General features: G+C 42.3%; 59 protein-coding genes and 5 pseudogenes (1 of these 64 running past the window's edge). 16 read left to right on the top strand and 48 right to left on the bottom strand.

Features of this window, described 5'->3' with window-relative positions; all coding sequences use genetic code 11:
* Positions 1-144: the end of a DsbA family oxidoreductase gene (locus tag HPT30_RS06330; protein WP_175370583.1), read on the top strand. The gene continues 285 nt to the left of window position 1, outside the view; only the last 144 of its 429 coding nucleotides appear in the window; its start codon lies off the left edge, out of view; its stop codon occupies positions 142-144.
* Between the two features lie 189 nt (positions 145-333).
* Here HPT30_RS06330 and HPT30_RS06325 read toward each other — a convergent pair whose 3' ends face one another.
* Entirely contained in the window at positions 334-1,707 is a 1,374-nt protein-coding gene (locus tag HPT30_RS06325) for an MFS transporter (RefSeq protein WP_175370582.1), read from the bottom strand.
* 876 nt (positions 1,708-2,583) lie between these two features.
* Positions 2,584-2,937, bottom strand: a complete 354-nt coding sequence (locus HPT30_RS06320; protein WP_175370581.1) for a hypothetical protein — start codon at positions 2,935-2,937, stop codon at positions 2,584-2,586.
* A gap of 504 nt (positions 2,938-3,441) precedes the next feature.
* Between HPT30_RS06320 and HPT30_RS06310 the strand changes: the two genes are divergently transcribed.
* Complete coding sequence (locus HPT30_RS06310) at positions 3,442-4,884, top strand: amino acid permease (RefSeq protein WP_175370579.1); 1,443 nt, start codon at positions 3,442-3,444, stop codon at positions 4,882-4,884.
* Here HPT30_RS06310 and HPT30_RS06305 read toward each other — a convergent pair.
* The 3 genes and pseudogenes from HPT30_RS06305 to HPT30_RS06295 all read right to left on the bottom strand — a co-directional run.
* Complete coding sequence (locus HPT30_RS06305) at positions 4,881-5,513, bottom strand: LysE family transporter (protein ID WP_175370605.1); 633 nt, start codon at positions 5,511-5,513, stop codon at positions 4,881-4,883. The genes HPT30_RS06310 and HPT30_RS06305 overlap by 4 nt on opposite strands.
* A 118-nt stretch (positions 5,514-5,631) precedes the next feature.
* Positions 5,632-6,153 (bottom strand): DUF3231 family protein, encoded by a 522-nt coding sequence (locus HPT30_RS06300; protein ID WP_175370578.1) that lies wholly within the window; start codon positions 6,151-6,153, stop codon positions 5,632-5,634.
* Between the two features lie 227 nt (positions 6,154-6,380).
* Positions 6,381-6,572, bottom strand: a pseudogene (locus HPT30_RS06295) (spore coat protein); the annotation flags it as partial.
* A 132-nt stretch (positions 6,573-6,704) separates the two neighbouring features.
* Between HPT30_RS06295 and HPT30_RS06290 the strand changes: the two are divergent.
* The 3 genes from HPT30_RS06290 (at position 6,705) to HPT30_RS06280 (ending at position 7,708) form a co-directional block, all read left to right on the top strand.
* On the top strand, positions 6,705-7,013 hold the full coding sequence (locus HPT30_RS06290) for a WGxxGxxG family protein (RefSeq protein ID WP_175370577.1): 309 nt from the start codon (positions 6,705-6,707) through the stop codon (positions 7,011-7,013).
* A 236-nt stretch (positions 7,014-7,249) separates the two neighbouring features.
* A complete protein-coding gene (locus HPT30_RS06285; protein WP_175370576.1) occupies positions 7,250-7,429 on the top strand; it encodes a hypothetical protein in 180 nt (59 codons plus the stop codon).
* A gap of 114 nt (positions 7,430-7,543) precedes the next feature.
* The gene (locus HPT30_RS06280; protein WP_376766997.1) at positions 7,544-7,708 is read left to right on the top strand and encodes a tyrosine-type recombinase/integrase; all 165 of its coding nucleotides are present in this window, start codon (positions 7,544-7,546) and stop codon (positions 7,706-7,708) included.
* 278 nt (positions 7,709-7,986) lie between these two features.
* Here the strand turns inward: HPT30_RS06280 and HPT30_RS06275 are convergent, their stop codons facing one another.
* The 5 genes and pseudogenes from HPT30_RS06275 to HPT30_RS06255 all read right to left on the bottom strand — a co-directional run bounded on the left by HPT30_RS06275 (position 7,987) and on the right by HPT30_RS06255 (position 11,613).
* Positions 7,987-8,478 (bottom strand): arsinothricin resistance N-acetyltransferase ArsN1 family A, encoded by a 492-nt coding sequence (locus tag HPT30_RS06275; protein WP_175370575.1) that lies wholly within the window; start codon positions 8,476-8,478, stop codon positions 7,987-7,989.
* Between the two features lie 133 nt (positions 8,479-8,611).
* Positions 8,612-8,995: pseudogene (locus tag HPT30_RS06270) on the bottom strand (winged helix-turn-helix transcriptional regulator).
* Between the two features lie 221 nt (positions 8,996-9,216).
* Positions 9,217-9,816 (bottom strand): hypothetical protein, encoded by a 600-nt coding sequence (locus tag HPT30_RS06265; protein WP_175370574.1) that lies wholly within the window; start codon positions 9,814-9,816, stop codon positions 9,217-9,219.
* Between the two features lie 567 nt (positions 9,817-10,383).
* The gene (locus tag HPT30_RS06260; protein ID WP_312876305.1) at positions 10,384-11,106 is read right to left on the bottom strand and encodes an alpha/beta hydrolase; all 723 of its coding nucleotides are present in this window, start codon (positions 11,104-11,106) and stop codon (positions 10,384-10,386) included.
* Between the two features lie 186 nt (positions 11,107-11,292).
* Positions 11,293-11,613: a winged helix-turn-helix transcriptional regulator gene (locus tag HPT30_RS06255; RefSeq protein WP_175370602.1), complete on the bottom strand. Its 321-nt coding sequence runs from the start codon at positions 11,611-11,613 to the stop codon at positions 11,293-11,295.
* 211 nt (positions 11,614-11,824) lie between these two features.
* On the opposite strand from HPT30_RS06255, the gene HPT30_RS06250 reads away from it, so the two are divergent.
* Both HPT30_RS06250 and HPT30_RS06245 read left to right on the top strand, forming a co-directional pair.
* Positions 11,825-12,385 (top strand): NAD(P)H oxidoreductase, encoded by a 561-nt coding sequence (locus HPT30_RS06250; protein WP_175370573.1) that lies wholly within the window; start codon positions 11,825-11,827, stop codon positions 12,383-12,385.
* 445 nt (positions 12,386-12,830) lie between these two features.
* On the top strand, positions 12,831-13,940 hold the full coding sequence (locus HPT30_RS06245; RefSeq protein ID WP_175370572.1) for a PRK06851 family protein: 1,110 nt from the start codon (positions 12,831-12,833) through the stop codon (positions 13,938-13,940).
* Positions 13,941-14,376: 436 nt separating this feature from the next.
* On the opposite strand, the pseudogene HPT30_RS30900 reads toward HPT30_RS06245, so the two are convergent.
* The 4 genes and pseudogenes from HPT30_RS30900 to poxB form a co-directional block, all read right to left on the bottom strand.
* Positions 14,377-14,481 (bottom strand): annotated as a pseudogene (locus HPT30_RS30900) (YjcQ family protein); the annotation flags it as partial.
* A 153-nt stretch (positions 14,482-14,634) separates the two neighbouring features.
* Entirely contained in the window at positions 14,635-15,468 is an 834-nt protein-coding gene (locus HPT30_RS06235) for an EamA family transporter (protein WP_175370571.1), read from the bottom strand.
* 16 nt (positions 15,469-15,484) lie between these two features.
* Positions 15,485-16,381: a hypothetical protein gene (locus HPT30_RS06230; protein WP_175370570.1), complete on the bottom strand. Its 897-nt coding sequence runs from the start codon at positions 16,379-16,381 to the stop codon at positions 15,485-15,487.
* Positions 16,382-16,777: 396 nt separating this feature from the next.
* Entirely contained in the window at positions 16,778-18,499 is a 1,722-nt protein-coding gene (gene poxB, locus HPT30_RS06225; protein WP_175370569.1) for a ubiquinone-dependent pyruvate dehydrogenase, read from the bottom strand.
* Between the two features lie 429 nt (positions 18,500-18,928).
* Here poxB and HPT30_RS06220 point away from each other — a divergent pair, with 429 nt between their 5' ends.
* Positions 18,929-19,513, top strand: coding sequence for a TetR/AcrR family transcriptional regulator (locus HPT30_RS06220; RefSeq protein WP_175370568.1), 585 nt, complete (start codon positions 18,929-18,931; stop codon positions 19,511-19,513).
* Positions 19,514-19,520: 7 nt separating this feature from the next.
* Positions 19,521-20,267: a type I methionyl aminopeptidase gene (gene map, locus HPT30_RS06215; protein ID WP_175370567.1), complete on the top strand. Its 747-nt coding sequence runs from the start codon at positions 19,521-19,523 to the stop codon at positions 20,265-20,267.
* A 256-nt stretch (positions 20,268-20,523) separates the two neighbouring features.
* Here map and HPT30_RS06210 read toward each other — a convergent pair whose 3' ends face one another.
* The 16 genes and pseudogenes from HPT30_RS06210 to HPT30_RS06140 form a co-directional block, all read right to left on the bottom strand.
* On the bottom strand, positions 20,524-21,291 hold the full coding sequence (locus HPT30_RS06210) for an ABC transporter permease subunit (RefSeq protein ID WP_175370566.1): 768 nt from the start codon (positions 21,289-21,291) through the stop codon (positions 20,524-20,526).
* Positions 21,288-22,064, bottom strand: coding sequence for an ABC transporter permease (locus HPT30_RS06205; protein WP_175370565.1), 777 nt, complete (start codon positions 22,062-22,064; stop codon positions 21,288-21,290). Before HPT30_RS06205 ends, HPT30_RS06210 begins: the two co-directional genes overlap by 4 nt.
* Entirely contained in the window at positions 22,061-22,765 is a 705-nt protein-coding gene (locus tag HPT30_RS06200) for an ABC transporter ATP-binding protein (RefSeq protein WP_312876307.1), read from the bottom strand. The genes HPT30_RS06205 and HPT30_RS06200 overlap by 4 nt, the downstream gene beginning before the upstream one ends.
* Positions 22,766-22,866: 101 nt before the next feature.
* The gene (locus tag HPT30_RS06195) at positions 22,867-23,874 is read right to left on the bottom strand and encodes a sensor histidine kinase (protein ID WP_175370563.1); all 1,008 of its coding nucleotides are present in this window, start codon (positions 23,872-23,874) and stop codon (positions 22,867-22,869) included.
* On the bottom strand, positions 23,871-24,548 hold the full coding sequence (locus HPT30_RS06190; protein WP_175370562.1) for a response regulator transcription factor: 678 nt from the start codon (positions 24,546-24,548) through the stop codon (positions 23,871-23,873). The genes HPT30_RS06195 and HPT30_RS06190 overlap by 4 nt, the downstream gene beginning before the upstream one ends.
* Before the next feature lie 229 nt (positions 24,549-24,777).
* Positions 24,778-25,452: a YcnI family copper-binding membrane protein gene (locus HPT30_RS06185; protein WP_246316956.1), complete on the bottom strand. Its 675-nt coding sequence runs from the start codon at positions 25,450-25,452 to the stop codon at positions 24,778-24,780.
* 72 nt (positions 25,453-25,524) lie between these two features.
* Positions 25,525-27,186, bottom strand: a complete 1,662-nt coding sequence (locus tag HPT30_RS06180) for a copper resistance CopC/CopD family protein (protein WP_175370560.1) — start codon at positions 27,184-27,186, stop codon at positions 25,525-25,527.
* A 66-nt stretch (positions 27,187-27,252) separates the two neighbouring features.
* On the bottom strand, positions 27,253-28,974 hold the full coding sequence (locus HPT30_RS06175; protein ID WP_175370559.1) for a multicopper oxidase family protein: 1,722 nt from the start codon (positions 28,972-28,974) through the stop codon (positions 27,253-27,255).
* Between the two features lie 174 nt (positions 28,975-29,148).
* Positions 29,149-30,639, bottom strand: a complete 1,491-nt coding sequence (locus tag HPT30_RS06170; RefSeq protein ID WP_175370558.1) for a sensor histidine kinase — start codon at positions 30,637-30,639, stop codon at positions 29,149-29,151.
* Entirely contained in the window at positions 30,632-31,306 is a 675-nt protein-coding gene (locus HPT30_RS06165; protein ID WP_175370557.1) for a response regulator transcription factor, read from the bottom strand. The genes HPT30_RS06170 and HPT30_RS06165 overlap by 8 nt, the downstream gene beginning before the upstream one ends.
* Before the next feature lie 366 nt (positions 31,307-31,672).
* Complete coding sequence (locus HPT30_RS06160; protein ID WP_246316958.1) at positions 31,673-31,915, bottom strand: MFS transporter; 243 nt, start codon at positions 31,913-31,915, stop codon at positions 31,673-31,675.
* A gap of 303 nt (positions 31,916-32,218) precedes the next feature.
* Positions 32,219-32,610, bottom strand: a pseudogene (locus tag HPT30_RS06155) (organic hydroperoxide resistance protein).
* Positions 32,611-32,664: 54 nt separating this feature from the next.
* Entirely contained in the window at positions 32,665-33,123 is a 459-nt protein-coding gene (locus HPT30_RS06150; RefSeq protein ID WP_217622273.1) for an aldo/keto reductase, read from the bottom strand.
* Complete coding sequence (locus HPT30_RS30895; RefSeq protein WP_217622272.1) at positions 33,059-33,307, bottom strand: aldo/keto reductase; 249 nt, start codon at positions 33,305-33,307, stop codon at positions 33,059-33,061. Before HPT30_RS30895 ends, HPT30_RS06150 begins: the two co-directional genes overlap by 65 nt.
* A gap of 31 nt (positions 33,308-33,338) precedes the next feature.
* Positions 33,339-33,953, bottom strand: coding sequence for a cysteine hydrolase family protein (locus HPT30_RS06145; RefSeq protein WP_175370555.1), 615 nt, complete (start codon positions 33,951-33,953; stop codon positions 33,339-33,341).
* 29 nt (positions 33,954-33,982) lie between these two features.
* Positions 33,983-34,555 (bottom strand): TetR/AcrR family transcriptional regulator, encoded by a 573-nt coding sequence (locus tag HPT30_RS06140; protein WP_175370554.1) that lies wholly within the window; start codon positions 34,553-34,555, stop codon positions 33,983-33,985.
* A gap of 277 nt (positions 34,556-34,832) precedes the next feature.
* Between HPT30_RS06140 and HPT30_RS30890 the strand changes: the two genes are divergently transcribed.
* Entirely contained in the window at positions 34,833-35,135 is a 303-nt protein-coding gene (locus HPT30_RS30890; protein ID WP_175370600.1) for a CocE/NonD family hydrolase C-terminal non-catalytic domain-containing protein, read from the top strand.
* Here the strand turns inward: HPT30_RS30890 and HPT30_RS06130 are convergent.
* Positions 35,066-35,494, bottom strand: coding sequence for a MarR family winged helix-turn-helix transcriptional regulator (locus tag HPT30_RS06130; RefSeq protein ID WP_175370553.1), 429 nt, complete (start codon positions 35,492-35,494; stop codon positions 35,066-35,068). The two genes, HPT30_RS30890 and HPT30_RS06130, sit on opposite strands and share 70 nt — an antisense overlap.
* Before the next feature lie 155 nt (positions 35,495-35,649).
* On the opposite strand from HPT30_RS06130, the gene HPT30_RS06125 reads away from it, so the two are divergent.
* Positions 35,650-36,969, top strand: coding sequence for an amidohydrolase family protein (locus HPT30_RS06125; protein WP_175370552.1), 1,320 nt, complete (start codon positions 35,650-35,652; stop codon positions 36,967-36,969).
* A gap of 83 nt (positions 36,970-37,052) precedes the next feature.
* On the opposite strand, the gene HPT30_RS06120 is transcribed toward HPT30_RS06125, so the two are convergent.
* A complete protein-coding gene (locus HPT30_RS06120) occupies positions 37,053-37,454 on the bottom strand; it encodes a hypothetical protein (protein WP_175370551.1) in 402 nt (133 codons plus the stop codon).
* A 71-nt stretch (positions 37,455-37,525) separates the two neighbouring features.
* A complete protein-coding gene (locus HPT30_RS06115; protein WP_175370550.1) occupies positions 37,526-38,545 on the bottom strand; it encodes a 3-oxoacyl-[acyl-carrier-protein] synthase III C-terminal domain-containing protein in 1,020 nt (339 codons plus the stop codon).
* Positions 38,546-39,030: 485 nt separating this feature from the next.
* Here HPT30_RS06115 and HPT30_RS06110 point away from each other — a divergent pair, with 485 nt between their 5' ends.
* Complete coding sequence (locus HPT30_RS06110; RefSeq protein WP_175370549.1) at positions 39,031-40,140, top strand: glycosyltransferase family 4 protein; 1,110 nt, start codon at positions 39,031-39,033, stop codon at positions 40,138-40,140.
* Between the two features lie 78 nt (positions 40,141-40,218).
* On the opposite strand, the gene HPT30_RS06105 is transcribed toward HPT30_RS06110, so the two are convergent.
* Positions 40,219-40,662: a ferritin-like domain-containing protein gene (locus HPT30_RS06105; protein WP_175370548.1), complete on the bottom strand. Its 444-nt coding sequence runs from the start codon at positions 40,660-40,662 to the stop codon at positions 40,219-40,221.
* A 307-nt stretch (positions 40,663-40,969) separates the two neighbouring features.
* Here HPT30_RS06105 and HPT30_RS06100 point away from each other — a divergent pair, with 307 nt between their 5' ends.
* Both HPT30_RS06100 and HPT30_RS06095 read left to right on the top strand, forming a co-directional pair.
* Complete coding sequence (locus HPT30_RS06100) at positions 40,970-41,890, top strand: LacI family DNA-binding transcriptional regulator (protein WP_175370547.1); 921 nt, start codon at positions 40,970-40,972, stop codon at positions 41,888-41,890.
* Positions 41,891-41,950: 60 nt separating this feature from the next.
* Positions 41,951-43,204 carry an MFS transporter gene (locus HPT30_RS06095; protein WP_175370546.1) on the top strand — a complete coding sequence of 418 codons (1,254 nt, stop codon included), beginning with the start codon at positions 41,951-41,953 and terminating at the stop codon, positions 43,202-43,204.
* 106 nt (positions 43,205-43,310) lie between these two features.
* Here the strand turns inward: HPT30_RS06095 and HPT30_RS06090 are convergent, their stop codons facing one another.
* The 7 genes from HPT30_RS06090 to HPT30_RS06060 form a co-directional block, all read right to left on the bottom strand.
* Positions 43,311-44,117 (bottom strand): aldo/keto reductase, encoded by an 807-nt coding sequence (locus tag HPT30_RS06090; protein WP_175370545.1) that lies wholly within the window; start codon positions 44,115-44,117, stop codon positions 43,311-43,313.
* A 221-nt stretch (positions 44,118-44,338) separates the two neighbouring features.
* The gene (locus HPT30_RS06085) at positions 44,339-44,905 is read right to left on the bottom strand and encodes a TetR/AcrR family transcriptional regulator (protein WP_312876304.1); all 567 of its coding nucleotides are present in this window, start codon (positions 44,903-44,905) and stop codon (positions 44,339-44,341) included.
* Between the two features lie 200 nt (positions 44,906-45,105).
* Positions 45,106-45,780: an NAD(P)H-binding protein gene (locus tag HPT30_RS06080; protein ID WP_175370544.1), complete on the bottom strand. Its 675-nt coding sequence runs from the start codon at positions 45,778-45,780 to the stop codon at positions 45,106-45,108.
* 117 nt (positions 45,781-45,897) lie between these two features.
* Complete coding sequence (locus tag HPT30_RS06075) at positions 45,898-46,185, bottom strand: hypothetical protein (RefSeq protein ID WP_246316954.1); 288 nt, start codon at positions 46,183-46,185, stop codon at positions 45,898-45,900.
* A gap of 468 nt (positions 46,186-46,653) precedes the next feature.
* Positions 46,654-48,741: a serine hydrolase domain-containing protein gene (locus tag HPT30_RS06070; RefSeq protein WP_175370543.1), complete on the bottom strand. Its 2,088-nt coding sequence runs from the start codon at positions 48,739-48,741 to the stop codon at positions 46,654-46,656.
* A 29-nt stretch (positions 48,742-48,770) separates the two neighbouring features.
* On the bottom strand, positions 48,771-49,868 hold the full coding sequence (locus tag HPT30_RS06065; RefSeq protein WP_175370542.1) for a DUF1648 domain-containing protein: 1,098 nt from the start codon (positions 49,866-49,868) through the stop codon (positions 48,771-48,773).
* A 2-nt stretch (positions 49,869-49,870) separates the two neighbouring features.
* Complete coding sequence (locus HPT30_RS06060; protein ID WP_175370541.1) at positions 49,871-50,266, bottom strand: GntR family transcriptional regulator; 396 nt, start codon at positions 50,264-50,266, stop codon at positions 49,871-49,873.
* Positions 50,267-50,667: 401 nt separating this feature from the next.
* Here HPT30_RS06060 and HPT30_RS06055 point away from each other — a divergent pair, with 401 nt between their 5' ends.
* Complete coding sequence (locus HPT30_RS06055; RefSeq protein WP_175370540.1) at positions 50,668-51,009, top strand: hypothetical protein; 342 nt, start codon at positions 50,668-50,670, stop codon at positions 51,007-51,009.
* 83 nt (positions 51,010-51,092) lie between these two features.
* Here the strand turns inward: HPT30_RS06055 and HPT30_RS06050 are convergent, their stop codons facing one another.
* The 7 genes from HPT30_RS06050 to HPT30_RS06025 form a co-directional block, all read right to left on the bottom strand.
* Positions 51,093-51,659: a spore germination protein gene (locus tag HPT30_RS06050; RefSeq protein WP_175370539.1), complete on the bottom strand. Its 567-nt coding sequence runs from the start codon at positions 51,657-51,659 to the stop codon at positions 51,093-51,095.
* A gap of 452 nt (positions 51,660-52,111) precedes the next feature.
* Positions 52,112-53,290 (bottom strand): glycosyltransferase, encoded by a 1,179-nt coding sequence (locus tag HPT30_RS06045; protein WP_175370538.1) that lies wholly within the window; start codon positions 53,288-53,290, stop codon positions 52,112-52,114.
* A gap of 62 nt (positions 53,291-53,352) precedes the next feature.
* Entirely contained in the window at positions 53,353-53,580 is a 228-nt protein-coding gene (locus tag HPT30_RS31330; protein ID WP_512699063.1) for a hypothetical protein, read from the bottom strand.
* Positions 53,553-53,783, bottom strand: coding sequence for an alpha-helical endospore appendage domain-containing protein (locus tag HPT30_RS06040; RefSeq protein ID WP_246316953.1), 231 nt, complete (start codon positions 53,781-53,783; stop codon positions 53,553-53,555). Before HPT30_RS06040 ends, HPT30_RS31330 begins: the two co-directional genes overlap by 28 nt.
* Positions 53,784-53,975: 192 nt before the next feature.
* Entirely contained in the window at positions 53,976-55,094 is a 1,119-nt protein-coding gene (locus HPT30_RS06035) for a glycosyltransferase (protein WP_175370537.1), read from the bottom strand.
* A 162-nt stretch (positions 55,095-55,256) separates the two neighbouring features.
* Positions 55,257-56,468, bottom strand: coding sequence for an MFS transporter (locus HPT30_RS06030; protein WP_175370536.1), 1,212 nt, complete (start codon positions 56,466-56,468; stop codon positions 55,257-55,259).
* A 54-nt stretch (positions 56,469-56,522) separates the two neighbouring features.
* Positions 56,523-56,906, bottom strand: coding sequence for a VOC family protein (locus tag HPT30_RS06025; protein WP_175370535.1), 384 nt, complete (start codon positions 56,904-56,906; stop codon positions 56,523-56,525).
* 382 nt (positions 56,907-57,288) lie between these two features.
* On the opposite strand from HPT30_RS06025, the pseudogene HPT30_RS29855 reads away from it, so the two are divergent.
* A pseudogene (locus HPT30_RS29855) lies at positions 57,289-57,402 on the top strand (GNAT family N-acetyltransferase); the annotation flags it as partial.
* Between the last annotated feature and the right edge of the window lie 269 nt (positions 57,403-57,671).

The following is a 57,671-nucleotide window of genomic DNA, read 5'->3' as shown; positions in this document are numbered from 1 at the left end:
CTTTCAGAGCGCATGAATATTGCTGACCACGACGTGCTTATTTCCTTGGCCAGCGAGATGGGACCTAATGAACGCGACGTAGCGCAAATGGGACGAAGAGAAGAAACATCAGGAATTGGAAGAAATGAACCGATCAAATGGTGATGATACTGCATTGACGGGGTTTGTAATGTGTAATATAAAATAAATAAATGAAGAGGCGAGTTTTGTCTTCCCCAAGGCCGCAACGATCTTGCTGCAGCTTTGGGGTTTATTATTATTGATCCAAGTGAAACACTGACATATGATTCGTTATTACTCAAATTAAATATACGTTGTTCTGTTGGAAGAGAGCTACGTGGGATTTTGGGATAGTCGCCTCACATACAGGAAAGCGCACAGATTGGCCAAAACCGCTATGATGGCCAGTCCCCAGAATAAATTTGCATACGCATGGCCTGGCGAAAGGGGTAGTTGCCATTCCAACGCGCTAGATAACACGGCAAGGCCGAATGATCCGCTGATAAATTGCATCAGCTGAAACAAGCCTATGCCTGATCCAATTTGGGAGGAGGGCAATATGTGCGAAATTTCATTTGAAACGCTACTGCTGATGATAGCAAAACCTAAATTCATTAGCATGTATACGAAAATATTCGCTATCCAATATTGGGTGCCCACTCCTGCGAACAATACGCCTGCCAATAGTATGAGTATAGGAGTCATACGCAACATACGGCTATTTCCCCGCTTGTCGATCATAGTTCCGATCGTTCTTGATAGCAGCGTGGACAAAATAGCCCCAGGAAAAATAACAAAACCGGCTTGGCTTGCACTCAAGCCAAAGTGTTTCAATAGCATTTGAGGCAACAAAAAGAGCGTGGCAAAGTTGCATAAATAGGAGAAAACCCCGATTAAGGCAAGGACAAGATAGGTTCTGTTGGTTAATAACGAAGGCAGCACAAACGGGTGCTTCGCGCGGCGGATATGTAAAATAAAGGCGAGAAGACCCAAAATTCCGACCAACAAAGCAATGGGATGATGATAGGTTAAAAATAGTAAAAGACCTGCCGTGCCCGCACTCAGTGTCACTACCCCCAATAAATCGAAAGGTCGTTTAGCAAGCGACTCTTTTGGAATATAACGCATAAGCAGCGGGGCAATGCACAGCAACAAGGATGTGACTGCAAAGAGATACTTCCAACCGAGATATTGCACCACAAAGCCGCCAATTACTGGACCCAGTCCAAACCCCAGGGACACGGAGGACATGATGAACGTCATCGATTTTCCCCGGCGTACCAGCGGTACGTAACGGGTCAGAAGCACGATAGACAGGGAGAGCGCAGCACCGGCACCGGCAGCTTGTAAGATGCGGGCTGTAAGCAGCACCCAAAAATGATTGCTTAGTATCGCCCCAACCGATGCGCCTCCCGTCAAAACCAGACTAATGGCGAATAGCCGGTTCAATGGAACAAAATCAGACAGCCGGCTGTAGGTGATCGAGGAGATGGCGAACATGATAGAATAGCCGGTGACCGTCAATGAGACGACAGACGACGGTAAGTTAAAATAATGACTTAAATCGTTTAACGCTAAATTAAACATAGCCGTATTCATCGTAACTAATACAACGGTAATGCATAGCAACGTAATAATGACGCCTTCACGTGGAAGAAGGGGCACTTCGTTTTCCTCCATCATCGTGTTGTGGAGTGCATCCTTCATAGAATTTTCCTTCTCTCTTTCTTGTGATTATTTCTCTAGTAATCTTAGCTAGGTGCTCCAGAGCACGAATCAATTGCTTACTTTTACAGTCAGTGAAAATCCCCCTATAAGTTCTATTTTTTATTCCAAACCGGCGAAACAGAAGAGACCGAACGGTATCGTTTATTGTAGCATGATTCTGGTGAATGGCAAGCCCGGGATTGAGTAAAATTTGTTTGTAATAAATGATTAGAATGAGGTTCACACGGAGAATCTCAAAAAAAAGGGGCTAGTACACGGGAAAACATCATTATGAAATGAAATCGGCTGAAATTTACAACCAAAGAGGATATGCCGGTACATCGCTAAACGATATTATTACCGCCACTGGAATTAAGGTGCATCTATCGATATTTCGTTCTAATGAGCATATTGGGATGAGCAATTCAAACGTTCAATATATATTGGATTTAGAAAATAGTGAATTTCTTTAAGGCGTGGTCCAAATTACTTATCAAGTTCTATTGGATTCAGTGCATAATTTCGTTTAGAAAATTGAGTTAGATAGTCATGAGCTACCTATGATATATATAATTCCTATAAATTAAAGATTTATTTTTCAAAATCCTACTAACCTAGTCCGATGGTGTTCTGTCCATATTGTAGGACCCTCTGGCCAGAATGAGCCATGCTATCTCGGTGGCTTGTGAGAGAAAATACTAGTTCGTAACGCATCAACTATAAGCTCACTTCAGAATTATTGTGAGATGCTCAAACATCGTCAATTGTGTTATTTCTCAACCGGAGAAGTGTCAAAGAAATTGAAAGGGGACAATTACCAGGTTGATGTAATTCAAACAAAAAGAAGCTCTGAAATAGAGCTTCTTTTTGTTTGAATTAACGATTAGCGAATTGATTGGGGAAACCTAAACTCGTATGTGCTTGATTTGTATAGTTTTGGTTATATCCGATATTTGCGTTATTATTATTTAGGAAATTATTGGAGTTACTTTCGATTTGGTTAACCGCTTGAATCATTGATTGTAATTGCTGGATAGCAACCTGGTGTCCTTGAAGGGCCGATTGAATCGTATTGGCAGCTTGTCTTTCACGTTGAGCTAATTGTTCTAATTGTTGGGTGTTTTGCTGTTCTTGTTGAAGCAAACGTTGGTAATTCTGACTTGCTTGCTCGGTTTGATGAATCAGCTGTTGAATAGAGCTTTTAATTTGTTGAGTGGATTGGTATGACATTTCATTACCTCCTTCAATTTTTAAAGCTTAAATTAGATTGCTTGAATCATAATAAAATTAAACACGTAAATTTTTCTACTTTGTTAATGGATATTTTACCTTGTTCCTTACAATGAATGCAGAACAACAACAATAGTAATGGTGCAACCATGAAAGCCATAACATACCAGGGGCCAAATGATATTGTCGTCAAGAGTTCAGGGAATATCTTAAGGAAATAATAAGCAGCTTGTGAGGGGAGTCCACACAAAAAAAACGCGTAATCCACTCACATGAGCGACCCGGCAGAAAAGCAGTTTGGCAGCCAGCCAACATCTCGATCTAAGTGTGCGGGGCGTAAACGGAATACCATCTCATTGAGATTACTATTATGAATTAATAATAAGCTTGTCCTTTTTTGGTTCGCAGGCTTCTTTTATTATGTTTACCTTAAATAACAATCTCGCCTGTGGGGAATTCTAGAGAGAAATATCTCAAATTCTAATCAGGATAAGGACGGAATTCATGAAGCAAACTTCCAGTAAAACTGAAGAAGACAAAAAATTGAAATGGTGGCAACTAAGCTTGTTAGGCATAGCAGGCACTATAGGAACTGGGTATTTTCTGGGCTCAGGTCTGGCGATCTCCATGGGCGGTCCAGCAGTACTGCTGGCCTATATTTTAGCGGCTGCTGGAACTTATGTCGTATACGATGCACTGGCACAAATGACAGCGGAACATCCGGAGCAGGGTTCGTTTAGGTCCTATGCCAAAAAGGCTTTCGGCAGTTGGGCCGGTTTCGGGAGCGGCTGGGTATACTGGTTCTCGGAACTGTTGATAATGGGAAGCCAACTCACAGCGTTGTCCATTTTCTCACGTTTTTGGTTTCCGGCCGTACCGATGTGGGTATTCGCTGCGGGGTTTGCGGCTGTGAGCCTGTTGATTGTGTTTTTTGGCAATAAGGGATTTGACCGGGTTGAAAATATGCTGGCTATTATCAAAGTGGCGGCTATTCTGATGTTCCTTATTATTGCTGCCGCGCTTCTGGCGGGTTGGATAGGCGGCAGTAAATTCACACCGAAAGTTCCACTTGGGCTTAAGGCGTTGTTTCCGTCAGGAGGTATCGGACTATGGTCTGCCTTTATTTTTGCTTTTTATGCATATGGGGGCATTGAGGTGTTGGGGATTATGTCCTACAGGCTAAAGAAACCTGAGGAAGCCCCAAAAGCAGGAAAGGTGATGCTGCTGGGACTGGCTACAGTATATGTTCTGTCAATCGGACTTGCGGTAATAATGGTGCCGCTTAGCGCTTTTAATCCAAAGGAAAGTCCTTTTGTTCTCGCGCTTAGCAGTGACCATCTGACCTTTGTTCCGCATTTGTTTAACGGGGTGCTGATCATTGCGGGGTTCTCCACGATGACAGCATCGCTTTATGCTATTACTTCGATGATGCTAACTCTTACGCAGGAAGGGGATGCGCCCAAGTTTTTTTCGAAGAGATGGAAAAATAAATATCCGTTCTATGCTCTTTGTTTGATCGCAGGTGGTTTAATGGGTGCAATTATGATGTCATTGTGGTTGCCGGCAAAAGTGTACGAATACATTACAACGGCTGCCGGATTGATGATCCTTTATAACTGGTCCTTTATATTGCTCTCCTCTGGCCGGTTGCTTAAGCCCAGTCTTCTAAGCAAAGTGAAACGCTGGGCTGGCCTGGTGCTGATCGCGGCTGCTGTAGCAGGTACCCTGTTTCATGCACTCAGCCGTCCAGGCTTCTACATCAGTCTGCTTATTGTTTCGGTGATTGCGCTGAGTGATTGGATCGTTCAACACTTCCGTAACAAGAAGGATGAGTCAGTTAAGGAGCACACTGCTGATGGACAGACCAATGAATATCATTCACTGCACGGTGGTCCTGAGTTTCGAATCAAAGGTACCGGTACCAGGCTGCGCAAGAACAAGGTCTAATGAAAAAAGAGCAGCCGTGCAGCCTGTACACCAAAATAAAAACCAAAGCCGATCAGCGACAGACCTGATAGAACGGAGATCGCCTTTAATACACGGACAGTCAGGAATTTACGAAAGAGGCTGGAGGCGGCAGCCATCGTTGCGTCCCAGAGCAGAATCCCAAGGACGATTGCTCCACTGTAGATCAATAACTGCTGCATCGGATACTCGCTAACTGCCTTGGCTAATATTGAGCCGTAGATACCCAGCCAAAATAGGATGGAGAGGGGATTAAATAAGGACATCAGAAATCCCGATAGATAAGATCTGGACAGTGAGATATCGTTTCCCCTCATTCCAGCATCTGAAATATCACCTGTATTTTTAATGCTGTCCACGCCTGAATAGACGAGGACGAAGAACCCGAACAACCACAAAAACACTTTAACAAACGGGGCGCTCAGCAGATGAATGAGACCAAAATAGACAAGCAGCATGTAGATGATATCGGCACTGACCGCCCCTAGACCAACAGCCCAAGCAGGCATGAACCCTCCGCGGAGTCCCTTGTCCAACTGCGCCGCATTAATGGGCCCGATAGGCGCTGAAAGGGATAGCCCCAAAATAATATAACCTATAAATACGTTAATGTTGTCCTCCTCCTTTATATAGATAGCTTATTCTGATAAAGGCGATGGTAGGACAACCAAAAAAGGCCCGCGAAAGATTGCGGGCCTTCTTCTATAAGAAGATGAAGAGTAAGCGGGATTACGCCTTCACGGATTCAGGTCTTTTAACTAGAAGAGGTGGAGGAATTAGCCACCCCTTTTTCTTACTCAAATCCAGAATCTTAATGCCAATTGCTGCTTTGGTAAGGTGATATTTAGCAAATAAAGCCCCGATATCTTCTCTGATCGATTGTCCCATCGCCTGACTGCATGCCACAAGTCCCGTAGCATTATCAGCTGCAAGTTTGGCAGCAATTTCAGGATCTGTGAAACGTGCTCCTACAGGGATATCTTCAAGCTTGGCATCGGGCCGATCTGGCATTACTGGTGTAGATGCAATACCTTGCTCTGTGAGCAGTGTATCACACTCACTGATTTCAAGCTCCGCTTGATCAATTATAGTTCCTAATATTTTTTTTAGATCATTGTCGCCAGCGTGATACAAATAAGCTCTGTAACAAGAGAGTGCTCCCTTTGCGACCATTGAGGCTTGCCAAACTGTAAAAATTTCTCCATAATGCATCGGTTCTTCTTTGGGGTTACCACCTAAAATCCCTGTCATAAAATAGGCTCCTTTATTGTTGGATTTGAACAAGAATTAGCATGCCCACAAAAAATTAAGATATTTCAACGTTTCCACATAATAAAGATGAACCACGCTATTTAGGAGGATTTGGAGTTGAGGTTCAAATATCGTTCCAATACCTTAGACCTTACAAGTCGGAATATCATTATTTAATCTTATGAATCAATACGATTAAGATTATGAATATGAAGATATATGCTTCCTTACAGGGATAAAGCCTTATTCGCGTTAGTAACGTCATTTGATATCAGTTTGTGAAGATCATAGGCGGGATACAGTCCGCGCTCCAGCATAAAGTAGAGGATTTTTCCATGAAGCAAAATGGCGCTGTTCAATTGCTTTTGCAATGTTTCTCGAAGTTTTGGCGTAGCTATTTCAGTAATTCCAATTGCATAGCTGCGTACTGCGGTCTAGAGCCTTTATTTTGTCCGAAGCAAGGCAGACTGAAGATTATATGGATAGGAAGTCTAGAAAAGGGGAGAATATTTTTGGGTGCTACCCGCCCAATAATTTTTGGAGGGAAAAATATGAAGAAGGTTGCTGCTCTTGCATCAGTTATATGTCTAAGTTTGCTTTTATGTATTCCAGCATTTGCATACCAGGATACAACAAACACTGGAATTCAAGCATACTACTCGGTCAATCAAACGCATGACAACTTGAATGCAAAGAATGTTAATACAACGGGGAATGAGAATTCAACAGCTATTCAGAATGGGAATTACAGAGCCCAAGCAGTCTCAGATGAAAATCGGGGAACTAATTGGAGCTGGTTGGGTCTTTTGGGCTTAATTGGACTTACAGGTTTACGGAAAAGAAGCTCGGAAAGAAGCTAAGCTTTTTAGTGCTACAAGGGAACAACTTTTTTAAACAAAACCCTATCAAGTGTATGGTTGATGGGGTTTTGCATTGGCAACTTGGGTTGAGCGTAGCTTGAGGATATCATAAGCGAAATCGTGAATTTTTACACTTCAATAATGATCGGAAGAATCATTGGACGCCATAAAGGAATTTGCTTAAGGTCTCCTTGATGGTCTAGTCAGGAATATCATTCGAGAGGAGGGACTAAGTAATGTCTAATAAAAAAAGTTACTATACATTTGAGGAGCCGCTTGGCACCACAGTTGAATTTCAAGCCACTAGCTTACAACAAGCCATGGTGATTAAAAAGAAAAAGGCTCAAGAACTGGGAATTCCTAAAGAAGCTTTTGAACTTACAAGAATACGCAAGAAACCAAGTCAAAGCGCATAGCTTTTTCATGTAATAGTTCCATGTAGGCTAAAATCAAAAGGCGTTTACCAAAATAGACCGGTGTCTGGTAAAAAGAACATATATACTAAGGAGCCGCTTATTTGCGGCTTTATAATGCTGATTGAAAAATATGCAACTGCCTTTGGGAAACCCTCATTAACCGTACATTCGCTTAGACACTCGTTTGCAACGCGATATCATCTGGAGAATAACGATGTACCAAGATTAAAGAATCAATTAGGACATTCATCTGTACAAACAACAATGATACACACTTAACAGATGAAGAGGTGCGTAATGCTGTAAATAAAAATGGATCGATAAATTCGCGGTTCTAAGCTGTTTTTCTCATACTTCTGCACAAAACCCGTATTTTGTACATATGTACTAAAGTTAGAAAAACCCCATATCCATAAGGATTCATCTTTAAATTTAAATTAATGTTTGACATTACTTTAAATCTATTAAGTTATAAAAAATTAATAGCCGTTCTCCCCTTATCCAATTTAACTATCATAATATAACTAATGAGATTTAGCTCAAATTTAACAGCTGGTCTACAACAATTTCTCCATAATCATAACATCGATGGGTTTTCCATCTAAAATGCCCTGTTTCTCAAAAACACCAACTTCTCGATAACCTGACTTTCGGTACAATCCTTGTCCTAGATGATTCAAAGCAAAGGTAAATAACACGATCTTGTAAAACTCATTTTGACTAGCAACCTCTTCAACTTGTGCCAACAACTGCTGGCCAATGCCGTTACCTCTGTAATCCCTAGCAATGTAAATTGAAAGATCTGCAACCCCATTATAGGCACAACGTTGGGAGTAACGATTTAGAGAAGCCCATCCACAGACCACACCATCCATTTCAGCCACCATCACAGAAAATCGTCCCTCATGTTCAGCAAACCAATTTGTTATGTATGCGGCATCTTTTTGTTCTTCTTCAAGTGTGGCAACACGATCTTCAATTCCTTGGTTGTAAATCTGTAAGATAGCTGTAAGATCACTTTTGGTAGCTTTTCTTATAATTAATTCCATCGTAATTCCTCCGTATTATTCAGATATAGATTGTTTAATCTTAGTTTAAACTACTTACTATTTTGAATGTGTTGCACGATATTTACAATAGTGGTAGTAATTATTATTATCTAAAGCACAAAAAATGGATCCTTTAATCGGTTCCATTTTCATTTGATATTACTCGAATATCATAAAGTCTATCTTTATGGGTGTTTCCCCAATCCCTCATGGACAAAATGATCTGCTCCAACATTATTCCAAATTATGTAAGTGAATATTCCACCTTAGGTGGTACTTGTTTATAAACTTCACGATGGATAATGCCGTCTCGCTCAAGCTCACGGAGCTGCAATGTAAGAATGAATTGAGTCATATCCGGATAAAGGCGGCGGAATTCACTAAATCTTTTTGGACCATCTATCAGATGATAGAGGATGATCCCTTTCCACTTTCCTCCAATAACATCAAAAGATGTTCTGTCCAAATGAGTCCATAGCGGAATTTTTTCAATCCTGATAATACGGCAGCGATCGATCAAATTCTTCACAATATCGGTCGGATGTTTACTTCCCCGTTTAGTTAAGCAAAGGCAGCTGATCTAAGTGATCACTGCCTTTTATTGTTGCACATTGAACGTTTCTTGTCGGCGCAGCCCTGCTGCCAATCCGGATTCCGACGTCGCCGCTCGATGCAGCACAGGTTCATGTAATGAAAGCCGAATTTTAGCATAGCACTCATTACATAACCTTAATTCATTTAATCAGTAATTTTTTTAAGCTCAAAAATAGTTGCCTCTGATAACAAGATAAGCCTATCATTATTAATAGCTAAAAAGCTTAAACCTACAGGTATGCTCATTTTTGTAGAAGGGTCACTTATAATTATTGCTTTTACTTCATCATTTATATTTAAGTCTGGGATATCTATTTTATATAATCTATAAAAAGAGTCAGAGTTATAGCATGTCGCTGTGATCTCATATAATGGATTTTTTAGTTCATATTGATAGTTATTATAGTTTTTAAGGCCCTTTGATGAAAAAAAGTCTTTTTTGATGATAATTTCATCTCCAATAAATTTTTGCCCTGTTGGATATTCAGAAGCATCATTATATGAATTTGCAAATCCTAAATGCTTCTCAACTTTCCAAGTTCCATAGAAATATTTTTCAGTTTCGCTATCCAAAACCGTACGATCTACAGTACAATAATCGGATGTGTTTTTTGGAATAATAGACTCTTCCGTTTCTGGTTTAGGCTCACTACAAGTATTTGGATTTGATGTCGTTTCAACATTTCCACAAGCCGTTGCTAGCATCAGCATTATCATAATACAAGCCAATAATGTTTTTTTCATATCTCACACTCCCACTATAAAGTTATGTTTTCCCATGTTTGCTCGCTTGCAAACTGAATTAATCCCCGTATGGATTAAAATCTACTGTTCCATCGTTTTTATATCACCATGTCCTAAAAGCTATTTCCATACAGCGAGTAATCCTTCACTGCTGTATAACAAATGGGGCGATACTTTTTCTTTATTTTCCGATGCCTTTATCAGCTTTGCCTCAGTATTTGGTTCCGGTTGCCTAGCAAAAATTATATCAGAGCAATTGAAGCAATGAATGACATGAAATTAACATTATTTATGCATAAGGTTAACTTTATGTTATCTAAATCACAAACAACAATTATTGCGTTAACCTGCCCGTTAGTTTAATGAAACAGATTAATATTCTAATTAACATTGGTACCATCTTTTTGTCCTTTTCGGCAATGGTAAAATGTACTTATCCTCAGCCTGAGACAAGAACTTGGTTCCTTAAAAACAAAAAGCCGCTATATAGCGACTTTGAATGGAACATGTGTATGTGACTTTGTGTCATTTTTAAGTGTTTCACTATTCAATATTATATAAATCCAGTTAGAGTTCTTCCGGGTCAATAACTTTCACCTCTGGATACTTGTCGCTTGGCCCTTGAATCAGATTTCCACCCGTTCCTTTCAATTGCCTATTAAAGAAATCGAGTACATATTGATTTACGATGCTTGATCCTCTTTTACCATTTATATCTCCTGTTATCCCAGTCAGTTTAATCAACTCAGAATAGAATTGAAGGTCCGTGAAATTGAAGTGTTGGGTTCCTTCTATATAAATCGCACTTCCCCCTTGATTGATAACATTTTTAATAATGTGCAGCTCATCTGAAAGTTGTTTAGTTATTTCGTTATACGGGTTTTTATCCTTTTTAAAATCTACTAACCATTTTTTAAAACTCCCCGATCTTATGAACATAAACGGCTTGTTTATATCATCTCTATTTTTCACTTCGATTAGTGACCCGTCCATATTGACCCCGGCCTTGATTCTATGATCTAAATAAGTTGTATTAAACGCTGTTGCACCCCCAAAAGAATGCCCCATCACGCCTATGTTATTTAAATCTATTTTCCCTTTAAATTGACTTTCGATTGCACCTGAATTTAGCTTTTCAATTTGATTGATTACAAACTCTACGTCTAGTGTCCATATATTCCCTATTTCCCTGCGATCTTCTACGGTGGTCATCTTTGTTTTATAGTCCGTTACACGGCCATCCGGAAAAATGGTAGCAAAGGTGCTATACGTATGATCGATTGTGAGCACGATAAACCCATGACTGGCATATGAACTGAATATGAACAAGCAAATAAATAAAACAAAAAAATACTACGTCACCACATGCAAGATAACTTTGCACATGATGCCGTAGTATGACGGATGAAACACGAAGAACGTCCTAATTATACTTCGACGATTTGAGCGGTACGGTACGATCTGAATAGTAGATCATTACTTCTCCAAGAAAGCTGAACGGTCTCCATAAATTTTCTCCATGTGACTCTCACCCCATGAGCAAAAGCTCTCCAGTACTGTTTTTAGACTTAAACCATATTCGCTTATTTCATATTCCACTTTGGGAGGAATCTCATAGTGTACAATCCGATGGATAATACCATCCTTTTCGAGCTCACGAAGCTGCTGTGTTAGCATTTTAGGGGTGATGTCGGGAATTAATTTTCTCAGTTCATGGGTACGCTTCTTGCCGGTGTCCAAATGATATAAAATGCTACTTTTCCACTTCCCTCCGACAATCTCCAGTGCGACATCCATACCATTGTTATACTTCTTCAAGTAACCAACACTCCTATCTCACTAACAGTATAAAAAATATACTAATAGACTTCGAAGTACCTACTGCACTTAAAAGTGCATTCTTCACATTAAGTTGTATTTCATCCATAATAGCACCTGTAACCGGTTATGGACTACTGATTTGCCTAGAAGCAGCCGAAAATATGATACAAAGGAAGGTCGTTAACTCATGAAAGCTCTTGTTACTGTCACTCACCCTCGCCAAGATTCTCTAACACATCAGGTCATGCAGCGTTTTGTAGAAGGCTTGAAGAAAAATAACCATGAGGTAGATCTGCTCGATTTACATCATGATGGTTTTAACCCAGTGTATACATTGGAAGATGAACGAGATTGGTTAAATCCTAGCAAAGTCCACACTCCCGAGGTCCGCAAGGAGATGAACCGAATTCTGGCTGCGGATACTCTTATCTTCGTATTTCCATTATGGCAGTATAGTGTACCTTCGATGCTTAAGGGGTACCTGGATAAAGTATGGAACCTTGGCTTGTTCGGAAAAGCTGATGGAAAGAAAGTGCTGTGGATCTGCCTGACTGGCGGAGATCAGGAGCACATGTCCAAATATAAGCGTGAAGAAACGCTGACACACTATCTTAATGTTATTCTCGCTGGCTATGCCAGAATGAAGGAATCTCGAGTCGAGCTATTGACCGACACGCTTTCAGAATCCAATCAGCATATTGAGGGCCTACTGGAACGTGCATATCAGCTGGGATACGAGTACGCATGATGTAATCACACGAACCATTCGTGTACATTTCAAGACCGATATTTTTTAGTCTCGTAGGCGTAATAACACCCTCAATCTTCTAATCATCCTATTGTCGAGGCAGATTAATCACCAAACCCTTTGGTGCTCTTGCATTCATCGCAAACAGAACTTGTTTAACGATTATCATATTAGTTTGTCTCCTTCGACGTCCAGGTTCGGCAGTTGGTCAACTGGCCACGGCATGGATGGAGCACAATAGGGTGCATGTCTAACAACACAACCGGAGTTTTTATACCGGGTGAAACTGGTCCTCCTGTAGTCCCGTCAACAAATAACGAAAAAATGGGAGAGGACGAACACCATTTTTTAAAATGCAGAATATACAATTGAATAGGCACTTATCCCAATCATGCTTATTCTGTAATCTTTGCGAATCGGAATAGGCACAAAGGAGTGTTTCAAGTTGGCATTAAAATCATCTCATTATTTTGCCCAAGGCAACACTGCGCACGGAGCTCATTTCTTGTATAAATCCGCATTTGATGGGCTAAACAAGATATTCGTCCTTACGGGGCCCCAAGGTACGGGGAAATCGACGGTCATTCAAAGTTTGGCGGATAGTCTGCTGGATAAAGGCTTGCATGTGCAATGCTTCCACTCCCCTCTCCGTCCCGAAGAACTCGATGGCATTATTTTAACGGAATTGAAGGTTGGTGTTGTCGACGGGCAAGTCTGTAAGGGGATTTCTGATATCGGGGCCTGTGAAATCATCTATATCCATTTCGGGGAAGCGTTTGATAACAGTCTTATTTTACCGGAACACAACATAACGATAGAAGATCTTAGAGGCAAGCTTGAGAGGACCTATTCAAAAACGTATGAAACGTTTGCAACAGCATTGCGGATTCATGACGAATGGGAAAAAATTTATATCGAAAACATGGATTTCTCAAAGGCCGATCAGATTGCGCAGGATTTGATTCAAGAATTATTTGCCGATCATGAAAGCGATTCGCCAACGGCTCCGCGTCACTTGTTTTTCGGAGCCGCGACTCCGAGGGGGGCTTTCGATTTTATTCAAAGCTTGACCGCTCAGCTGGAAAGACGGATTTTCATCAAAGGAAGGGCCGGATCTGGCAAATCGACTCTGCTGAAAAAGCTTGCCTCCGCTGCCGAAACGAAAGGAATCGAAGTCCAAGTGTTTCATTGCGGCTTTGATCCGAACAGTCTTGATATGCTGATATTCCCGAGACTTGGAACAGCTATCTTCGACAGTACAGCTCCTCATGAATACTTTCCAGATCAGGACGGGGATGAGATCCTAGATATGTATGCATGGACTATAGCTCCTGGAACAGATGAAGCCCATGCTACCGAAATAGCCGGTATCAAAGCACGCTACTCGGCAAAAATGAAAGAGGCCACCTCACATCTGACGGAGGCCGAAGCCATCGATTCTAAAATTAAGGCCTACTATGTTGCGGCCACAAATTTTTCGATCGTAGAGAACCTCCAGCTGCAATTACAGTCGGAATTGAATGAATTGATTGGTTCCATTCAGCTTTCAAAATAAAATGTCCTTCTCCATCAACCATATCTGCTTTAACCTTTCCGAGGGGCGGGTATAGTATGCGCCTGGGGAACCAACTCCTTTCTCAACCATTCTAGCACATTTAATCCGCCGGCAGTTTCGATCTCATTCAACGAACTGTCAAAACAAATAGAGACCTACCAAAGTAAAGGGCATAATCCCTTTGATGTCTTTGGTTAGTCTCTTTGTTTTTTGTATGCCGTTTCCTAAATCCATCCTTCCCTATTGAGAGGCCAAATCCTTTTTATTTGTTCTATCATTTTATGCTATGCTGGCTGTCACGAGTGTAATGCCAAACCGATTTGAAATCGTTTCTAATGTCGTTTAAATGCCGGATTACTCCATTCATAATATTTTCTAACCTCCTATTTTTTTGTTGACCTTCATTAAAATGAATCAGGCACAAAGGAGTAATCTTCTATTTCAACCAGTCTCTTATTTCCTTCAAGATCGTATACGTCTTTGTACACACGCTATTTTCATCTAGATATTTATGACCCGCCATAGTTACTTGGCAATGATTATAAAAACAACTGTTGAAGCAATACCGACATTGTTCACGTACTTCTCTTCTTTTATTAGCCTAGCTGCCTGCAACCATTCTTCTGTGAAAAGGAAAAACGTCTCGCCCTCCCTTCATTTTTGCAGTCTCTTCATTAGCTTCACGAACCCCTTCCTACAAGCTTACCGTAATAACGCCGAGAAGAATAATGGAAATACCAATCCACTGACTTTTCGCAAGCTTTTCTTTTAGTAGCACACCTGCCATGAGAATGGTGACGACACTATATAATGAAGTAAGTGCAGTTGTGCTTGTGGTATAAGCAAGGGATTGTCCCTGATTGAAGGAAAGCAACGCCCCTGAATCCAGTAGAGCAGCCACAATCAAGATAAAACCGGTGGAAAGGGTTATCTTGGGAAGTCTGATCTTTTTAGTTCGCAATAGCACTAAGGCACAGAGAAATTGAACAACTCGGGTGATGAGTACGGGAAGAAGAACTCCGAGATAGGGCGTGAAATATCCAACCGCCCAGAAGTAAAAGCCGATGCAGATGGAGGCCATTGCTGCCTCCGGAACTCCGGACAACGTCGCTTGATGGCTATCACTCTTGCTCGACCGAGTTACCGTTATAACCCCAAGAACCAACAGAATGACTCCAATGATTGAATTAAACGGAAGACGTTCTCCACCAATAAAAGCGAGGATAGCAGTCACAACAGCAAATCCGGAGCCGATTGGAGATACGATGGATAACGTCCCTTTCTCAAATGCTCGATATAATAATAATGTTCCAGCGAAATTCACGATGCTGATGCCTGCTGCCCCAACCCATACGACTGGATTTCCTTCCATGTGAGGGGATTGCATGAATATATACCCTCCCAGCAAGAATGAAGCAATCAATTGAATCCACAAGAGAGCAGGCAATGTTTGAACCTTCCTGGTAGCTTGGGTAACCATAAAGTCAGATAAACCAAAACAAAGTGCCGCAATTAGGCCATATATCATATTCCCATCCTCCTTTTCAGGTTTGCCTCAGCTCAATCTTTTTATATAGCAGCACCGAGGTAAACATAAACAAACATGCAGCAAATGTAACGAGTGGTAATTTCATGACTTGTTCTTCAGGGAAAACAAACGTCAGCAAGGGGAAGGCGTAAAGCGCAGGGATACGGATACGGGCAACGCGAGATAGCGCTAGCATCAGGATCATGTCGAGCAGTGCAGCAAAGACCCACAAATCAATCATAAAAAACACTAGCGTGCCAATCGTGACAGATAAGGTCAGCGTGAGTCCTTGCTTCAACGCCATCTGTCCATTGTACTTTGGCTTCTGAAGGGACTCATAAACAACAACAAAAATAGGCGGAATCACTGCGATCTGCTGATAGCCAGAGACCCAGCATACACCGATCCAGCAAAAAGAGAGGGCAAGAAATACGAGCATGTATCTGTATTGTATACTCCTCTTTTTTTCAACACCTTTATTTAATCCAAAGACCAGAACACCCATCATCAATGTGATTGTGAAAATGAAAACAATCAATACAAATGACCACTCCTGAGTGTCTATCGCGAGTGGCAGTAACCCCGTTGCAATGGACGGTGCCAGGTTAGATCGAATCGTTCGCAAAAAGAGCATTATTAGTATTAGAGCCAGGATGACTTTTTCTATATAAGGTATCTGAAGAAGATTCACCATTAAACCTATGCCAGCAGTTACTGTTGGCGCGATAAAAATGGTAGATGGTTGCCTGATCCACCCGGGTTCCCGGTAGACCCACATGGCAATTGCCATCGCCGCAACTTCTGGTAAAATGACCTCCTGATTATGTAACAGCAGCGAACCCGCTATCATTAAGACAACAAATGAGATAGCAGCCGTGTAAGAGAGTATGGCTATTTTATTTAACAGTGGCATTCATGTTATCCCCTTTCATCACACACGAATCGTTTATTAATAGAAAGTAAAGTCGTATGGTGAGATTTATGGTAGCATGTTAAATCCGGCATTAGTAAGTACCACTTTTTAGTGATTTTGAGCAAACCAATTTTCAAGAATAGCATATAAGGACAAGAACTTGTTCCGATAAAATAAAAAAAACCGGCAAAAGAATCACCGGTTCAGTAACTAAAAAGGGATATTTCAAATTACCAGACACTAAGTAGGCAAAAGTCTCCCCTCGTACTTGTCGGAATTCGCTTCCCTCTTACACTATAATTTTTTTCATACTTGTTAGATCAATTTCATAGACCCGCTTTAATCAAAATTTCTTTATTCTAGCCGCTTGAATGCACATCCTGATGCCGTTATTTATTACCGAAGGAGATTGGTTTTCGCCAGTTCGATGATTTCGTTGCCTTGCCCGTTCAAAACGGCTTTCAGCATCCACATCGTAAATCCGCGTGCCTGCTCGAAGTTAATCTTTGGCGGCATAGCCAGCTCCTGACGATTGACGACGACGTCCAGCACTACCGGACCGCCATGTTCGAACGCTCGGCGAACGGCGCTTTCTAAGTCATTCGGATCCTCGACCCGTATTCCTTCGATTCCCATGGCTTGAGCTAGCATCGCAAAGTTTGGATTGTCGAGTTCCGTTCCGAATTCTAAAAAGCCGGCTGCTTTCATTTCCAACTCAACGAATCCAAGCGCACCATTATTAAAGACTACAATCTTGATCGGGAGCTTATGCTGACGAAGGGTCAATAGATCTCCAAGCAGCATGGTGAGTCCCCCGTCCCCTGACAGCGATATGACCTGGCGTCCCGGCTGTGCAACCTGTGCCCCAATTGCCTGAGGCATGGCGTTCGCCATTGTCCCGTGGCTAAACGAGCCCAAAAGCTTTCTTTTTCCATTCATGCTCAAGTATCGGGCGGCCCACACAGTCGGTGTCCCAACATCGCAAGTCAGAACGGCATCCTCATCTGCGAGATCGCTGATTACCTTCATGAGGTATTGCGGATGAATAGGCGCTCGGCCGGGATTTGCAAGATTGTCCAGTTCCTCGCGGACTTTGGCATAATGCGCTACAAAGTGCTGCAGATGATCTGGGGAGTGCGGTTCCTTTAACAGAGGTAACAGCATTTCGATCGTCGTCTTCACGTCTCCGCACACCCCGTATGCGAGCGGCGTTCGCCGGCCTAGTCGGGAGGAATCCAAATCAACCTGAAGGATGGTCGCTTCTTGCGGATAAAATTGCCGGTATGGAAAATCGGTACCCAGCATGAGTAAGACATCACATTCCATCATGGCATGGTATCCGGAAGAATATCCAATGAGGCCGGTTAATCCGACGGAATAGGGGTTGTCGTATTCCAGATATTCTTTTCCCCGCAGCGCTATGACCATCGGGGATTGCAGCTTCTCGCACAGCTTCATGAGTGAAGCATGAGCTCCTGCACAGCCGGCACCGCATAGCAAGGTGATCCTCTTACCTTTGTTTAAATAGTCAGCAAGCGTCTTTAATTCATCCGTAGAAGGGCTTACAATCGGCCGGGTGGAATGGATGACGCGTTCCGGAACCGGGCTTTCATCGTATTCGAATGCGGCTACATCACCAGGAAGAACTAAGACAGACACCCCCGATCTTGCCGTCGCGGTTTGCATCGCCATCGTAACTGCTCGAGGGATTTGCTTCGGCCCGGTTACGACCTCACAAAAGAAGCTGCATTCCTGAAACAACATGTCCGGACGGGTCTCTTGAAAAAACCCGCTGCCGATTTCACTGCTCGGAATATGTGCGGCAATCGCAAGTACTGGCACCCGGTTTCGATGGCAATCATACAATCCGTTAATGAGATGCAAATTACCTGGTCCGCTGCTACCCGCACACACGGCAATTGCCCCGCTGAGTGTGGCATCCGCGCCAGCTGCGAACGCTGCAACCTCTTCGTGGCGGACATGGATCCATTCTATTTTTCCGGAACGGCGTATTGCATCGAGCAAGGCATTGAGTGAATCGCCGATAATGCCGTAAATTCGCTTCACGCCGGCGTTCAGAAGGGATTCCACAATGGAATCAGCTATCGTTCTTCTCAAAGGAATCTCTCCTTTCTGTTTTTATTATATTGCCATAATACGAGCAGCCTATTCTTGATTTCGCAACGAGTTAAGCCTGAACCAAGAAGAAAGTTCGGAAATTCACATTTGGGAAGTCTCTATAATGACAAAAAGTCTCTACTTTGACGGAAAAATTCCCTATTGGCTATATTCATCGAGTAAATATAGGACTTGTTCTGTATTTCTCAAGTAACTTCTCCAGTTAAGTGAGTATAAAATTTCAAAGTTGCGGTATTGCTCAAACGCAGTTGCAGGCAGGGAACAGCCGCATAGTTTCTTCCGGTGCAGCCAGCTTGTGTGCGCCACTACCTAACGAAAACCTTTAAAATCTTTTGCATTTCTCCATCTCATGCGTTAGTATTTTTATATCGACATATTTGCAGGTCTATAAAAGGAGATTGACAGGCTATGTGCCCCCGTACTAAAGAACAAAATGAGCTCATACGCATACAGCGCAGAGAACAGATCCTGGACGTTGCCGCCCTCTCCTACTTTCGCACGGGCGGCAGCTTTGATATTCGCGACGTCGCCCGCGAGGCAGGGCTTGGTTACGGCACAGTATACCATTATTACCCCAACCGGCATCTATTAATAGAAGATGTGTTAGGAAGCGGCTTCGAGCGGTGCGAGCAAGTTATTGCAAACTGGACGAACATCAGCGGCAGTCCCCCGGATGACGGGCAGTTGTTGATGTATTGTAAAGCGCTACTCCGGCTGTGGCAGTCCGACGCCCGCGCATATCTCGTCTACAAAATGGCGGCGGAGCATTATACAGGTTTGCCTGAAAGGGATAGACACCACGCCAAAAGAAAATTTATGGAGCGGCTGTACGTTCCACTCCAATCGATCGCCCAGTGCGAAGACGACAGCGTCGACCATATGCTTGCCGTGCTGGTCGGTTGCTGTGGACTGCACTACTATGCGGGCAATTCCAACCTGGACGTCGATCGGATTGCCCGACTCGCTATGCAAGCTATTACGAAGGAGTCCTGATACGAACATGATCATTTTAAAAAGCAAGCATGAAATTGAGGCTATCCGCAAGGCATGCCAAGTGGTGGCTGAATGCCATCGCACAATCGCCCCGCTTATCAAACCGGGTATTACCACCAACGAGATTGAGCGCATATTCGAGGACATTATGTTGAAGCACGGAGCAAAGCCATACCAGAAAGGCTATAACGGCTATCAATATGCGACTTGTGCCTCCGCCAACGATGTGATCGCACATGGCTTCCCTAGCAATAAGCCACTTGAGGAAGGTGATATCGTGACGATCGACACGGTCGCTGAGCTCGATGGCTGGCTCGGCGATTCGGCCTGGAGTTATGCAGTCGGGCAGATCTCGCCGACAGCCGAGAAGTTGATGCGTGTCACGAAGGAATGTCTTGACCTGGGCATCGAGCAGGCGCAGCCGGGCAATCGACTCGGTGACGTGACGAGCGCAATTCAGCGGCATGCAGAATCACACGGTTTTGGCGTCGTGCGAGACCTTCTCGCCCATGGCATCGGCCGCGACTTGCACGAGGAGCCGACTTATATGCATGTCGGCAAGCCTGGAAAAGGCATTCGTATCAAGGAAGGTATGGTGTTCACAATTGAGCCCATGATCACCGAGGGCAGCTACTTCATGACAATCGATCCGGACGGCTGGACCGCACGGACGATGGACAGCAAGCTCGCCGCCCAATACGAGCATACGATCGCCATCACGGCTGAAGGTCCACAAATTTTGACCGCGCAATAGAAAAAAGAAGTCGACCAACGAAATGGTTGACTTCTTTTTTCGTAATCGGCATAGCATATTTCTTTATTTGCCGTTTCATATTCTAACATATAAGAAAGTTCAACAATCATCTTACTTTACACGTAATAAGGTAAGGATGAAAATCGGCTTTTGAAAAACACATACAAGTATGTATGATCTGAACTGCAGATATACTTCTTAGCACTTCAGTTATTGAACTTGTCAGTAATTTTTATCAAAATAAGGAATCCTAAACTTAGGCATCCCGTTTACAGTAAAATACAATAGCTACTGTAATAAACATCAGTGTCCATAACATTGAAATACCTGTCCCTTGCATTGGTGTAAGGACATTTATATCATCCGGGGAACGCGGCATATACATATAATTTCCTGCCGTATCCGGAAAATAATTTAGATATTTATTAATACCAGGTAGAAAAATTCTCATCAATGGACTGACAATGAAATAATAACCAAGTAGTACCACTAAAGCAGGTGTGGTTCGTCTTAATAAAGCACCGATAGCTGCACTGAGAAGTGTGGTTAATGTTAGATAGCCTGTTGCACCTATTAATGTTGTTATTATTGTGTCTATTTCAATCACTACTGCTGTGTCTCTTATCATAATAAAAGTATAGAGTACACCTGATGCAGCAATAATAAACGCCACAGGAATAGTTATCATCGCCAGTGCTAAATGCTTCGTGGATAATTGAAGCCCACGCCAAGGTATCGTAGTTAAAGTAGTTCGAATCTGTCCGCCAGTGTACTCCGAACAAGTAGCTAAGATACCAAGAATAATGAACCCTGCTTGAAGATATCCCATAGAAGCAAGTCCAATATTCAGTATACTTTGCGTTCCCGCTGTCCCTTGTAGACCAGCAGAAGTAAAAGCTGCAGCTAAAGCTAAATTAAGAATGAATGTACTCATAAGGGTGAGCCATATCAATGGTAATGTAATTAATTTATCCAGTTCAGCACCAAAGATTTGCATTATCTTCCTACTAGATGAGACACTCATGCTGCAACGTCCCTCCTATGGAATACAATAGCTGCAATAATGAAAATAACGACGACCCAGGTAAACATAATTAAACCGCCTGTGAAAGGATTGTGAAATCTGTCAAATAAACTGCCTGTAAACGGGGTGTCGCTCGTAAACATAAACATTTCAAGGCCAGCCCTATCGGGTAAATAAAGCGCCAACTTTGTAACCTTATAAAGCAGAACACTAAATGATACAACGGATGAATTGATCATGAGCACAGCAAGCGGGATGATGCCATTCTTAGTTAGCAAAGTAATCCCAAGTGCTAAAAGAGCAGTGAATGTCCAGTAACAAACTGCACCGATAAGTCTAGACCATTCAAACGCAGGGGTATATTCACCAAGAATAAGATACGTTGTGGACACAGTTGTCATAATAGCAACAATACACAGCAGTATGCTGATCACTGTCACAGCGCCTGCTTTTGCCAGCAAAAAATGAAGTCGTGATGCAACAGCAGTTAAACTTGTTGTAATCTGCGCTCCTCCACCAGATTCACTGCTCTCTGTCAAATACTCACTGCTGACAGCAAGCACACCAAGAATAATGACACCTTGCACACCAAGAGCGAGTCCGATATAACCAACTTCCGATAGCCGTGTGCTAACTCCAGCTATTATCTCCTCTTTTTGTACTATACTGTCCAAGGCAGTAATGACCGCTGGGGCAAATGCTCCAATAAGAAAGGCAAGCCAAATGCCCGGCAGGGAGAACAATTTAGACAGTTCCGCGTTGAAAGCTCTCATACAACTTCACCTGCATGTTCAGATGTCAGGGCAAAAAAGGCTTTCTCTAGCGTGGAATGGTTACCTATTACTTCTTCCAATGTTCCATCTGCGACGATTGTTCCATGCTTAATAATCACCACATCATCAACAGTCTCTGCAAGCTCTCCCATGAGATGACTGGATAGTAACACCGTGTTTCCAGACTGGGCACGTTCACGTAAAAATGTCCGAATCCACCGAATTCCTTCTGGGTCGAGCCCATTTACGGGTTCATCTAAAATCAATATTTTCGGATCACCAAGTAGTGCAGCCGCCATGCCAAGTCTTCTTCCCATACCAAGAGAATACTTCCCAACTCTTTTATCAGCTGCATTAGTAAGACCTACTATCTTCAGAACTTCCTCAACACGTGAGTTAGACAATCCTGCGGCACGAGCAATCCAACGCAAGTGTGCTCGTCCTGTTCGCATACGGTGAGCTCCAAATCCATCAAGCGCAGCACCTACTGTTGCTAGAGGATTATGTAATTCTGCGAATGTCTTTCCATTAATTAGTGCACTCCCTGAGGTGGCACGATCTAATCCAAGCAGGATGCGAAGGGTAGAGCTTTTACCTGCCCCATTTGGACCTAAAAAACCAGTTACTCTACCTGGTCTAGCTCTAAAACTGATACCTGATAAGATTTCTTGATTCCCGCGATGTTTGACTAAGTTATTCATTGTAAGCAACCATAACACTTCCTTTCTATTATGGTTCTAATTATAAAATAGCAAAGTTACATCGCGGTTATCCTGCGGTTTACTTCTGGTTTAACTTTAGGTTAAGCTCTAGCAATGACTACTCTTGTGCCATGTTTATTTGATGTGAAGTCAGCTTTCAGCTTCATTTTTTTCAACATATAATTTGAAGCCGATAAACCAATCCCCGCCCCATGCTCATAGGAGGAGTTATCCATACCTGGACCTCTGTCTGCAACAATGATCTGCTCATTTACTACATCAACCACGATTTTTGCATATTTCCCCTCTGCAGCATGACGAACAATATTCTGAAATAAATTATCCAGTACCCGTGTCATCCATTTAGGATCCGCTTCCCAATAAAAAGTCTCTTCTGCCGGTAAATCAATATCCAACTGAATTTCTTTTTCTTCAAATACAGGATACCATGCAGCAACAGATGCTCTTACTAAACGTCCAATATCTGTTGAGGTGGGCCCAAAAGGATGTTTCCCTGATGTAAGCAATGTATAGGAAAGTAAATCATCCATGAGATCTCCGACTCTTGTAATCGTATGATTCATCTCCGCTAATGAATTTTGTCCTTCCAGACTCATTGATTCTTTATTTAATCTGGTGATATGTCCTCGCAAAATGGTAAGTGGCGTTCGTAAGTCGTGAGATAAATTCGCAATGAGTCGATGTCGCAACAATTCCTCTTCATATTCTCGCTTGCGGCTGTCTTCAAGCTGCTGAATCATCCAATTAAATGAACTTCCTAACTGGTCTATTTCATCCATACGATCACTTTGAACAGATATGGGTATAGGAAATGAGTTATGATTAGCTGAAAATGACATGACCTCCTGTAAGCGGGTGAGACGTTTGCGAAGTCTTAAGAAGAAAATCCAAGATATTACAACAAATACGATAATAATAAAACCAAACAAAAGTAGTACAACGTAAAATAGATTTAACGTATTTAGCTCTTCTCCATGGGTAGAAACCCCAAAGAACGCAGAGAAGAAAATAAGCACCATTGGAGGAAAAAAGATAAATAAAAAATGTCCTTTTAGAAAATGCCGAAATAATGATCTAGTCTGTTTCATAGTTTCACCCGATAGCCTATCCCCTTCAACGTTTCAATAATCTCTGGGGAATCTGGATGACGCTCCAACTTTTGACGCAGTCGATGGATATGTACCATTAATGTTTTATCGCCAGTGATATAAGCTTCTTCCCATATGGCTTCATAAATTTGTTCTTTTGGTAGAACTTGATTAGGGTGGCGTAAGAAGTACATTAAAATTTGATGTTGTTTCCCTGTCAAAATAATTTCTTCTCCTGTGAGCTTATCAGTTACCATTTGGGCATCCGGATCAACTTCAATATGATTTCCTAATAAAATGCGTTCGGAATGTGTTACACCCCTTCGACGGATTAACACTTCTAATCTTGCAACTAATTCATCCGTATGAAATGGTTTCGTTAAATAGTCATCAGCAAATTGTAAACCATCCACCTTATCATCTATCGATGTTCGAGCAGATAACAGCAATATAGGAACCGCAGGAGCTACCTTTTTTAATCGTTTTCCTACAGTAAATCCGTCTAAACCGGGTAACATGATATCTAAAATAACGATTTCATACTGATTTACTTCTTTATCCGCTCCTTCACCAGAAAGCAGCCACTGAACTGAAAATCCCCGCTGTTCCAATTCTTCTTTTAGAAAGCTGCCTATTTTCTCATTATCTTCAATATATAATACGTTTCTTTTCAAGTAACATCCCTCTCTCTACATCGAGTTCACTATTAGACAGATTAACACAATCTGAAGAATTGTTTCCAGTTAATGCAATTTTATCTTTCGTTGATAGAGTTTCATAAAAAAAAGCCCATCTAACTGATCGGCTCCTTCTGTTCCTAAATAAATTAAATTATTTTGCATCAAAATAAGTAATCTTCATAAAGGGGACAGATCTAAAAAGACTCGATTTTGTTTTTATTATTCAACCTTTTCGTGGTTTGCGGACAAAGGAAATAACAATAGCAATGACTCCGAGTATAAATGCTGAAATAGCTATTCCACGATCAAAAATAGTCATTTCATGATCAAAACCGTTAGATGCCGTTTGCTGTTGGCTTCCACTGATATTTGTCTGATCTGCAGCAGCACCAGACTGTGCTACAGCGCTACCCCCGTGACCTTGATCCTTACTGGTCGCTGGCGTAACAACCGTTATAGAAGCAGGGTATTGACCGTCAGATGCTTCAACCCAGTCTACCTTACTACCATCCGCATAGGTTTGATACGCTTTCCAGTTCAGTTCTTTTACATCAGCACCGACTTTTCCCTGAAAACGGAACTCCGTAAATTCAGTTACTTCCAGTCCTTTACCTTCAGCTTTCCATACAATCCCAATAATTTTGTCGCCTGTACCTTTATTTAGAGAATATGTCCAACCGTATTTCGGTTCAATTCGAAGCACCTCGACACCGTCTGGAACTTTAATTTCAATTTGCTTGGTCGTTGTCCCGCTCGTCTCACTTGGTACACGAACTGTAAATACCTCATATGATCCTTGGCTCACCTCAATTGGTTTAACTGTCACATGGGCGCTAGCAATTCCTGCGAACAGGAACAAGAACATATAGGTGAATCCTGCAATCAACCATTTTTTCATAAAAATCAACATCCTATCCATATAGTTTTAATAAGCAAACTCTAATTTCCTGACTCATCCTCTTTTTACAGGTCAGTAATTCCGGAAGGCTTCTTCGTGTACCATTTCGTTATCTTCTTGAGTCAGAATTCGAATTTCAGCCTTCCACTTACCCGGAAATGGGATGAATTGACCTGTTGCCTTATAAGTTGATTTAATAAAATCTGGAATGTTATCATTGTCTTTATCCTCAGATTTGTCTAAGGGAATTTCAATCGCCCCCAGTTCCGGCTTGTCTAGTGAGTGGAGCAACAGTTTGACCCGCTTTGGTTCTCCGGTTTTCTCCAGTAGCCAAACTTTGACGATAAATTGGTTTTCACCCGGAACGTTCGGAGTAATACGTAAGGTAATTTTCTTGTCCGCCTCAATCACATGCTTGGAGTATGGTGTATTGGCAGGAAGCGGGCTAATGTAAGTGAATATACCAACTACAATTAAAATTGCCGCCATAAGGCTTACATCAAGTTTAAGTAGATTTCCCGACAGAAGATCGCCGCGACGCACTCTAAGCCTGAGTAGAGCTCCGGTCACAATAACCATCAGTACAAGCGAAGTCTTAATAAGAAGTAAAATTCCCCAGGACGTATAAAATAAATACGACAAACTTGGGAGAAACAACAGAACACTCAAAGTGCCTGTCAGCGTCAACAAGATGATACTGATCCATGCCGCCTGTGAGAAAGCTACGGCAAAGCGGCCGGCTTCTTTACGATCCTTCAACCATAACAACAGTAGAAACGATAGTCCTCCTGCCCATACCGCTGCTCCCCCGAGATGCACAACGTCCAACAACAGCGAGTACCATTTCGGCTCATAAACGGCAGCATGCCCGTTCAAGCCTTCCAATATCAGAAGCGCGGTTGCCCAGATCATTTTGACGGCAGTTCCAGATTTCAATACGAGGATACCAACAAAAGCAAGGACAATTAATATCAGCCAGGAGATACCAATCTCGGTCGTTGTGAATAGCTTGCTCCACTCCGTGCTCGGCTGGTCCTGCATCAAATCGCGAGCATGAATAAATACGTAGAAGGTGCTAGCAATCACAAATACCCTGACCACCCATAAACCCCATTTATAGAGAAGTCTCTGCTGAGCTTCTGTGTTGTTCCGCAATAATCCATACCAAAACATCAATCCGGTACTCATCATTAAAGACGCGTAGTATAGCCCCCTGCTCGCATATAAAAGTAGTTTGTTGGCGCTTATCTCAGTTGATGTACCATTACTGGAATGATCTATTTGCTCGTGCAGATCAAAAACAGATGCATCTTTAGCATTAGGTGGATTTCCTACCACAAAGATATAGGACCCGGAGACCGGATGTCCGTCGGCTGATACAACCGAATAAGATACCGTGTAAATCCCCTCCCCAAGCTTGGGTAAGGCAAGTGAAATGATACGGCGGTCCACCGAAGTGGAACTCTTCTCTTCCGTGACCGATTTGGACAAGGAATCTAATACCTGGACCCCGCCGATACCCATTTCAATTTGCTCATTAAAGTGTATTTCAACCCTTGGGGGGCTTTCGTTCATTTGTGTATTCGGTTCAGGTACCTTCAATTCGACGATGGCATGCGCATGTGCCTGAGTCGGAATGGATACCCACAATGCCAGCATAAGCATAAGCAGCAACAGGGGGGCTATTCCTTTCCAAACGCCAATACGAAATCGTGTGATTGGATTTTTCTTCATAACAGGACCAACACCTTTTACTGTTCTACTCTTATTCATTTTGATAAAAATTGATTGTTTCGCACCTTAATCAGGATGATTACCAGATGTTCCTCCAACTACAAACGGAGTGGATATGCCTTCGTAATTAACCATCATATTCATCCCCATTGCCGCGTGTTTTAAATTATGACAATGGATCATCCAAATGCCGGGATTATCTGCCACGAATGCAACCTCATACGTTTCATGCGGTAACACATTCAGTGTATCTAAATAGACCGGACTTCCTTCTGCTGCCTTTCCATTGCGCGTAAGGACTTGGAGAGTGTGACCATGAATGTGCATCGGATGAATATCATTACTGTCATTTACAAACCTTATTTTTACGGTGTCGCCCTCTTTAATTACAAGAGGCTGAATATTTGGCGCGGCTTGACCGTTAATTAGAAATGCCCAATCCATGCCTGGTGCTTTACCTGAACTCAATTCCATGTCAACTGTTTGAGTGAAGGTAGAATCGGAATTAAATACTCCCTTTTGTGGGGTACCGTATGTCATAAAATCAAACAGTTTATAATTGTTCGGATTATCTGAAGTGGCTGTACCCGTCGGGTTCCCGTTCCCAATACTAACGGATACCCTCTTGTTTGGTTGATTGGCATCCGGTCCCGCGTTTACTAGTTGAACATTCCCACTATCGGGTACTCTAAAGCTAATATCAACACGGTTACCTCCGCCAATTGGCAGTAACGTTTGATTCATTGCTTGGCCACCAACAAGATCCCGTCCATCAAGAGATACAACTTGGAATGGAATACCTAGTAAGGTTAATAAATGAGTTGTATTGCCTGTGTTGACCAAGCGAAGGCGAACAAGATCACCTGGTTTTGCATCGAAATGTTTACTATCAATCGTCCCATTGGTCGTTAACATGTTGTATTTCACATCTGTCATGGCTTCCACTAGTTCATTATTTAGATTACCGCTGTTGAAACTGTCTTTATCATTGAATTTGTCTTTATTTTTCTTTTTGGAGAGACCGTTGATATTCCATTCATGGAGAACCACGGTATAATCTTTATCGTATTTGATGGTTTCTTCTTTGGGTTCTACGACAACAGCTCCAAAAAGTCCTAGTCCCGTTTGTACTTCACTTTGTTGATGAGAATGATACCAATACGTTCCAGGCTGGTCTGCTATAAAATTGTAAGTGTAGGTTTCCCCAGGTTTAATGGCGTCCTGTGTAACACCAGCAACCCCATCCACTGCTCCTGGTATATTCAAGCCGTGCCAATGGATGGTTACACCCTCCGGTAGCTTGTTTGTCAAATTCACTACCACCCTATCCCCCTCTTTGACCCGAATCGCTGGACCCGGTGCACTTCCGCCGTATGTCCATGCTTGGACCATAGCTCCGCCGCCTAAATTTAACGTGGTTACTTGAGCGGTAATATTGAAGGTTTTAACTGGAGCATTCAAATTCTGTGCCACTAACTTTGTTACGGGTGTTGCATTGGGATCAGTAGATCCCATATTCATTCCATTATTTTTATCCATAGACATATAGTTCGAATTTCCATTCATTGAAGGACTGGTATTTGTACCCATATTCATCGAAGAATGATCTTCGTTGGAATTGATGTTCGAAGAATCATCATTGTTTGAATCATTACTAAATGAAGAGTGATCATTAAATGATCGGCTATTCATTAGATAACGACCATCCGTTTTATAATAAATGAAGCCCCCAACTAGAATAATAAATAGCAAAATGAGTAAAAAATCAGAACTTTTATTTTTTTTCATTGTTTTCTCTCCAATCTTTCAAGTTTAGCAAACTGAAAATTACTGCTTCGATCTGAGGTAATAATATAGTACAAGAATGAAAAGTTAATGAAAAATGCATATTCCGAATGTTCAATGTACGCAAAAAAGCATAACCCTATTCATTTACGAAAAGGGTTATGCTTTTAGATGTTGTTATTTTGGGCTGATCTGTGGGATTTTTACCGTAAAAACACTCCCCTCCCCTAAATGACTCGATAATTGTATGGTACCCTTGTGTTCTTCTACAATCCACTTTGCGATAGCTAAACCAATTCCAGTTCCTTCAATTTGCTTTGTACGGTTTTTATCAACCCGATAGAAACGATTAAATATCTTTTTCTGATCTGCCGGTTGTATTCCAATGCCAGTATCTTGGACTTGAATAAGTAAGCTTTCTTCATGATCATCATTAACGCCCATTGAAAGAAAGAGATTGACCGTTCCATGCTGAGGCGTGTATTTGATGGCATTATCAATTAAAATATACAGTAGCTGCTTTAGTCTTTCTTTATCTCCAGAGACCAAAAGATCGGCAGGAGTATGCAGATTCAGCTTAATATGTCGTGAGACAGCCAAAGGCTGAATCGAACGGTCAAGCTGTTCTACAACGGGTATAAAATCAAATGTCTCAAAAGAAATATTAGTTAACCCTGCGTCTGATCTAGCTAAAGACAATAAATCATTAACAAGAGTTGTCATCCTTTTCACTTCATCTTTCATATCCATTAGAACATTCCGGGAAAATTCCGAAATATTCTCGCCTTCCTCTAGTTCAAGAACATCAATAGATGAATTAAGTATGCTAAGTGGAGTTCGGAGCTCATGTGAAGCATCTGCAACAAAATGCCGTTGCTGAGTATATGATTTAATAATAGGGACCATTGCCCGTTTGGACATAGAAGAACCTACCAAGAAAGAGATAATAAAGAATAAAATGGCTAGTCCGATAAAGATCGTAAGCATCCAGTTTATTATAGTCCAATAATAAGTAGTATCTTGTCCAAGGTACATCTTCCCAATTCGCTGGTCCCCATCATAAATTATCCGCGCCATTATAGCCATATGAATTTTTTTACCAGAAGAAACTGTTAAGGTAGTATCCTTATCCCAATTATTTTGAAGATCCTTTCCCCATCCCCGATTATCGAGATTACCATCATTAGAATCTTTTTGCCTCCAAAACTCACTCCCATTTTCTGAATAAGTTAGGTTTTCAGTTTTACTATTTACGTCTGTATATTTGACACTCCAATCCTTGAGCATTTGTAATAGGGATTGACGTAAGTCTGGTATAGTCTCATTTGCAGCGATAAGTTCACCTTGCTGATTGTAAACATAATAAAAGAAGTAATTATTATTAAGAGTTATTTTCTTTTTGTCATCGATAGTTGAATCATTCCCGTTCATATCGCTTTTTAAAAGATTTTGGCTTTCAAGCAATTTTTGATCTGCCAGAGAATTAACCTCTTTTTTCTGCTGATAAGAGACCATCCAAAAAAGTGAAGTATAAACAATAATAATGAATACTAGAAGAAAGAGCACAAGCATCCCGCTATACATAATGGTTAATCGATTACGCATTTTCACAAACATATCTTCGCTTTGCCGCCGCTTGTGCATTCGCTCAAACACGAACTTAATCAAATCTGAAACCCACCCCACGTATATTTTGAATCAGCGTATTTTCACCTACAGTATCAATTTTTTTCCTTAATAATTTAATTGTGGCATCAATCGGATTGCTTGTGACTTCAGTATCATATCCCCAAATTCTATCCAGTATGACTTCGCGGGTTAAAACTTTCCCTTTATTTTGCATTAGTAAATCTAATAATTGAAATTCACGTTGTGTTAATTGAATTTCTTCTTGTCCTTTTCTATGTACTGTACGGCTTGTACGATTGATAGTAATATTATCAATATGTATAATCTCTTCCAGCAGGGGAGCGAAATTACGGCGTGAAAGAGCTCGTAATCGGGCATTGAGCTCATCAAACTCAAAGGGTTTTATTAAATAATCATCAGCCCCTGCATCTAATCCCTCTACTCGATCTAGAACAGAATCCTTTGCTGTCAAAAGTAGAATGGCTCCATTATATCCTTCTTTCCGTAAACGTCGACATACTTGTACGCCATCTTTTACTGGCATCATCCAATCCAGAATTAGAATATCATAGTGAGCAGCAAGCGCATAATTATATGCGTCCTCGCCATTTGTAACCCAATCCACTTTATATTTCCCTTTATTTTTCAACAAATGAGTAAAAAGACGCCCAAAGCGTGGATCATCTTCGGCCAATAAGATATTCATCGAGCACTCTCCCTTTTCCAAAGTATAGAAAACCCCTTGTAAGTATCGTTAGAATAATTAGCATTGTTTAATTTGTAATATCAGTAAAAGTTGATCAATATGTGTATCAGTGTATCTTTTCATATCGTCTAATTCAAGTCATCACGTACTCACGTACGTCAAGCGGGGCAACACCTGATTCTGCCGTTCTCAACGGTGCGCAAAACATTGATATTGATGAAGGTTGCCTTGGCACGTTTGAGGTAGGCAGCATGGACCGCAATCGATAACAGTCCGGCTCCCAGCCAAACGATCGAGCGCTGCGATACGGCAGTCAAAATTGTCACGGCATTCACGACGGTCAGTAGAGCACCTGTGATATCAAACTTAAATCAGCCCACCTATAATTGGCCCGAGCCCGAATGCCATAGCATATCCCGCAGAGGTCATAGAAATCGCGCTGCCGCGTCTTTTATAAGGAACATACTGGCTGGCGATGAAGAGACCGAGTTCCGCCATCGAACTGGCGCCTGCGGACTGCGCGATCCGCGCTATTTGCAACGTGTGAAAACTGCTCGCGAATATACCGAAAAAGGAAGAAAGCCCCAGTATCGTGAGCCCGACTGACAACAATCTTCGAATGGCCTATATCCCGAATGATGCTTGGAACAGAGACATTAAACATCGTCGTGTTCATTAAGACGATGAACGTGCCTATTGTCCATACCAATATGACAAACTTATCTTTAATGTGAATACCGTCCTATCATGTTGTGTATACTTCTATTTAACAAGTAGATTGCTTCATTTCTAAAACAAACAATTTAAGAACGATCATTCAAAAATGTGTTTGAATGATCGTTCTTAAATTTGAAACCATTCTGCCTTAATATTTTTGTTACCACCTCAAACTCTACTATTCGTGCTATAAGATCAACCCACCACGTTCGTGATGACTTCGATATTCCCGCGGGTTGCTCGGGCATAAGGGCAAACATCGTGAGCTTCTTCAACGATTTGTTTTGCAGTACTCGTTTCTACACCCTTAATAGCGATATCCATGTTTACTGACAAGACAAAGCCGTCATTTGCATCTTTGCCGATCGTAACTTGTGACATTATTTTTATGCCTTCCGATTTGATTCTATGTTTTCTCAGAACAACACCTAGCGCACCTTCAAAACATGCGGCAAATCCAGCTGAGAAGAGTTGCTCAGGGTTGGTTCCGTCTCCGCCGGGACTCCCATTTCCTTGGGAACTTTTAAGTCAATAGCAAGGATGCCATCGCTGGACACCGCTTTGCCTTCTCTTCCGCCTTCCACCATCACAGTAGCTGTGTACAATTTCTTTTATATTTTATCCATGTTCAATATTCTCCTTTAGATCATGCTATTTTCCCATGAACCTCGTATTTCCACATCGCTCGATTTCGCGGCTTGTTCCAGATCTTCAATTTCCTTATTCGTCAATTTGACGTCAATAGCAGAAATAGCGCTAGCGATATGCGATGGTTTGGTCACGCCGATAATCGGTAGCGTTCCCTTAGCGATTGCCCAGGTAATGGCGATTTCAGCAGGATTAACTTGATGCCCGAAACCGATTTCTCGCATCACTTCGATCAGATTTTCAAGTTTGGCAAATACCTCTTCATTGAAAGCGTCTCCTCTTCGGGTTCCAGCCTTAAAAGGATTCTGCGCACTATATTTACTAGTCAAAGCACCTTGTTCCAATACCATATAGGAGAAGAATAGCATTTCATTGGCTTTGCAATACTCAATGATGCCTGCTTCTTCTGAGGACCGGTAGAGTAGACTGTAATGGTGAAGCGCCCATGCCATAAACTGCGGCCGTGTCCCAAAGATTCAATCCGGCATACATTGCCTTAGTAAATATAGGCTTTAGATCCTCGTCCATCAGGTTATTCCCAAAAATGGCATCCCCTCCGTTGGCGCCGGTTCCCCAAGACCAGGTACCTAGCGCTACAGCCGGGATATGGGTGTTTTTTAATTGAACAGTTTTCAAGGTAAATCTCTCCCCTTTCTTCTATAAACTTTTACACCTCAGCAAGAAGCTCTTTTGTTGTTAAAATGGCATGTGCAAAGGTAGGGCCATTAATTTCATGCGCGACACGCATAGCCTCTTTACTGAAAGCAGCTGTTGCATCTTTTACAAGTGTGACATGATAACCAAGCTCCATGCCGAAGCGTGCTGTCGCTTCGATGCACGTATTAGCCAACAAACCTACAACGATTATCTTTTGTACACCATGCATTTTAAGTTGATGATCCAGGTCAGTGTTTGCGAACCCGCTGCTGCCCCAGTGCTCTTTTATAATTACATCACCCTTCTGGGGTTGAAAATCCTCATGGAATTCCCCGCCCCATGAACCTTTAGCAAATGTCTGTCTTTCTTTAACACCAAGCTGATAAGGTGTTGGAAACAACCAATTTTCAAAATCATCGGGTTCAGATCGGTGGTGTGGAACAAAGAAAACTTGAATGCCGGCTTCTCGAACAGCATTAACAATTTCTTTTAAATGCTCGAGCAAGTTGACGGAGTCTGCTACTTCTTTGGCACGAGGGAAACTCTTGCCTTCTGGTGATAAGAAATCATTATAAGGATCTACCAGAAGAAGACCTGTTGTTGTTTTATCGTACACATGTGTCATGGATATCACTCCTTTTTATTGTTCTCTCATCAATTTAATACCGACATATTCATTTCAATTATTTGTCGTAATTTTTCCTTGTCCGTAATAGTTTTAACCATAACGCGAAGTCCAATCAGTGAATTGTTAAAAAATTGAGCCAGCCATTCTGCGTTGAGCGTCTTGGAAAGTTCCCCAGATTGTTGACCTTCTATTATAACGTCACGTATTAACTCTTCAGTATAATCCCAAAACTGACGAACAGAATCTCTTGCCTCTGAATCATGTTTTGCCAACTCAACCGCAGTATTCACTATAAAGCAGCCAGAAGGAAACTCCTCTCCAGCTTGAATTGCTCTTTCAAACAACATTCCTATCGCTTCCTTGGCAGAAAGGCCAACCATACGAAGATTATATGATTGCTCTAACCTGTCGCTGTATCGCTTTAATGCTTTGATATACAAGGTTTTCTTATCGCCAAAGGTATCATACATGCTCCCTTTATGAACTCCCATGTGTGATACTAGTTCCTGCATGGATGTTTTCTCATATCCTTGTTCCCAGAATAACCCCATGGCTTTAAGCAACACGGTATCTTCATCAAATTCCTTTGTCCTAGGCATCAGTTTCTCTCCTTTCAAAGCCAATTCATCATGTTAAGAACGATCGGTCAAGATAAATATTGACCGATTGTTCTTAAACCTGAGAAAAGGATTATGTATATCAATTCAGCAGAGGGATGGGTGCTTCCGAAGGAAGGTGGGTAGATGAAAAGCTATGGGGCGGGAGGCTCGATTGGTACAGAGACTGGATTACCCATACCAATCCCAGTGATAAGTTCTCGAATAGCGGGTACTGGAAAATTGTAAAAGAGGTTCCGGCTCGTATCACACGGCCTAGCTGGAAATAGAAGTTCGTCCTGAAGGAGAAGCGTCCAATATTCGCACGGGAATTACGACACTAGCTTACAGAAACAGCCAGACTCCTTCACGAATGACCTATACTCTGCAGACGAAGGTCAAAGCTGACATTGATCTGTGGGATATTTTCTGGAAATTCAGCAAGGACTCGCGTATTCGTATCGATATCGCTTCCTCGGAATTTCCTCAATACCCGATAATTGATAGTCTCGTCTATATGCGCTCGTTGATTTTGAGCAACAACTTCATTAAGACTTGCTTCTCCTCATTGGTAAGAACTTGAACGATTTCTTCTTCGACCTTTTGGAATGAGTCTTGAAAGTCATTTATCAGTTCAATCCCTTTTGGCATAACATATATATTTTTTTGCCGTTCATTATTGGCCGGGATTTTGCGCTCAATAAACCCTTTTTGTTCAAGACCTTGAAGCATGCTTGTAATGCTGGCCCCACGCAGATGAAACCGATCTGCAAGGTCTTTTTGAATAATCTGATTATCTTGATTTTGGTATATATAATCGATTACTTTTCCTTGTTGAGCGTTTAAACCGAACTCCTTAATACTCTCGTCCGCTCTCTTCTTTAACTTAAGACCGATAATCTGAAATAAATCTAAATAAGGCGTATCCTTTCGGGATTGCATAATCGTCCCTCCTATAATTGTTAGTAATCTAATTGTAAGTAACAAAACTATACAGGGATCCTATAGGCTTGTCAAATGAATATCAGTTTGTTGACAGTTAGACAACTAACAGTTATGATTCGAATTGACAAAACAAATCACTTGGAGGAATTTAAATGGAAAAGACAATTCAAAATACCGTGTTAGAACAAGTTACTGCGATTACAAATGTACGCATCTTTAATGGTGATCAAATCATTGCGCCTAGACATATTGTCATTAAAGGGGAGTCTATTGTTTCAGTGGGCGGAGACATCCCTACTGATGCAACAATTATCGATGGGAAAAATGGCACTCTGATGCCTGGTCTGATTGATGCACATGTGCACACTTCAATCGGGGGGTTACGAGATGCCTTAAAATTCGGCGTTACAACAGAACTTGAAATGAACGGAGACTTTACTAGAAGAGGACGCGAGATTCAGTTGAAAAATGTGAATGATGTTGCAGACGTTCGTTCTGCTGGTACAGCGATCACTGCTCCGGGCGGACATCCCGATGAATTATTGCCGGATGGAGATGAGATACCTGAATTCATTCTAAAAGAACTAGAGAAGTTATCGGAGGAAGATCGGCAAGCGATGTTGGCTGGATATGCTCACGATCACGAGGAAATCCCGCAAGTGACGACGCTGGAAGAAGCAATTAAACATGTGCGTACCCAAGTGGAAAATGGTGCCGACTATATTAAAATCATGATTGAAGAAGGAACAGTCATGGGTGCACCTGGCCTTCCTCTCCTAAGCGACGAGATTTTAAAAACAGCTGTGACAGAAGCTCACAAATGCGATAAGCTGGTCATTGCCCACGTCTTGACAGCTCTCTCATCGCAAGAAGCCATCGATTTTGGGGTCGACGGTTTGGGACACTTGTTTATCGATAGACCGGACAATACGTCCGAATTAGTGAAATCCATAGCAGAATCAGGCGCTTTTGTTATACCGTGCTTGGTGTTGAATTCATCGATTATTGGGAATCCGGCAGCGGAATTGGCGAATGATCCACGTGTTCATTCCAAATTAAGTCCCGATTGGATCGATATTTTGAACTCAAGTTTCAATACGTTCCCCCAGGGCAATATGGAAAACAGCTTTAAGAATGTAATGGACCTTCACCGTGCCGGAGTTGATATTCTGGTAGGGACAGATGTTGCACCGGTTCCTGTGCCAAACCTTGGCGGCCTTGCTCATGGAGCCAGTGTCCACCATGAGATGCAATTGCTGGTGAAGGCCGGGTTTACCCCGATCGAGGCGCTCCAGTCGGCTACCGCGAAACCTGCCCGTTGCTTTGGACTTAGTGATCGCGGCCGCATTACCGAAGGTTCCCGCGCTGACCTTATATTAGTACAGGGGGACCCGACAACTAACATCTCGAATTCCTTGTCAATTGAATCCGTGTGGTTCAAAGGTGTACAACAATTTGGTTTGTATTTGTAAACGAATATAAAAGAGCAGCGTTACCAATTTATAGGGTAACGCTGCTCTTTTATATATTCTTAATCAGGCCCCTCCAGCTGATATTAGGAATTCAACCACTCTTCGGCTTCTTCAACGCTTTCGAAGGATTCAAAGACAGTTTTGATGTCGTCAAATGCTACTGAGGAAGCAACAACGCGCTTCATGCTCATTTTTCCGAGGGTCTTCTCTGGCATAATGATAGCTACAAATTTAATACCGGAATCCTGAATACGTTGATTATGTACGGTACTGATCCATTTTTGATCTTCTTGACTGATGACACTAAGTTTGCGATTGTCGGAAATCATTCGCTGTGCTCCCTTTTCTTGCTGAAGCTCCATAGCTTTATCACAGATGGCACGTAGTTGGTCACTATGTACATAAGTGTTGAATTCAACATGAACCGCCTTAGCTTTCTCATTCCATGAGACCGTAGCACTATCTGTTTTGAAAACTGTTGTCATAATGTCTAAATACCTCCGAAGTTTGTTTATGTTTTCTTTATAACCTGTTTCTGCATGATGAAAAAAATGTATTAGTACTGGAACAGGAGGCTTACATTCTGCCAGCCTGCACCAACTGTCCACAGGATAATATAGTCGCCACGGGAAACTTTACCAGTTTCAATAGCTTCGTACAGAGCGGTCAAGGGGCTGTTAGTTGCTGTATACCCGTATTTGTCGCCTATGTATAGAGCTTTATCCTTATCAATACCGAGACCTTCGACAACACCTTCGATGTTGCCAGGAGCGAATTGTGATAGATAGTAACCAGCTATATCATCTTTTGTCAGTCCGTTACGCTCGAGCAACCTTTCGATTGAAGACACAGCGATTTTCACAGGTGCGCTGGTATCGAACGTTTTAAACTTCATCCGGGGACCTTCCTCAGGTTTCCCCCAACTTGAAAGCCCATTTGCAGGAAATAGCGCATTATCAATTACAGATGTGTCTGTTTGATACTCAGAATCGATAAACCCGGTTCCTTCTGCTCGCTCAACAATAACAGCAAGAGCGGAATCAGCAAAGTTACTATCGAAGATAGGTTCCCCAAAACTATGAGTTGAAATGTAGTCGGCTCCTACAACCAGTACACGATTAACATAGTTATTAGCGATGATATTTCTACTTGCTTGTTCGACAGCAACAAGAATGCCAGAGCAGTTACCGTTCAAGTCGAAGCAAGAGGTTGTAAGCTTACCGCCGATAGCTGCATGAATCTTAAGAGCGTTTGTAGGGATAAGATACTCCGGAGTTTGAGATACGAATAGAATCATATCAATATCTTCAGCATGGAGACCTGCCTTATCCAGAGCAGATTTAGCAGCAATAATAGCCATAGTTACAGCATTCTCATCTTCGTTATCAACAATATATCGAACATCTTTACCAAGAGCTTTAATTAGCCCTCGAATATCGACACCTAAAGCATCGTAACGGTCGATATAGTACTGATTATCAACCTTATGATCAGGCTGATAGAAAGCAACAGTGTTAATTTTGACCCCTTTAGCAATAGCTTGAATTCCTTTGTTATTATCGTGAGCTTCAGTCATTTTCGAATTCCTCCTGATGGTATATCATCTCTTTGCAATTGAGACGATAATTAAGAAGTATTGCGGGGGGCAAGTTCACGTTTTTTGCTGTCGACAAATGCAGTATTCTGAGCGCTCTTCATCAATACAGTTCATATCATATAAATCTCATTTGTTTATATATGGAATCCCTCCTTTATACTAGGATATCTTTTTTGTAATTATTCGTCAATTACTTCATGTGATTAAATAAAGCCGTGAAATATGTTATCTGTAGCTGCGGGCTCTGTGAATACAAACGTCACCTCAGCTCTTTTTGGTACCCTTTGCTTTTGGGTGTTTTTCACGTTCACTACACCCATCCCGTTTCACTCCTTCGGCATACGATAATCCATATTAGACAGATATATGGAGATGAAAAAAATGACAAATCGAATTGATGTGTTTTCAGTAAGTTCTTTTCATCAACGCAAAGTATATCGTAAATCTTTGAAGAAGGAATTCAAATGAAACCCTATCATGTCGTCTGGAAGGGACCTGTACACAAAGTAAGCGGTCTTGGCCGTGCCACAAGAGCGTATGCCCAATCACTAAAGCGGCAGGGTGTAGCCGTTAGTATGGGAACGTCAAGCCATTATAAAAACGGCACCCAAGGCAAAAAGGTGCTGATCTATCACCACATTCCCAGCAGCATTCAATGGAAAAAAGAGCGTAGCATATATGATCTCATTATTTTGAATACTGTTTGGGAAACAAGCAAGATCCCCAAGGGCTGGCTTCCACATATGAACAAATTTGATGCCATTTGTGTACCTTCTACGCATAATAAAAGAACGTTAAGAAACAGCGGCGTGAAAGTCCCGATTTTTATCGTTCCTCATGGCGTAAATACAAAGGAGTTTCATCCGAAGAATAAGAAAATGTCTTTGCCGGGCACGGCAGGCAGGTTTACGTTCGTGTCTGTATTTGGCTTCCAGCATCGCAAAAATCCGGAGGGCCTGCTAAGGGCATATTGGGAAGAGTTTTCCTCTAAAGATAACGTAGTGCTTGTGATCAAAACAAACGGATTTGGGGCACATGAGAACGAAAGATGGATCCAGACAAAAATAGCACAATACAAAAAAAGACTGGGTATTCAAAAAGATACGGCCCCTGTTATCATTATCGGCCGCCAGCTTAGTGATAGCCAGCTTAAAGGTTTGCACACGCTCGGCGATGTTTTCGTTCTCCCGACGCGTGGTGAGGGGGTTGGACTGCCTTTTCTAGAAGCGCTTGCGAGCGGCGTACCTGTCATCACTACAAGCTGGGGCGGGCAAATGGATTTTCTTACGCATAACAACTCGTTCCTGATTCCATACCAGCTCCGGAGCCCGTCAAGCAGCATGAATAGAGCCATCTCGAAAAAGTTTAGCAACCTGTTCGGGCAAAAGGGACAACTATGGGCGGAGCCGAATCTGGGCGGCTTAAAAAAGCTGATGAGGAAAGCGTACCAAAATCCCGGACTTTGCAAACAAAAAGGCCGCCAAGGCAGAAAGGATATGCTTCATCTATCTTGGGACCGGGCCGGGGCATTAATGAAGCATGCGATTGAAGAAGTCATTCGATCCAAGAAATAAGATTTGTCGGGCACGCCCTCCTTGTGATTAACAGAAAACTATCTGTTCAAGAGAAAAAGGAACTGCAAGCAGTGGCAGCTATCTGAGGTTCAACGTAATCAGGTAATTGTACTTGGCAGCGTGCTTAAGCTCATCCAATATGATGCCGTACACCGTATCTTTATAGATCCCAGCAGGCAATCCAAACCAGATGTTACGGTATCGTTCCACCGCTTCCAGCTCCCCCATCAAAGCGCGCTGCAGACCTTCTGAGTAGGATTGTACCCTCACATATTGCTCATTACTGATGCCAGTGATTTCCTGTCCAGTCAAAGCCCAATACATCTCTCTGAACATTTTATTGTGTCCGCGCTCATCGTTACGGATGCTTTCGATAATGGCCACCTGCTCTTTTGTGGGAGCCAGATTGATCAATTCATCGTAGAACAACTCATCGTTACGCTCCCCTTGTACCGCTTCCTTTATCATTTGTACTGCTTCCGGAAATCCTGTGCTCCAGATAGGTATAAAATCGGCTCGCATATAGTATGAAATTCCCCAGTAAGAAGGTATTTGATACAAGTGTGCGAGTTGTCGCCAGTGGTTCGTTGCAGTACGTTGTTACTACAGTGAAGGATGCTCTGGATGACAGAGACCTCACTCAGCAGCCCGAGTCCCACGGTGCTATTGGAATGGAAACAATCGAAAAAGCGCCGGTTTCATGATAAATCGTGAGCCGCGCTTTTTCTGGGGAGATTTTTCCAAACAAACGCTTACAACTGTGTTGACTTATTCATTAATGAAAGGTAACGTTTAAAATACGAAGGTTATCCAGGAGATGAAAATTATAATGAAAAGAGCAACCTTAAAAGATATAGCCCGCATGGCAGATGTATCTGTGGCAACTGTAAGTTATGTTCTTAATAATGTTGATAATCAAAGCATTCCAGAGACTACAAGATGCAAAATCATGCGAATTGCCAAAGAACTCGAATATACGCCCAATCTCTCAGCACGTACTCTGGTTAGAAATAAGTCAGGACTAGTAGGTATATTGATAAATGAAGAACAAGACATCCCTTATTGGAAAAAGCAAAGTCATTTTACCTTTGTTGATGGATTGCAGAAGCTATTGACTACAGCAGGATATCATACACTATTCATTACAATTGATGCTAATGATCCATCTCTGAATGTTATTATTGAAAGAAATCTTGAAGCTGTTTTTCTTGTTGATGTTAAAGATGAGATGTTCTATACGATTTCATCCAAGTTTGTCGAAGGAATCCCTTTAATTGTAATTGACAGTATTATTGAAGATAATCTATTTCAACAGATCACCTATAACTTTCACTCAGCTTTAAAAATAGCCAGTAAATTGATGAATCAATCTTTTTGTTTGATAATGGAAAACTTCAATAATCAAGCTTTGGTTAATTATATTTTGACAAATACAAATGTAGCGAAGGATCATATTTACATAGTAGATACTCCTAACGATCTAGATGAAATTTTCAAACAAACTCAATTCAAAGAAGCTATTGTAATAAATGAATTTATAGGGAGTTACGTTGAAAGATCCGGTTATTTCAATAATTTAGCTGTTATTTGCACCTGCAGTTGTCCAGAAATCTTATCGGATAAAACTGAAAAAATTATGTTTAAAGAGGATAAATCCAAGACGGCCTTCCACATAATGAATAGTCTTTTGAGAAGGAATGAATATCATTCAAACAATAGTAATATTAATTTTATTGAAGTTAAAATCTAATTTTTTTTTGCATTTAACTTAAACGTTTAAGTTAAGTTGCTAATTTCAGGAGGCTGAACAATGGGAAATACAATTTTGGAAAATGAGAGAATCATGCTACAACCATCCCCGACATTATGGAAAAATAAACAATTTATTCTTTTATTCATGTCCTACACTCTGTCTTTATTCGGAAATTCTTTTCATAATATTGCATTAAATCTGTGGGTTTTAACTACTACAGGAAGTGCAAAAATGATGACTGTTATTCTTATTACGAACCTTATTATTAGTTCATTACTTGGGCCGATAGCAGGTACAATAGCCGACAGAATGGATCGACGAAAGATCATGCTTGCAGCAGATTTGGTCAGATCCGGATTTGTACTCTTTATCGCTTATTGTATATACAATCCCAATGTTTCTTTCATTTTGATTTTGGTTCTTACTGGTATTGTTACTGCGTCGGGACTGTTTCATTCACCTGCTTTCCAAGCATCACTTATTAATATCGTTGGTAAAGAACATATTCAAAGAGCAACAGGTCTGCTTAATGTTTCTGACAATGTCTCCAGAACGATTGGTTTTGCTGTTGGAGGGATCTTTGTTGCGTCTTTTGGCGGGGCTTTGGCTATTATTATGGATGGAATGGCTTTTATGATCTCTTTTCTGTTAATTTTGCTAGCAGGAGCTTTTCCATCTCCAAAACGTAAGCAGCAAGAACAAAAGAAGTTTAAAGAGGATTTAATGACTGGTCTTCAGTATATATGGAAGAATCCATTTGCTAAGGCAGTTACCATTCTATCACCCACCCTCATTTTATTTTTTATGTCCTCACTAATGTTAACCCAAGTCATGGCTGTAAAGGTATGGCAAGCAAGTCCCTTCCACTTTGGACTAATTGAAGCATGTATTCCTCTAGGCTATCTGTTAGGGGCAGGCTTAATTGTTTCTCTTGGCTCAAAGCTCAAACAACGTGGTAAGCTTGTGATGTTAAATTTGATGTTGATAGGACCGTTATATATACTTCTTTCATACTCTACGACAGCTCTTATTGGTATCCCCTTCATTTTATTAATTGGCTTTATGTTTTCATTTTGTACGTTATTAATTAACATCATCTTAAGACTAGAGGTATCCGAAGAACTTCAAGGCAGAGTTTTTGGTACATTAGGCTCGCTTATGAGCGTAGTGCCCTCAATAGGTTTAGTTATATCCTCTTACTTTGCTGATATTTTCGGTTCAAGTATGGTGATGTTCCTCATTGGATGTATGCTTTTATTGTTCGGTGTTATTTCTACCATATGGTTAAAAGAAATTCGAGATTATAGTTAACATAAGCTCGACGCTCTTTTTTTACAAAAAAAGGACATCCACACTCTCTTTTGTGGATGTCCTCATATAATGTGTAACACGATATCAAAGTATAGAATTATCGATATTAGTTTGTTAGAGCTGCGAAATCTTCTTCGCTTAGTTCGAGAGTGGCCGCACGCAGATTATCTTCCAAGTGAGCAGGAGAAAGTGTTCCTGGAATGGGTAGAATTATAGGTGAGCGTTTAAGTAGCCACTTTAATGCGACCTGCTGCGTTGTAGCATTCAATTTGCGGGCGATATCTGCTACCCTTTCTTCTACCTTGGCAGTGTCGCCAAACAAGCCGCCTAAAGGGAACCAAGGAATGAAGACAATCTGGTTTTCGGTGCAAAAGTTCACAAGATCCTCATATTTGCGATTGAACACATTGTATTCGTTCTGAACGCTAACTATCGGTGCAATTTTCAGTGCCACTTGAAGCTGCTCAATCGTGACCTCAGACAAGCCGATGTGCTTAATAAGGCCTTCATCCTGGAAGCTTTTAAGCAACTGAATCGTTTCTTCCAGTGGAATATTAGCGTCTACACGGTGGAGCTGATAAAGGTCAATTTGGTCTACTTGGAGTCTCTTCAAACTCTCTTCCAGCTCGCCTCGTAATTGTTGGGGATCATTCCCATTCGCCCCGCCTTTTGTGGCCACCAATAGGCTGTTACCGTAAGGTGCTAGCGCGCTGGCAATGCCCTTCTCGCTCTCTCCATCAGCATAGATGTAAGCTGTGTCAATAAAATTAGTACCAAGCTCAAGGGCTCGTTTCAGTAAAATGTGTGCATCCGGTGTGTTGGTGATGCGATTGGTGCCCAAGCCGATTCGATTGACAGTGAAATCACCTATTGAAATAGTGCCCGCCTGCGCTGCAGAAATAGTCTCTGACATCGTTCTCTCCCCTTTAATCGTTTATTAAACATTAGTACTAAAACATTGTCATAACGGAACAGAACTGTTCTGTTCCGTTATGCGATTAGATTACATTATAGCTTGTACTTTGTCAAGCGACAGTACAATTTATCTTTTTCAAAAAAACACCCCTTAGAATGAACATTAGATTCAATGTTTATTCTAAGGGGTGTATACGTTTTGCTCTCTCCATTAAAGCTTCAAGATACATGCAAATCGATCAAATGTGTTGCGAGTGCTTTAAGTTGAGCTGCCGGACCGGCAGAGCCCAGTGCATGAGCTAATGATAGTGCTCCAGTGATCACAATCATAAGTTGGTCCGTCAAATTTTCATCTTGCGCGCCGGCCTGCTGGGTCAGTCGGTTCAAGCGTAAATGCATTGAATCGTTATATTCAACAGTCATTTTCTTGACAAAATGGCTTTCTTCAGGAAATTCAGCAAGAGCGTTTGAAAAAGCACATCCACGATAATCAGGACTCATCATTGTATCCGTAATAACATCGATAAATGCCAACAATTGCTCTTTTGGGGAGCCCTCATGCTTCGCAATAACCTCGTCAAATTGTTTCCAGTCATGTCTGTCCAATTCCACGAGATAAGCGACGATCAAATCATCTTTGGTTGGAAAATGGCGATAAAGCGTCGCCTTGCCAACTCCGGATTTCTCAACAATCGTATCAACCCCTACCGAACGTATCCCTTTGCGATAAAACAAATCGCAAGCCACTTCCAGGATACGCTCCCGCGCAGGTTTACGCGATGTCACCAATTCAAACACCTACCAATCTCAATAATTCTGTCCTCATAGTGTATCAAAGCGTTTATATTACAGCAACTGATGGTCTCAGTATAGTAATCCGCCAAGCTCTTCTCTTTCCAGAGGCCCGCTTTGAATCAACTCCATCGTCATCATATAATAAAGGCCAATCATCAACAATCTGAAGATCAGCCTTTATTTGAGTATGTTTATTTACCTTCAATCGATAATGCTAATGTCTTCAACTGATCTCTTTCCAGAACTTCTTTTGTTGTTCCTTTTTTAGCTAAATGCACAATGACCTGACCTAACTGTTCAGAGGTTACAACCGACTTCATTCGTTTTAACAACGGATTTAATGGTTTCATTATATTGTATAGTATACGATACTGTGTTGTTTTTGAACGTTCACCATGCATGGGTAAAATAGCACCTGGACGTAACATGTACGCTGCTTCAAATGGCATACCCAGTAATGTATTTTCCGTTTTCCCCTCTACTCGTGCCCACATTTCTTTTCCTTGTTCTGTACTATCTGCTCCCATTCCAGAAACATAGATTATTTTCATATTTGGATTGAGTTTGACTAATTGCTTAGCAGCCTTTATTGTCATTTCATTGGTGATACGTGTATATTCAGCCTCGGACATACCTGTTGAGGAAACACCAATTAGATATAAACACGCATCAAACCCTGTCACTTTTTCCTTTACGGAAGAAAGGTCTGATATATCGGGTAGCACAATTTCTTGATATTTGGGATGCTGCTTTTCCGTTGATTTACGAACAATTGCAACAACCTGCTCTACCTCTGGATCTAATAAACATTCTCTTAATGCTAGCTGTCCTATCATACCGGTTGCACCATATAAGACTACTTTCATACGGACACCCTTTCTTTGAAAAAAATAATTTTAGTCTTGTATTGGTTATGAGTTAGTTGCGGAAACAACCAACTATATATATCATCTATTGCCCCGTACTTTTTTCTTCTCTTATTCTCACAAATGAATAATAAATGATCGTTCACTTAATGTCAAATGATTATATAAATTGAAGAACCCATCTTTGATTTGAGCTGCTACTTCAGATACATGGGCATCGGTAGTATCGACAATTGGCATTGGTGGGCTATATTCTTTGTCTGCATTAGCAACCAACCATTTAGCAAATTCCTTATAGTCTTGGATCATGTCTTCTGGCCAATTTCGCTCACGTAATCGACGCTCACGGGTTTCATCATTACAATGTAAATTCAGGTAATATTTTTCGAAGCTCACTGATAACATAGGTTTTTCCAGAACCACTCGAACCTGTCACAATAAATAGAGGTATTTTTTTCTCCATAAGGGAGTTGTGTTCATTTCCCATATTCTACTCCACCTTTTCACTGTCAAATTATGTTTCAATTCCAGCTCGATTCAACCACTAACTTTGAATATCTCCTTTCTATGTAAACAGATTAAGTGGAATGCACACAAAAAGCCGTAGATGAACAAATGTCCATCTACGGCTAATTGCAGCATAGGGATCAACAAAGAAAATGCAACCTTTGAGCTCCATATATACATAGCGATAATGATGTATGTTCATGACAAGAGGCATTATTTAGATATCGATTAACCGATAACTACTGTCAAGAACATATTCATCATTTGGCTATCCCACCATTCAGATATTTGTTTTAGTTTATCTATTTTCGTTTTAGACGTAAAGATAACATTCACTTTATATACAACTTTACCCATTTAGATTCTTTACTGCGCCAAAATCTCGAACTTCGCACCGGCATCTCCGGCGAAAACTATCGATCCTCCCGCGGGGAGTTCGACTTTATCCTTGCCTCCAATGACACTGAAGTAGATGCATGTTCCCTTTGCATTATAAACCGAGAAGGAAGCGTTCGAGGGCATGTTCACCTTAATGGTTTTGCCCCCATCTGTGTCGCTTACTGTATACCACCGGGCGTATCCGCTCGGCGGGATCGTAACGATTGACTGCTTAGAAATGTAGATGGGCTTCACCGCGTCCTCGTTGACTAAGATGCTTCCACCAAAATTCAGATACTCCACGCCATCCTGTTTAAAGAACGTATAACCAGCGAGATCCCGCCCACTCATTCCTGGGATTTGCAGTTCAGAGATGGCCGTATTTGGGCCAGTTATTCGCTTATCCAATACGTACCCCGGTAATTGTTGGGACACATTCAATTGGATGATTCCCGCCCCCAGATAACCGATCGATGTATACTTCTCATTCAGCAGATAATATTTCTTGCCGTCGCGCTGCTTCCATGCCTCCTTGGTCGCTATCGAAAGATCTTGAGGCTGGAGCTTCTCGGCGTTGTACACTGACATAGCCATCTGTCCAAGACCCGGTATCGATGCGTATTGACGTATCCATAAGTAGGTGCGGCCGTTCTCCTGCGTCACGAAGCTGAGCTTCGCATTCCCATCCGCACTCCGAAACGTGCCATCCGCTGAATACTCGAAGATCTGGGCCGGATTACCGGGCGACTGCTCCGAAGTGATGGACATGACGCCGCCTTTAGTAATATCGATTTTTACCGTTGCATTGGTCGCGCCATAGATTTCCGAATATTGCAGCACAGATTCCGGCATATTGGCCTTTACCGGCGCTCCAAATGATTTCTCAGGTTTGAATTCGGCTATTGTCCCCTTCTCCTTCAGCGCCTGAAGCAGGATTTCGTTCGCCATAAGCCGGTCGATCGTAGCGCTCCCGCCGGAAGTGACAACAGCTGCCGCCATATTCTGTTCGGGAAGTACAACGAGCGACGAGTGATAGAGAGGCGTGTCCCCGCCTTTGGTCAACCCCTTCATTCCGTATTCGTTGAATGGGTACAGATTGACACTGTCCCAACCGAGACCGTAAGCGTAATCGAATGAGTAGGCCTTATCGTCAGGCCACATAGGCGTCTTGTACTCGTCTTGCGCCATAGCTGCAGCCGATTTACCGGACAAAACTTCTTTTGCTTCCCCTGTGAAAATTTGCGAGAATCGGGCTAAGTCTTCCGCCGTGGAATAGACGCCTCCCGCTCCGATTACGTTGGCTGTCTCGTTAGGGAGTTGTCCTGAGTAGGTAGGATAATAGAGTCCCGCCATCTTCGCTATATTCGGAGAATCGAGCGGTGTCTTCGTATTGACCATGCCCAGAGGTTCTGTAATATTTTTATGGATATAAGAAGTGAAGTCCATGCCACTGACTCTTTCGATCAAAATCTCAGCTAGCGTAAATCCGTCATTGCAGTAAACCGAATAAGCGCCTGGGTCCGCCTTTAAAGTCTGACCGGCTAATTGCTTAAGCAGTGTGTCGTGGGCGTAAGTATCGTTATCTTCGAATAAAAAGGCGTTCGTTAGCGACGATCCATTTAGTCCGGAAGAATGATTCAGCAGCATGCGCGGCGTAATCTGTTTGTAGCGTTCATCCTTCATTGTAAATTCGGGGATATACTGAATAACCGGCGTATCCAGATCGATTTTCCCGTGGTCGACTAACTGCATGGCGGCAACTGTGGTAAACATTTTACTCGTAGAGCCGATCCCGTACATCGTGTCTTTCGTGAGCGGCTTCTGTCCTTTCTCATCATTCTTTCCAGATTGGCCGGATACGACGATTTTGCCATGATCAATAAGAGCGTACTGCACGCTGGTTGTGCCATATGTGTTCGTGAGGAGATCGGCCTTCTCCTTTGCAGCTTTCTGTGTTACTTCGTAGGTATTCACTGCTATGTTCTGCATCTCTGCTAGTCCTATGTTATCATTCCAGGGAGTTAACAGTAGACACGAAGCTAGCAGAACTCCCATAATCCATCGACTTTTCATCATTTGAACTCTCCTTCCGAAGCTTCCTTTATTTATCTAAAATTAAAAATGATTACGAGAATGGCGGTTACCAGAACGGCTACCATCGCAGCGGCTATGGTCTTACCGAGCGAATTAGCCATATTGATCGTCCATCCCAATCCATATCTATCCGGAACGAACAACGCCGGGTCTTCGGGGTTCACGTAAATGCTGCCAAGCCATTTCCAGTGCCTCTCCTCTTCTGACGGAACGTCCTTTTGCTGATCAAGATCTCTAAACCGCAGGTAAAGCAAGACGCCGATCAGCGTTAAGAAGAATACTGCCGTGAACGAGATGTTGTATCGCAAGAGCAGATTGAGATTCCAGCCGTACAGCATTACAGCTTGTAACAACCCTAAGTTTGCAATCCCTAGAAGCGAAATACCCCAAGCCGTAATCGAGTAGATTTTCTTACGCTTCAACTGTTTCCGCAACGAACCTTCCCGGTCTTGAGAATCCAGCGATGTCCTGGCACGGCTAATCATCAGATTATAGCCGGCGAAGAATACGATCATCAGCGCTTGCACGATGTTGATCATGAATACAGTCCGTACGGATTTGTCAATGTACTGATCAGGAAAGCCGCTTCGCCCCATATGCACCGCGATCGACTGTGGAATGTCGTCCCATCTCACAGCAACAAAGAAGATACAGAATGCCATCACGGCGACATGCACTGTAAACCACCAAAAGCTCAGCACCGAACCATGACTTCGGCCAGCCACAAGGCTTGCTGTGCGCTTTGTCTGTACGGCAACCTGCCAGCCTCTGGCCGCCTTCAAACGCCGGGCGGATATCCGGCTGATCCAATTAGTTAAGAACGACACAATGATTAATAGCAAGATGGCGGCCGCCCAGTACAGGAAACTCTGACTCGTCGTTTGATGACGTGTCACTAAAAAGCAAGTTACGCCGGTGGCGATCGCAAAACCGCCAGTGAGCAAAACGTATTTCCGGCGAATGCCTCGGACAGCCGTATCCTGCAGGGCCTCCGCCGGCAGCGTAATGCCGAACAGCAGGGTCCTCAAGCCGATATAGGATTGTATGCTGATCATCAACGCGATAAACAAATAAAAGCTGGATATTATGATCGTCTCAGGTACAGTCAATGTTATCCCCCTCCGCGATTTGTAATGGTATCCCGGTACACCGACCTGCTCTCCTCCGTAAATGCCTCTTCCGTCATGCCTCGTACCGCTGCTTCCGCCGCAAGTGACCGCAGCTGTCGCTGAAGCTTCGCCTCGAACGCCTCCGTCACACCGGGCATCCCGTCGGGATGAACGATAACGCCCTGTTTCCGGTGTACTTGAAGAAAGCCCTCCTGCTTGAGCAAATTGTAGGATTTATTGACGGTATGAAGATTGATGCCCAGTTCCTCCGCCAATCTCCGAACCGACGGAAGCGGATCCCCCCGTTTCAACTCGCCAGACGCGATCCCTTCGACGATTTGGTCAACCAGTTGTGCGTAAATCGGAGTCTCCGATTGCAGATCGAGCTCTATGAACAAGAATATCCCTCCTTATGGCATTTGCTGCTTGTCTTGAGGTTTTGATATGTGCAAGCCATCTCATATTACACCACCCTTCGCATCTGTTATATTACATGTATAACACATATGGAAATTACATACAAGATAAAATTGTAAATTAATCCATCTAAGCTCAAATAAAAACGGCAGCTGATTGTTGGTCAGCTGCCGTTGAGATAAAATCAGGAGAGAGCAAATATAGAAGAAAAATATCTAATCAGTAGTACGCGACAGGTGTAAATCATTCTGCATCTGCGTGCGGACCACCGGATTGGGATTATGCTTACACATATCACTGGACGGTTGGTAAAGGTTATGCCTATGATAGTTTTGATCATTGTAAATGACAATATAGGAACAAAACAGGATAAGGAGAACAGATGAAGAGATACCGTTTAGGTTATCTAATCCTTTTGATCATTATTATCGGAGCAGTAATAGCAATAATCAACGGGCACTCAGAGCGTCAGAACAAACAGGCAGCAGGAAGTCTCGGAATGGATTATGTACGCAAAAAGTATGTGGAAAATGATCCTTTGAAGGTTAATGCAATTTGCAAGCCATTATTCGGGGGTTCTGGTTATCAAGTAGTGATCAAGGATTCACGAGGAGAGTCGTATTATGTCATTGTCGTTCTTGGATCTAAACGTAATCTTGTCACTATGAATGATCTGACGAAAGATGTCCGGGAAGGCAAATCGATATTCCCATGTCGACAATAGAAAAGTTCTATATGCACACGCACTAAAAATCCCCTCTGGTCTACAGGAAGAGTTAACGATTACGTTATCTGTTGTTGCCCTGTTTACCATGACGGGATTTTTGGGTTAATGCGCAGGCTCGCTTGCTTCATCAGATCTCTATGCGAATGGAGGTATTCCATTTGGATACTGGACACCTTCTGTTCAATCTCCTGGAGCCAATCTTTTTTCACTTCTTCTTGCAGGTAAGCGATCCCGATCCGGGTCTGGGAACCTCGGCCCACTTCATAATAACGTACGACGAATCCGGGGGCCTTAAGCCATCGCCTCATCAAGCCAATATTGGTGCTAATATCCTCTATAAAAGATTTCTTCGCGCCTAATACGGTCTTCTCTACGGAAGGCTCCATGATGCCCCGTTGCTGAATCGCGCACAGAGGGACAGCAACGGCATGACCCTTCAAGTCCGCATGAACCAGGATCACTTCCCCATGCAGAATACGATGAATCAAGTCGCTAGTCTGTTGCACTAAAGTGCCTTGGGGAAAAGCAGTGTCCCACTCCTCCGGATGGTCTAACCACCTCCCCAGCCCCGGTACGATTTCATTATGAAACCTTTCCTTGTTCATGACTGTACTGAAGTAGAGGGCGGCGAGATTCCCTTCATGCAAATAGACTACTTCCAAATCATCGCTGGGCAGCTGCTCCTGTATAGTGCGAAACGATCAGTGTTGGGATGAAGGCAAGCCAGTATCATGAGACTTCGAGGGATTCATACGCATCAGGATCACATTCTTCCCTTCATTTGTTGATTTCCCCATGATGTCCTGATTCGTAATGGATCATTCTTGTAATTAACAACTCATATTGCTTCTCTAGCATATCTTAGGAGGCTTGTCCATTTGTATGCGAACTCCATAGGGCGTATGCCTGTGCGGGCTTCTCGAAACAACTATTTATTTTCATTTTGAATAAAACCCTTCTACCTGAGCGATGTCCTGAAAGTCATACCAAAAGTCTCTATGTTATTATTATTGAATGGACGGTTCGTCATCAATTCCCCTCGGGTCCATTCCGATTAGATCTACAATGATCGAACGCGGAATTGTCCTTTTTTCTCATACTAAGCCATCAATAGATCCTGGAGTCGCTTTAGTGGAAGCTCAATATCTTCTGGCATACAGTCTGACACATCAATATTGAAGTCTATAACGAGACGGTTCAACGCATCCACCGCGGGAACGTAGTTCTGGTAACTGTCAATGGCACGTATATACGCGCAAGCAGCCTCAACCGTCCGCTCCAGCTTCTCCAGGCATATCCCGCTGTAGTGGTGAGCCATATAGCTTCCCAATCCTTGGCGGACAAAATAATCACTTGGGGTATTTCCGCATTCCAGACAATGATTAAATGCCTGTAATGCTTCCTTGAATCGGGACTGCTTCACATAGTTCAGACCGATATAATAATGCAAATCCGTGAAGTCCGGAAACATTCTCGCCGCAAGCTGAAGACTGCGTTCATTCTGGGGAAAAGAAGTCTGGTCTAATACTGCTGCATACTTCAGCTTGTAAATGACTGCTGGGGGAGTTGTTTTATGATCCAGGAAGAGCTGAATGATCTTGTTTGACCATTTGACCACCTGCTTATAATCACGAATCCGGAGATACTCGCAGGCCAGCTCATACAAGTTCCATGGACTATGGGACTGAACGGCTGCCATTTCTTGTTCTACACGCTTGATTTTGCGCACGGTCGCCGTTTGTTCCACCTGAGATTCCGCATGAATCTTGAACGGCCGCATGTATACCCTTTGACCCTGTCCATCTCTTGAAGTGGTGCTGTCAATATCTATGAACACAACCTCATCTTTGCCGGAAAAATGGAACCCAGTCTGCCGCCTAAATAATCGAGGATGACCATAATCGACCACACGAACACGGCCTTTTGCCGTCTTCTGGAACTCCACCACATGATGCAGGATTAGATCCGCACCTGTAATATAGAGAAGGTCCCGGTAGCGGGGAAGCGCTGATTCCTTCAGATACTCATTCGGATTCAACCATAAGATCCAATCTCCGGTTGCTTGCTCTAAGGCTAGATTGAGTGCATCCGCTGGATGCATGCTTTGGCGACAATCCACAACCGTAGCTCCGTAATCCTGGCATAATTGGTTTACCGGCGTGGAAGTTCCCATATCCGCTACGATGATTTCATCCACCAGTGAATGTATACTCTCTAGGCATCGCTCAAGCCTATTGTTCTTGTGATCCACTGCTATGCACAAAGTCAATGTCATCATCTGCCTCACCTCGCTTGCGAACCCGTCTCGACGAACAGGGAATGTCCCATTATGAATCTATTCTAAACGTATGCGCCACCTCGTGGATTCATTCCTGCATCATTACATAGAAAAGAACCATTTCCACAGAAATCGTTTAATGCAGTGTTGCTGGCCTTCAAGGTTTTACGGCAGTGTTCTAGACCAATCCGTTGTCCGCTATTCTTAGTACTGAGAGAGTCCATCTTATTCTGTAATACCCATTCGGTCTTTACAACTTCCTTCAGGGTCTCTCTGACATTCTGGTTAATCTGGATAATCTCCGGAAAGGTGGCTGGTGTAGTAGACCCACCAGGAAGCGTCCTAATGCGAATTGTATTTTCTCTGCTTCTGCATTGATGATATGACTTAGACCAAGCTCCTGCATCGCGATAGAGGACAAAATCAGATTAATGACTCCATCCCTCGTCAAAGTAATCTGAGGTGTAATATTAGGAATATTCGCCTGCGACATACGGCTACACACCATCCTCTTACTCATAATATCGTGTAGATGTCACAATCTTTGACAATTTACATTCTTCCATTATCCCACCATTCCCACCGGAAAGTACGGTGACCTATCCACCTTATCGCTGAGAGTTTCAAATTATAGAGCAAAGAGCCCACTTCGGGAAAATAACCGGGATGGGCTCTTCTATACATTTTAGGTTGGTTTTGTAGACGCTTGTTCAAGTGCTTCTTCATTGGCGAGCAATTTATTGTAGCTCTCTTGTGCTTGCAGATGATTGGGAGACAATCTTAGCGCTTCCTGATAAGCCTCCCTCGCCTCAACGATCTTCCCCAGTTTCTCATAACATTGTCCGAGATAGTAATACGCCTGAAAGGAACCAATTCCCTTCATCGTTAAGTAACGCAGATTGTCTTCCCCGAGCGTAATACAGTAACGAAATACTTCTGCTGCTTCTTGCGCACTGTTGCGATGCAATAAGGCGATGCCTTTTAAATAGTGAAGATCTACATAGTCGGGATAAATGCCTAGTGCTTTATCAATAGCTTTAACAACGTTATCCAGACTTCCAAGTGCAATTAAGGAGGAATATTTTAATTTGTACAGCATGGCTGGCGGCATTATGCTATTTTCCAGAAAGAGTCGGATGGACTGGTTAACATGCTGAAAGGCTTCCGGGAAATTCTCCAATCGGTAATGCTCACTAGCCAAATGGTATTCTATCCATGGGTCAGGGTCGGGTTCGCTGGACGCTTTTTTCAGTAGGGTTAGGTTGCGTTCGGATTTTGCTTTTGCCGTTACTTCTGAATCTAAATACCCATAGTGATATACTTTAACATCCAGCATCTTCATTTGTTCCTGATGGCCCAGAACCTCCCGGTTATTGAGCTGTTCATGAATGGAACCGTTGAAGCGAATGCCAATTCCATTACGGAACAAGCGATGATGTGCCAAGCGATAGATTTTATCTGGATCTGGCGGGGACTCGCCATAGTAATTTATCAGTTCAACAAACACAAGATTGTGGTCATCCATCTCCAGCACGCTTCGCAGACGAGGGGCATCTCCCCCATCCACTTCCTCGTCGGCATCGAGCCATACAATCCAGTCCCCTGAAGCTCGTTCAATGCCATAATTCCGGGCGTCGGCAAAGTGATCTGTCCAAGGGAAAGAATAGACGGTCGCTCCCATAGATTCAGCAATCTCTACTGTCCGATCCGTTGAACCTGTATCCACGATAATCATCTCATCGACAACGTGCCGCACACTTTCCAGGCAGCGACCGATCCATTTCTCCTCATTCCTAACGATCATACATAACGATAACGTTTTCTTTTCTATGTGATAACCCCCTCTAGTTTAGGTGCAATGTATGCCTAGAGTACGATCCGTTTGATTCGATTTGGATCAAATGCTTCTAATAATAACTTATTGGCGGTATTTATGAAATATTCTCTATTACTAATGCAAAGGTTCTTACCCACTCACTTTTCCCGGTTTGCGTAGCAAACGATTTACAGTCTCTACACTAAATAGCATGAGAACTAATAGAATAAGTACCACGACCGGGAACAAGTCTGTACTCGTTTTTGCTGCAAGGAGTCCGAATAAAGGGGGGAGAAGCGTAGTACCACTATAAGCGACGGCCATCTGGTAGCCCATCAATTTTGCTGAATGCTCTTTCCCAAACCGGGCAGGTGTTTCATGCAGAAGTCCTGGATATATTGGTGCGAGTCCGAGTCCGATAAGAATGAACCCCAACATGGAAAATGACGCGGAGAAAGGTAGTAACAGAATAATTCCCCCTGCAATGGTTACTAGTTGACCGTAACGAATTAACAGTTGATTGTGTACTTTTAACGTGATAAAACCGGTGATCAACCTTCCTATGGTAATGCCTCCGTAGTACAAAGAGATCCATCCGGCAGCCATTTCTGCTGTAACATTTTTTGTACCCACCAGGTAACTTGCTCCCCATAGCCCAACAGTCGTTTCTACTCCACAATACATGAGAAATGCAAGCAGTGAGGGTTTAACTCCCCTTAATTGAAGCACCTTTGTTGGGAAAGCGGATTCTGCCTTTTCTTCACGAAGTATGTCTTGAACGGTGTCCTCTGAATTCTCTAAATCCCGGATTGCAGCCACACGCTTCCATAAAGGTAAAGTTACAAAAAGAATTATGACAAGAATGGCCTGTATAATGGCTACTGCAGCATAACCGCCTCTCCATGAATGCTGACCCGCCATATAAGTGGCCATGATGATCGGCCCCATGGTTGCTCCTACACCCCAGAAGCAGTGTAACCAGTTCATGTGGTGAGCCTTATAGTTCTCAGCAACATAGTGATTTAAGGCTGCATCTACCGCTCCCGCCCCAAGACCAAGTGGAATGGCCAAAAAGATAAACCAAAACATTGATGGAGCCATAGAAAATCCAAGCAATGAGACTGCGGTAAGGAGGCAACTGAGTAAAGTAATCTTTCCGGTGCCTAGACGTTGAATCATTCTTCCGCTTGCCAAACTGGAAACGATTGTTCCTCCAGCAATAATCATGGATATTAGTCCTGCCGAGCCCAGAGAAGAACCGATTTCCGGCCATATGACGGGCCATGCTGAGCCAAGCAGAGAATCAGGAAGACCGAGACTAACAAAAGCAAGGTAGATCACAATTAAAAACCAGGTTGCCATAGATAAATCCTCTCCTAATACAATAACTTTGTTGTGATCTGTGATCTCACGAATTTATTCAGTAATTTCAATTTGATTATTTTCAGGTCCCAAAATACAACTTTCGTAATAACCATCACCCGTTGTGCGTGGTCCACTTAAGATAGAATAACCAGCCTCATTTAGCTGTTTTGTCAATATATCCACTTTTTCTTTGCTTCCTACACTAAACGCCAAATGGGTAAATCCAGTACGGAGCAACTCCTTGTTCTCATCAGTCATGTTCGGTTTACTCATTATCTCTAGTCTCGTTCCATGATCGAATGTAAGAAAATACGTTTTCAATCCTGTTTTGGAGTTGTAGTATAGCTCATTTGATTTGGCGTTAAAGAATTTGATGAAAAATTGTTTGCAAGACTCCAAATCATTCACATACATGGCGATGTGATCTATTCTCATTCCATTCGCTCCCCATTACTGCAATTTTTAAAATACCCCAACATAATAAAGATACTTTATAAAGTAATTATCATTATAAATGCTAAACAGAAAAATTCAAGTGCTTTTCGCTCCCCTCGTACAGACCAAATATGTATTTAGATTGTTTCAGTCCACCGTGCGCTTGAACAATTACGGGTACCGGTGAATTCGTTTCAGGAGGTAATAGCAATGCCCCGCTTGTTAATTTTTCGTTATATTCCCATGTTAATTTTATAGCAGATCCAAGCGGTTTGCTTATCGTCGATATTAATACTTTCTCTGTAATGGCGTTATCAATATTGTAAATTGACGTTTAAAATCAACTAACGATGTAGCTCCATTCAATGAGCATGAACATAAATTAGAAGCTGCATGCAAAACATATGAGAAATTTGTATTTACACTTTTACCTGAACCTCTGTCAGGCTCAGAGCATTCTGTTATGAACGCGTGGTATATAAAAGCTTTGAAATAATCAAAGATTTCCATCACTAGAAGTCGTGAATTTCCCTCTCACCAGTCGTCTTAACAGTGAAAAGTTGGGCCACCGCCTCAATTAACAGCATTTTCGTACCTTATTTTTCTTCGAAATAGGTAAAAGAGGAAAATAAGTGCATTATTGTTAGACCTGTTGATTAGCCAAATTATGAGTTCAAATCCAGAATTTATTTAAATAAATCTTCCACTCTAACGACAATGTTTGTAAACTTAATAATCGTGCGAAATCGGCAAATGTTAATTTTG

Origin of the sequence: Paenibacillus agri, from assembly GCF_013359945.1 — a bacterium.
GTDB lineage: Bacteria > Bacillota > Bacilli > Paenibacillales > Paenibacillaceae > Paenibacillus_AQ > Paenibacillus_AQ agri.
This window is presented reverse-complemented; position numbering and strand designations above follow the sequence as displayed.

What these genes read in the sequence shown, in the direction of transcription:
- HPT30_RS06325 (WP_175370582.1), bottom strand. Translation starts at nt 1,707, where the DNA reads ATGAAGGATGCACTCCACAACACGATGATGGAGGAAAACGAAGTGCCC.
- HPT30_RS06320 (WP_175370581.1), bottom strand. Translation starts at nt 2,937, where the DNA reads ATGTCATACCAATCCACTCAACAAATTAAAAGCTCTATTCAACAGCTG.
- HPT30_RS06310 (WP_175370579.1), top strand. Translation starts at nt 3,442, where the DNA reads ATGAAGCAAACTTCCAGTAAAACTGAAGAAGACAAAAAATTGAAATGG.
- HPT30_RS06300 (WP_175370578.1), bottom strand. Translation starts at nt 6,153, where the DNA reads ATGACAGGGATTTTAGGTGGTAACCCCAAAGAAGAACCGATGCATTAT.
- HPT30_RS06290 (WP_175370577.1), top strand. Translation starts at nt 6,705, where the DNA reads ATGAAGAAGGTTGCTGCTCTTGCATCAGTTATATGTCTAAGTTTGCTT.
- HPT30_RS06285 (WP_175370576.1), top strand. Translation starts at nt 7,250, where the DNA reads ATGTCTAATAAAAAAAGTTACTATACATTTGAGGAGCCGCTTGGCACC.
- HPT30_RS06280 (WP_376766997.1), top strand. Translation starts at nt 7,544, where the DNA reads ATGCTGATTGAAAAATATGCAACTGCCTTTGGGAAACCCTCATTAACC.
- HPT30_RS06275 (WP_175370575.1), bottom strand. Translation starts at nt 8,478, where the DNA reads ATGGAATTAATTATAAGAAAAGCTACCAAAAGTGATCTTACAGCTATC.
- HPT30_RS06265 (WP_175370574.1), bottom strand. Translation starts at nt 9,816, where the DNA reads ATGAAAAAAACATTATTGGCTTGTATTATGATAATGCTGATGCTAGCA.
- HPT30_RS06255 (WP_175370602.1), bottom strand. Translation starts at nt 11,613, where the DNA reads ATGGATGTCGCACTGGAGATTGTCGGAGGGAAGTGGAAAAGTAGCATT.
- HPT30_RS06250 (WP_175370573.1), top strand. Translation starts at nt 11,825, where the DNA reads ATGAAAGCTCTTGTTACTGTCACTCACCCTCGCCAAGATTCTCTAACA.
- HPT30_RS06235 (WP_175370571.1), bottom strand. Translation starts at nt 15,468, where the DNA reads ATGATATATGGCCTAATTGCGGCACTTTGTTTTGGTTTATCTGACTTT.
- HPT30_RS06230 (WP_175370570.1), bottom strand. Translation starts at nt 16,381, where the DNA reads ATGCCACTGTTAAATAAAATAGCCATACTCTCTTACACGGCTGCTATC.
- HPT30_RS06220 (WP_175370568.1), top strand. Translation starts at nt 18,929, where the DNA reads ATGTGCCCCCGTACTAAAGAACAAAATGAGCTCATACGCATACAGCGC.
- map (WP_175370567.1), top strand. Translation starts at nt 19,521, where the DNA reads ATGATCATTTTAAAAAGCAAGCATGAAATTGAGGCTATCCGCAAGGCA.
- HPT30_RS06210 (WP_175370566.1), bottom strand. Translation starts at nt 21,291, where the DNA reads ATGAGTGTCTCATCTAGTAGGAAGATAATGCAAATCTTTGGTGCTGAA.
- HPT30_RS06205 (WP_175370565.1), bottom strand. Translation starts at nt 22,064, where the DNA reads ATGAGAGCTTTCAACGCGGAACTGTCTAAATTGTTCTCCCTGCCGGGC.
- HPT30_RS06200 (WP_312876307.1), bottom strand. Translation starts at nt 22,765, where the DNA reads ATGAATAACTTAGTCAAACATCGCGGGAATCAAGAAATCTTATCAGGT.
- HPT30_RS06195 (WP_175370563.1), bottom strand. Translation starts at nt 23,874, where the DNA reads ATGAAACAGACTAGATCATTATTTCGGCATTTTCTAAAAGGACATTTT.
- HPT30_RS06185 (WP_246316956.1), bottom strand. Translation starts at nt 25,452, where the DNA reads ATGAAAAAATGGTTGATTGCAGGATTCACCTATATGTTCTTGTTCCTG.
- HPT30_RS06180 (WP_175370560.1), bottom strand. Translation starts at nt 27,186, where the DNA reads ATGAAGAAAAATCCAATCACACGATTTCGTATTGGCGTTTGGAAAGGA.
- HPT30_RS06175 (WP_175370559.1), bottom strand. Translation starts at nt 28,974, where the DNA reads ATGAAAAAAAATAAAAGTTCTGATTTTTTACTCATTTTGCTATTTATT.
- HPT30_RS06165 (WP_175370557.1), bottom strand. Translation starts at nt 31,306, where the DNA reads ATGAATATCTTATTGGCCGAAGATGATCCACGCTTTGGGCGTCTTTTT.
- HPT30_RS06150 (WP_217622273.1), bottom strand. Translation starts at nt 33,123, where the DNA reads ATGGCATGGGCGCTTCACCATTACAGTCTACTCTACCGGTCCTCAGAA.
- HPT30_RS06145 (WP_175370555.1), bottom strand. Translation starts at nt 33,953, where the DNA reads ATGACACATGTGTACGATAAAACAACAACAGGTCTTCTTCTGGTAGAT.
- HPT30_RS06140 (WP_175370554.1), bottom strand. Translation starts at nt 34,555, where the DNA reads ATGCCTAGGACAAAGGAATTTGATGAAGATACCGTGTTGCTTAAAGCC.
- HPT30_RS06130 (WP_175370553.1), bottom strand. Translation starts at nt 35,494, where the DNA reads ATGCAATCCCGAAAGGATACGCCTTATTTAGATTTATTTCAGATTATC.
- HPT30_RS06125 (WP_175370552.1), top strand. Translation starts at nt 35,650, where the DNA reads ATGGAAAAGACAATTCAAAATACCGTGTTAGAACAAGTTACTGCGATT.
- HPT30_RS06120 (WP_175370551.1), bottom strand. Translation starts at nt 37,454, where the DNA reads ATGACAACAGTTTTCAAAACAGATAGTGCTACGGTCTCATGGAATGAG.
- HPT30_RS06115 (WP_175370550.1), bottom strand. Translation starts at nt 38,545, where the DNA reads ATGACTGAAGCTCACGATAATAACAAAGGAATTCAAGCTATTGCTAAA.
- HPT30_RS06110 (WP_175370549.1), top strand. Translation starts at nt 39,031, where the DNA reads ATGAAACCCTATCATGTCGTCTGGAAGGGACCTGTACACAAAGTAAGC.
- HPT30_RS06105 (WP_175370548.1), bottom strand. Translation starts at nt 40,662, where the DNA reads ATGCGAGCCGATTTTATACCTATCTGGAGCACAGGATTTCCGGAAGCA.
- HPT30_RS06100 (WP_175370547.1), top strand. Translation starts at nt 40,970, where the DNA reads ATGAAAAGAGCAACCTTAAAAGATATAGCCCGCATGGCAGATGTATCT.
- HPT30_RS06095 (WP_175370546.1), top strand. Translation starts at nt 41,951, where the DNA reads ATGGGAAATACAATTTTGGAAAATGAGAGAATCATGCTACAACCATCC.
- HPT30_RS06090 (WP_175370545.1), bottom strand. Translation starts at nt 44,117, where the DNA reads ATGTCAGAGACTATTTCTGCAGCGCAGGCGGGCACTATTTCAATAGGT.
- HPT30_RS06080 (WP_175370544.1), bottom strand. Translation starts at nt 45,780, where the DNA reads ATGAAAGTAGTCTTATATGGTGCAACCGGTATGATAGGACAGCTAGCA.
- HPT30_RS06075 (WP_246316954.1), bottom strand. Translation starts at nt 46,185, where the DNA reads ATGTTATCAGTGAGCTTCGAAAAATATTACCTGAATTTACATTGTAAT.
- HPT30_RS06070 (WP_175370543.1), bottom strand. Translation starts at nt 48,741, where the DNA reads ATGATGAAAAGTCGATGGATTATGGGAGTTCTGCTAGCTTCGTGTCTA.
- HPT30_RS06055 (WP_175370540.1), top strand. Translation starts at nt 50,668, where the DNA reads ATGAAGAGATACCGTTTAGGTTATCTAATCCTTTTGATCATTATTATC.
- HPT30_RS06045 (WP_175370538.1), bottom strand. Translation starts at nt 53,290, where the DNA reads ATGATGACATTGACTTTGTGCATAGCAGTGGATCACAAGAACAATAGG.
- HPT30_RS06040 (WP_246316953.1), bottom strand. Translation starts at nt 53,783, where the DNA reads ATGTCGCAGGCGAATATTCCTAATATTACACCTCAGATTACTTTGACG.
- HPT30_RS06035 (WP_175370537.1), bottom strand. Translation starts at nt 55,094, where the DNA reads ATGATCGTTAGGAATGAGGAGAAATGGATCGGTCGCTGCCTGGAAAGT.
- HPT30_RS06030 (WP_175370536.1), bottom strand. Translation starts at nt 56,468, where the DNA reads ATGGCAACCTGGTTTTTAATTGTGATCTACCTTGCTTTTGTTAGTCTC.
- HPT30_RS06025 (WP_175370535.1), bottom strand. Translation starts at nt 56,906, where the DNA reads ATGAGAATAGATCACATCGCCATGTATGTGAATGATTTGGAGTCTTGC.